The sequence below is a fragment of the Vibrio sp. 10N.222.49.C12 genome, assembly GCF_041475025.1.
GTDB lineage: Bacteria > Pseudomonadota > Gammaproteobacteria > Enterobacterales > Vibrionaceae > Vibrio > Vibrio crassostreae_C.
On record NZ_JBFRVF010000011.1, the window covers coordinates 1 to 57671 of the forward strand.

At 43.9% G+C, this 57671-nt stretch carries 42 protein-coding genes, 2 pseudogenes and 1 riboswitch (1 of these 45 running past the window's edge); of the genes and pseudogenes, 25 read left to right on the forward strand and 19 right to left on the reverse strand.

What is annotated here, in order from left to right:
* Nucleotides 1–185: 185 nt before the first annotated feature.
* The 9 genes and pseudogenes from AB4583_RS03500 (at nucleotide 186) to AB4583_RS03540 (ending at nucleotide 10342) form a co-directional block, all read left to right on the forward strand.
* Complete coding sequence (locus tag AB4583_RS03500) at nucleotides 186–779, forward strand: tyrosine-type recombinase/integrase (RefSeq protein WP_372116446.1); 594 nt, start codon at nucleotides 186–188, stop codon at nucleotides 777–779.
* 188 nt (nucleotides 780–967) lie between these two features.
* The gene (locus AB4583_RS03505; RefSeq protein ID WP_005391098.1) at nucleotides 968–1372 is read left to right on the forward strand and encodes a DUF6088 family protein; all 405 of its coding nucleotides are present in this window, start codon (nucleotides 968–970) and stop codon (nucleotides 1370–1372) included.
* Between the two features lies 1 nt (nucleotide 1373).
* A complete protein-coding gene (locus tag AB4583_RS03510; protein ID WP_372116448.1) occupies nucleotides 1374–2327 on the forward strand; it encodes a nucleotidyl transferase AbiEii/AbiGii toxin family protein in 954 nt (317 codons plus the stop codon).
* A 19-nt stretch (nucleotides 2328–2346) separates the two neighbouring features.
* Nucleotides 2347–3879: pseudogene (locus tag AB4583_RS03515) on the forward strand (type I restriction-modification system subunit M).
* Nucleotides 3869–5122: a restriction endonuclease subunit S gene (locus AB4583_RS03520; RefSeq protein WP_372116450.1), complete on the forward strand. Its 1254-nt coding sequence runs from the start codon at nucleotides 3869–3871 to the stop codon at nucleotides 5120–5122. The pseudogene AB4583_RS03515 and the gene AB4583_RS03520 overlap by 11 nt, the downstream one beginning before the upstream one ends.
* 78 nt (nucleotides 5123–5200) lie before the next feature.
* Complete coding sequence (locus AB4583_RS03525) at nucleotides 5201–6058, forward strand: DUF6933 domain-containing protein (protein ID WP_372116452.1); 858 nt, start codon at nucleotides 5201–5203, stop codon at nucleotides 6056–6058.
* A gap of 44 nt (nucleotides 6059–6102) precedes the next feature.
* Nucleotides 6103–9381, forward strand: coding sequence for a type I restriction endonuclease subunit R (locus AB4583_RS03530; RefSeq protein WP_372116454.1), 3279 nt, complete (start codon nucleotides 6103–6105; stop codon nucleotides 9379–9381).
* Nucleotides 9381–10157, forward strand: a complete 777-nt coding sequence (locus AB4583_RS03535) for a M48 family metallopeptidase (RefSeq protein WP_372116456.1) — start codon at nucleotides 9381–9383, stop codon at nucleotides 10155–10157. The genes AB4583_RS03530 and AB4583_RS03535 overlap by 1 nt, the downstream gene beginning before the upstream one ends.
* An 11-nt stretch (nucleotides 10158–10168) precedes the next feature.
* A complete protein-coding gene (locus tag AB4583_RS03540; RefSeq protein WP_372116458.1) occupies nucleotides 10169–10342 on the forward strand; it encodes a hypothetical protein in 174 nt (57 codons plus the stop codon).
* A gap of 577 nt (nucleotides 10343–10919) precedes the next feature.
* Here AB4583_RS03540 and AB4583_RS03545 read toward each other — a convergent pair.
* Nucleotides 10920–11762, reverse strand: coding sequence for a hypothetical protein (locus tag AB4583_RS03545; RefSeq protein WP_017062424.1), 843 nt, complete (start codon nucleotides 11760–11762; stop codon nucleotides 10920–10922).
* Between the two features lie 282 nt (nucleotides 11763–12044).
* Here AB4583_RS03545 and AB4583_RS03550 point away from each other — a divergent pair, with 282 nt between their 5' ends.
* Nucleotides 12045–13598 (forward strand): amidohydrolase family protein, encoded by a 1554-nt coding sequence (locus tag AB4583_RS03550; RefSeq protein WP_017062426.1) that lies wholly within the window; start codon nucleotides 12045–12047, stop codon nucleotides 13596–13598.
* 337 nt (nucleotides 13599–13935) lie between these two features.
* Entirely contained in the window at nucleotides 13936–15099 is a 1164-nt protein-coding gene (locus AB4583_RS03555; RefSeq protein ID WP_372116461.1) for a dipeptidase, read from the forward strand.
* 1130 nt (nucleotides 15100–16229) lie between these two features.
* Here AB4583_RS03555 and AB4583_RS03560 read toward each other — a convergent pair.
* The 3 genes and pseudogenes from AB4583_RS03560 to AB4583_RS03570 all read right to left on the reverse strand — a co-directional run.
* Nucleotides 16230–16499: pseudogene (locus AB4583_RS03560) on the reverse strand (carboxypeptidase M32); the annotation flags it as partial.
* 1198 nt (nucleotides 16500–17697) lie between these two features.
* Nucleotides 17698–18609: a LysR family transcriptional regulator gene (locus tag AB4583_RS03565; RefSeq protein WP_017069525.1), complete on the reverse strand. Its 912-nt coding sequence runs from the start codon at nucleotides 18607–18609 to the stop codon at nucleotides 17698–17700.
* A 330-nt stretch (nucleotides 18610–18939) separates the two neighbouring features.
* On the reverse strand, nucleotides 18940–20412 hold the full coding sequence (locus AB4583_RS03570; protein WP_017066275.1) for a carboxypeptidase M32: 1473 nt from the start codon (nucleotides 20410–20412) through the stop codon (nucleotides 18940–18942).
* A 296-nt stretch (nucleotides 20413–20708) separates the two neighbouring features.
* Between AB4583_RS03570 and AB4583_RS03575 the strand changes: the two genes are divergently transcribed.
* Nucleotides 20709–21344 (forward strand): LysE family translocator, encoded by a 636-nt coding sequence (locus tag AB4583_RS03575; protein WP_017058961.1) that lies wholly within the window; start codon nucleotides 20709–20711, stop codon nucleotides 21342–21344.
* Between the two features lie 101 nt (nucleotides 21345–21445).
* Here the strand turns inward: AB4583_RS03575 and AB4583_RS03580 are convergent, their stop codons facing one another.
* The 4 genes from AB4583_RS03580 to AB4583_RS03595 all read right to left on the reverse strand — a co-directional run bounded on the left by AB4583_RS03580 (nucleotide 21446) and on the right by AB4583_RS03595 (nucleotide 26507).
* Complete coding sequence (locus AB4583_RS03580; protein ID WP_372116463.1) at nucleotides 21446–22921, reverse strand: aerolysin family beta-barrel pore-forming toxin; 1476 nt, start codon at nucleotides 22919–22921, stop codon at nucleotides 21446–21448.
* A 560-nt stretch (nucleotides 22922–23481) separates the two neighbouring features.
* Complete coding sequence (locus AB4583_RS03585; RefSeq protein ID WP_017059728.1) at nucleotides 23482–23943, reverse strand: hypothetical protein; 462 nt, start codon at nucleotides 23941–23943, stop codon at nucleotides 23482–23484.
* Entirely contained in the window at nucleotides 23940–24752 is an 813-nt protein-coding gene (locus tag AB4583_RS03590) for a transcriptional regulator (RefSeq protein WP_372116464.1), read from the reverse strand. The genes AB4583_RS03585 and AB4583_RS03590 overlap by 4 nt, the downstream gene beginning before the upstream one ends.
* 384 nt (nucleotides 24753–25136) lie before the next feature.
* The gene (locus AB4583_RS03595; protein WP_372116466.1) at nucleotides 25137–26507 is read right to left on the reverse strand and encodes an alanine/glycine:cation symporter family protein; all 1371 of its coding nucleotides are present in this window, start codon (nucleotides 26505–26507) and stop codon (nucleotides 25137–25139) included.
* Between the two features lie 128 nt (nucleotides 26508–26635).
* A riboswitch (glycine riboswitch) is annotated at nucleotides 26636–26755 on the reverse strand.
* Between the two features lie 609 nt (nucleotides 26756–27364).
* On the opposite strand from AB4583_RS03595, the gene AB4583_RS03600 reads away from it, so the two are divergent.
* Nucleotides 27365–28099, forward strand: a complete 735-nt coding sequence (locus AB4583_RS03600; protein ID WP_017059725.1) for a chromosome segregation ATPase — start codon at nucleotides 27365–27367, stop codon at nucleotides 28097–28099.
* 322 nt (nucleotides 28100–28421) lie between these two features.
* Complete coding sequence (locus AB4583_RS03605) at nucleotides 28422–28649, forward strand: hypothetical protein (RefSeq protein ID WP_065584878.1); 228 nt, start codon at nucleotides 28422–28424, stop codon at nucleotides 28647–28649.
* Nucleotides 28650–28775: 126 nt separating this feature from the next.
* Here AB4583_RS03605 and AB4583_RS03610 read toward each other — a convergent pair whose 3' ends face one another.
* The 6 genes from AB4583_RS03610 to AB4583_RS03635 all read right to left on the reverse strand — a co-directional run bounded on the left by AB4583_RS03610 (nucleotide 28776) and on the right by AB4583_RS03635 (nucleotide 36244).
* Nucleotides 28776–30317 (reverse strand): sodium:alanine symporter family protein, encoded by a 1542-nt coding sequence (locus AB4583_RS03610; protein WP_017059723.1) that lies wholly within the window; start codon nucleotides 30315–30317, stop codon nucleotides 28776–28778.
* Nucleotides 30318–30887: 570 nt separating this feature from the next.
* Entirely contained in the window at nucleotides 30888–32060 is a 1173-nt protein-coding gene (locus AB4583_RS03615) for an ABC transporter permease (protein WP_372051453.1), read from the reverse strand.
* A complete protein-coding gene (locus tag AB4583_RS03620) occupies nucleotides 32057–33376 on the reverse strand; it encodes an ABC transporter permease (RefSeq protein WP_372116469.1) in 1320 nt (439 codons plus the stop codon). The genes AB4583_RS03615 and AB4583_RS03620 overlap by 4 nt, the downstream gene beginning before the upstream one ends.
* 7 nt (nucleotides 33377–33383) lie before the next feature.
* Nucleotides 33384–34358 (reverse strand): HlyD family secretion protein, encoded by a 975-nt coding sequence (locus AB4583_RS03625; protein WP_017070946.1) that lies wholly within the window; start codon nucleotides 34356–34358, stop codon nucleotides 33384–33386.
* A gap of 3 nt (nucleotides 34359–34361) precedes the next feature.
* Nucleotides 34362–35801, reverse strand: a complete 1440-nt coding sequence (locus tag AB4583_RS03630) for a TolC family protein (protein ID WP_017063805.1) — start codon at nucleotides 35799–35801, stop codon at nucleotides 34362–34364.
* Between the two features lie 215 nt (nucleotides 35802–36016).
* Nucleotides 36017–36244: a hypothetical protein gene (locus AB4583_RS03635; RefSeq protein ID WP_009846577.1), complete on the reverse strand. Its 228-nt coding sequence runs from the start codon at nucleotides 36242–36244 to the stop codon at nucleotides 36017–36019.
* A 666-nt stretch (nucleotides 36245–36910) separates the two neighbouring features.
* Between AB4583_RS03635 and AB4583_RS03640 the strand changes: the two genes are divergently transcribed.
* The 6 genes from AB4583_RS03640 to AB4583_RS03665 all read left to right on the forward strand — a co-directional run bounded on the left by AB4583_RS03640 (nucleotide 36911) and on the right by AB4583_RS03665 (nucleotide 44292).
* Nucleotides 36911–38518, forward strand: a complete 1608-nt coding sequence (locus AB4583_RS03640) for an ATP-binding protein (protein WP_372116485.1) — start codon at nucleotides 36911–36913, stop codon at nucleotides 38516–38518.
* A gap of 69 nt (nucleotides 38519–38587) precedes the next feature.
* A complete protein-coding gene (locus tag AB4583_RS03645; protein WP_017069356.1) occupies nucleotides 38588–39283 on the forward strand; it encodes a response regulator in 696 nt (231 codons plus the stop codon).
* Nucleotides 39284–39693: 410 nt separating this feature from the next.
* On the forward strand, nucleotides 39694–41196 hold the full coding sequence (zwf, locus tag AB4583_RS03650; protein WP_017070947.1) for a glucose-6-phosphate dehydrogenase: 1503 nt from the start codon (nucleotides 39694–39696) through the stop codon (nucleotides 41194–41196).
* Entirely contained in the window at nucleotides 41193–41927 is a 735-nt protein-coding gene (pgl, locus tag AB4583_RS03655) for a 6-phosphogluconolactonase (RefSeq protein ID WP_248641252.1), read from the forward strand. Before zwf ends, pgl begins: the two co-directional genes overlap by 4 nt.
* A gap of 28 nt (nucleotides 41928–41955) precedes the next feature.
* Nucleotides 41956–43404, forward strand: coding sequence for a decarboxylating NADP(+)-dependent phosphogluconate dehydrogenase (gene gnd / locus AB4583_RS03660; protein WP_017069357.1), 1449 nt, complete (start codon nucleotides 41956–41958; stop codon nucleotides 43402–43404).
* A 474-nt stretch (nucleotides 43405–43878) separates the two neighbouring features.
* Entirely contained in the window at nucleotides 43879–44292 is a 414-nt protein-coding gene (locus AB4583_RS03665) for a VF530 family DNA-binding protein (RefSeq protein WP_010438513.1), read from the forward strand.
* A gap of 116 nt (nucleotides 44293–44408) precedes the next feature.
* On the opposite strand, the gene AB4583_RS03670 is transcribed toward AB4583_RS03665, so the two are convergent.
* The 5 genes from AB4583_RS03670 to AB4583_RS03690 form a co-directional block, all read right to left on the reverse strand.
* Nucleotides 44409–44600 carry a hypothetical protein gene (locus AB4583_RS03670; protein WP_123283324.1) on the reverse strand — a complete coding sequence of 64 codons (192 nt, stop codon included), beginning with the start codon at nucleotides 44598–44600 and terminating at the stop codon, nucleotides 44409–44411.
* A gap of 255 nt (nucleotides 44601–44855) precedes the next feature.
* A complete protein-coding gene (locus tag AB4583_RS03675; RefSeq protein ID WP_017069358.1) occupies nucleotides 44856–45614 on the reverse strand; it encodes a sulfite exporter TauE/SafE family protein in 759 nt (252 codons plus the stop codon).
* Nucleotides 45615–45806: 192 nt separating this feature from the next.
* Nucleotides 45807–47327, reverse strand: a complete 1521-nt coding sequence (locus AB4583_RS03680) for a tripartite tricarboxylate transporter permease (RefSeq protein ID WP_372051457.1) — start codon at nucleotides 47325–47327, stop codon at nucleotides 45807–45809.
* Nucleotides 47328–47337: 10 nt separating this feature from the next.
* Nucleotides 47338–47838 carry a tripartite tricarboxylate transporter TctB family protein gene (locus tag AB4583_RS03685; RefSeq protein WP_004733594.1) on the reverse strand — a complete coding sequence of 167 codons (501 nt, stop codon included), beginning with the start codon at nucleotides 47836–47838 and terminating at the stop codon, nucleotides 47338–47340.
* A gap of 242 nt (nucleotides 47839–48080) precedes the next feature.
* Nucleotides 48081–49052, reverse strand: a complete 972-nt coding sequence (locus AB4583_RS03690) for a tripartite tricarboxylate transporter substrate binding protein (RefSeq protein ID WP_004733595.1) — start codon at nucleotides 49050–49052, stop codon at nucleotides 48081–48083.
* A 497-nt stretch (nucleotides 49053–49549) separates the two neighbouring features.
* Between AB4583_RS03690 and AB4583_RS03695 the strand changes: the two genes are divergently transcribed.
* The 5 genes from AB4583_RS03695 to acnD all read left to right on the forward strand — a co-directional run.
* Nucleotides 49550–52723: an HD domain-containing phosphohydrolase gene (locus AB4583_RS03695; protein WP_372116473.1), complete on the forward strand. Its 3174-nt coding sequence runs from the start codon at nucleotides 49550–49552 to the stop codon at nucleotides 52721–52723.
* Between the two features lie 391 nt (nucleotides 52724–53114).
* Complete coding sequence (locus AB4583_RS03700) at nucleotides 53115–53834, forward strand: GntR family transcriptional regulator (RefSeq protein WP_102428969.1); 720 nt, start codon at nucleotides 53115–53117, stop codon at nucleotides 53832–53834.
* Nucleotides 53835–53934: 100 nt separating this feature from the next.
* The gene (prpB, locus tag AB4583_RS03705) at nucleotides 53935–54831 is read left to right on the forward strand and encodes a methylisocitrate lyase (RefSeq protein WP_017062292.1); all 897 of its coding nucleotides are present in this window, start codon (nucleotides 53935–53937) and stop codon (nucleotides 54829–54831) included.
* 146 nt (nucleotides 54832–54977) lie between these two features.
* The gene (prpC, locus tag AB4583_RS03710) at nucleotides 54978–56189 is read left to right on the forward strand and encodes a 2-methylcitrate synthase (RefSeq protein ID WP_372116475.1); all 1212 of its coding nucleotides are present in this window, start codon (nucleotides 54978–54980) and stop codon (nucleotides 56187–56189) included.
* 101 nt (nucleotides 56190–56290) lie between these two features.
* Nucleotides 56291–57671, forward strand: the 5' portion of a protein-coding gene (gene acnD, locus AB4583_RS03715; RefSeq protein ID WP_017069364.1) for a Fe/S-dependent 2-methylisocitrate dehydratase AcnD. The gene runs 1256 nt beyond the window's last position; only the first 1381 of its 2637 coding nucleotides appear in the window; it begins with the start codon at nucleotides 56291–56293; its stop codon lies beyond the right edge, outside the window.

Here is a 57671-nt window from a genome sequence, read left to right on the forward strand (position 1 = left end):
AATCGCTTGGTGATCACAAGTGCGCTGACGGGGCATGTAACACGAAAATGCCCCAAAATCCGTTAGTGCAAAGATTCCAATTCACTTTAGTCTGCAATATTTTTCAGCCCCCTAACTGCATAGCCATTCAATTTCCTCATCTAAACTTATTAAGGCCACTTCTAAAGTTAGACGGGAGGTCAATTATGTGGACGAAGAAAGGTCACTTAACTGGGCAGAAAAAGCCCTTCAAGCTCGAAGACATCTGGCGAATTCGCACTAGACTAGAAATCGAAGGCAATATCATGGAGTTGGCCCTGCTCAATCTCGCCATCGATTGTAAGCTCCGTTCTTGTGACTTGCTAAGAATGAAAGTTAGAGATATATCTTCTGGCGGCGTCATTCAAGATCGTGTTCTTTACAGCCAAAGCAAAACTGGTCGAGAGGTACAGTTTGAGATCACTTCCCGCACAGCACAATCCTTGACTCAATGGTTAATACGTAGCCAATTATCTGCACCAGATTATCTTTTCCCAAGCCCTCGCAAACAAGGTAAGCCAATGAGTTATAGCTGCTATGCCACCATTATTCGCCGCTGGGCAACTGAACTTGGCTACGATCCTTATCTTTATGGTACGCACTCAATGCGCCGTACCAAGGCGACGTTAATCTATGCTCGCACCAAAAACATTCGGGCTGTTCAGCTGTTACTTGGTCACGTGAAGCTAGATAATACAATTCGATATTTGGGGGTCGAGATAGAGAATGCGCTGAACATCTCTGAAGGGATAGACTCATAACAAGGTTAGACACTGAATTCAAATTATGTCGATCTTGAGTTGAATCAATATTGTATCTTTATTTCAATGCCTTATGCTAACTATCAACTGATCAAGTGTCGCATTTACTCATATGCATGTGCCGTATTTATTCCTATGGCAACAGGGTTGAGTTATAATCTGAACACTTAGGAAATTAGGAGGTTCAAATGACAGCCGTTGACCGTATTTATCAAAAGATAAAGCGTTCAAGACGTTATGTGTTTGAGCGCAAAGACTTTGATGGCTTTGCTAGCTACGATCAAATTGGTCGTGCGCTAAAGCAACTAGTCAAAAAAGGTGAGCTAATCAAGCTTGGCTATGGTCTATACACCAAGGCAAGGATTAACAGCTTAACGGGCAAACCCATGCCTACGAACCCTGGGGGGAGCGATGCCCTGATGCGCGAGATATTAAAGATGAAAGGCGTCGATTTTGAGATGGACAACCTATCTTTGCAAAGCCTATCAGGTGAAAGCACCCAAATCCCATCATCCGTTCAATACTCATGGAATCCCAAACAATTTAATCGCAAATTGGTTGTTGGTAACCGAGTGTTGAATTCACCGAGTTAATATGGAAAAACTAAAGCAACAGTTTCTTGAGGTTTCCGATGCACTTGAGCTCGGAAACCCTGCCATTATTGAAAAAGATTACTGGGTAGTTGCCTTGCTTTCTGAGCTAGCAGAAGTGAAGCCTGACTCTCACCAAATGGTCTTTTCTGGCGGTACAGCTCTGGCAAAGTCAAACGTTAAAATTCTGAGAATGTCAGAAGACGTAGACATTAAATTGATCCCTAAGCAAGCGTTTGATGAACTGAGCCGCGCAAAAAAGAAAGCAGTTCGTAAGGCATGCATCAACGGTATTGAACATGCGATCACTCGGTCAGAGCGATTTACGGTTGAAGCGCGTAGTGTACGTGATGAATATCGCTATGTTGAGTTGGAACTCCGATACCCGCAACAGTTTAGCCAAGCGCCATGTCTTCGCCCCATTATCAAACTGGAGTTAATGGAGACAATCCCACTGTTTGATGCAGAGCCTCGTAGCATTCAATCACTGGTCGCAGAGCTGTATAAACAACCTCCAGAAGTGAAGGCGTTTGATTGCGTTTCTATCCATGCCACGTTGGTTGAAAAAATCATATCAATGTTGCGCCGCACAATGTCAGTCAAGCGCGATGCACAGCGTAAGGATGATGCCACCCTTGTGCGCCATATCTATGATGTTTACTGCATTCTAAAGACCGAAGAACAGACAGAACACCTCGACCTGACAGCACTAACACCGTTATTTAAAATGGTGTTAGAAGAAGATCTTGAGCGTTTTGGTAATCAGCATGCAGAATTCGTCTCCAATCCAAAACAAGAACTACAACTTGGGCTGAAAGAGCTTGAAGAAAACCCAGTTTTTCGTCAACGTTTTCACGAGTTTGTAACCCCGATGGTGTTCAACACCGAACCTCATGATTTTGATACCTGTTTTGACTCTTTCAAACACGTAGCAGAGTCACTAATTAAAACAATTTAATCTATTCGAGTACCATTTCATGCCACATTCACCAATCAATCAAGATCCTCTCTACCAAGAATAAGTCAACAAAGCCGTTTGGGCTGCCTGTGACACCTTCCGAGGCACCGTAGACCCATCCATATACAAAGATTTCATCCTAACCATGCTGTTCTTGAAGTACATCTCTGACGTACACCAAGACAAATTTGATGAGCTATCAAAGCAGTTCAATGGTAACGAGCAGATGATTACGGCAATGATGTCGAAACAGTCTTTCAAAATCCCCACTGGTTCAACTTTCTGGGACTTGTATGAGGCTCGCCACGAAGCAGGCAATGGCTCTCGTATCGACCAAGCGCTACACGCGATTGAAGAAGCCAATGGCACTAAGCTAAAAAACGTATTCCAAGACATCAGCTTTAACACCGATAAGCTGGGTGATGAGAAGCAAAAGAACGACATCCTACGCCATCTATTGGAAGATTTTGGTAAGCCAACCCTAAACCTGCGCCCAAGCCGCGTGGGTTCACTGGACGTGATTGGTAACGCCTACGAATATCTCATCAAACACTTCGCTGCTGGCAGCGGTAAATCGGCGGGTGAGTTCTATACCCCACCAGAAGTTTCAGACTTACTTTCAATCATCCTAGAGCCACAGCAAGGCGATAGCATTTGTGACCCTGCATGTGGTTCAGGCTCACTACTGATGAAGTGTGGCAAGCAAGTTCAAAACAACTTTGCAGGCTCCAAGCAGTACGCCCTGTTTGGTCAAGAAGCGATTGGCTCAACATGGTCACTGGCTAAGATGAACATGTTCCTACACGGTGAAGACAACCACCGTATCGAATGGGGAGACACCATTCGTAACCCTAAGCTTCAAGACAAAGAAGGCGGCCTACTGCACTTTGACGTAGTAACAGCCAACCCTCCGTTCTCTCTCGATAAATGGGGTTTTGAAGATGCAAGTAACGACCATTTTGGTCGCTTCCGCCGTGGTATTCCACCTAAGACTAAAGGTGATTACGCGTTTATCTCGCATATGATTGAAACGTTGAAACCTCAGACTGGCCGTATGGGGGTGGTTGTGCCACATGGCGTGCTATTCCGCGCATCTAGTGAAGGTAAAATCCGTAAGCAGCTTATCGATGAAAACCTACTAGACACCGTAATCGGCCTACCTGAAAAGTTGTTCTTTGGTACAGGTATCCCCGCTGCGATCCTTATCTTCAAAAAACAGAAAGATGATAACAAGGTGCTGTTTATTGATGCCTCTCGTGAGTTCAAGTCTGGTAAAAACCAAAACCAGCTTACGCCTGAGAACATTCAGAAGATTGTTGATACCTACAAGGCGCGAGAAACCACAGATAAATACTCATACCTAGCGACCCTAGAAGAGATTGCCGAGAACGATTACAACCTCAACATTCCTCGCTATGTCGACACCTTTGAGGAAGAAGCGGAGATAGATTTGATGGCTGTGCGCAGTGAGCGTTTAGCGTTACAAAATGAGTTGGCCGATTTAGAAGCCGAGATGGCAGGCTACCTAGAGGAGTTGGGTTATGGTGCCTAATCAATATTTGCCCTCCCACCTTGGTGAGATTCCTAGTGATTGGGAACGAGTACGATTTTCAGATGTAATGAAAGTCAGACAAGGCTTACAAATTGCAATTTCAGACCGCTTGAAAGAACCGACTGAGACTGCGAAAGAGTACATTACCATTCAATCGATTAACAAAATTGAGCAAGCTAGAGAGTATGTTGAAGCACCCTCTGGGCGTGTTATCTGTACCAAAGAAGACGTATTAATGACTCGTACAGGTAATACTGGCATTGTTGTGACTGATGTAGAAGGTGTTTTTCACAACAACTTCTTTCTTATGGACTTTCAGAGAGGACGTATCGATAGAAAGTTCTTGGTAAACTACCTAAGAACGAATCGAGTTCAACACCTTATTTTGACGAAGGCGGGTGCTAGTACCATTCCAGACCTAAATCATAAAGACTTTTACTCAATTGAATTTCCATTACCCCCACTCCCAGAACAACGCAAAATCGCTAAAATCCTCTCAACATGGGACAAAGCGATTACCACCACAGAAAAGCTGATTGAAACCAGCAAGCAGCAGAAAAAAGCCCTAATGCAGCAGCTTTTAACGGGTAAGAAGCGTTTGGTTAATCCTGAAACGGGTAAGGTGTTTGAGGGGGGGTGGACATACAAAACGATAAATGAGGTAGCAACACGCATTCAGAAAAAATCTGATGGTGAAGCACACCCAATCTTAACCATCTCATCGTTATCAGGCTTTGTTACTCAAGAAGATCGATATAGCCGCTATATGGCAGGAGAAAGCGTAAAAAATTATATTTTGTTAAAGCGCGGAGAATTCGCTTACAACAAAGGGAATTCAAAAACATATCAATTTGGTTGCATTTTTGACCTAGAAAGCTTTGATACTGGTCTAGTTCCTCATGTTTATGTCTGCTTTAAGCTCAATACAGGGCTAAACCATCGATATTTTAAGTATTTGTTTGAGGCTGACTACCTAAAGCCACAACTTGGAGCATTGGTGAATACAGGAGTTCGTAATAATGGTTTGCTTAATATCAAACCTACTGAGTTTATGAACACAAAAGTACCCGTACCATGTTTTGGTGAACAAGAACGTATTGCCGATGTATTACACGCAAGCTCAGAAAACCTAAAAATTCTGAATGCTAAACTTGCCCATTTGAAGCAAGAAAAAAAGGCATTGATGCAGCAGTTGTTGACGGGTAAGCGCCGCGTGAAAGTTGATGAAGAAGTTGCCGCGTAGAGCACCTCTTCACTCTCGGCCAATGTGTGACGCAGTGCGTCACACTGTATTGCCGTTATCAAAACTAGGTATTAAACAATGTTACTGTTTAACTGCACCAAAGCCGCTGCGGACTTTTTCACCGTAAAGCGCAATGGCAAAAAAATCTCCCCACTGGAAGAACCGCCGACGGACGCTGTCAGTGGTTCTGAAGCCGTCAATGTGCTGAATACCCCTACAGCACCAATCAGTGCTTGGTTGGTGCACGCGGTAAACGTTCAACGCAAGAAAGTGCTGATCGCCATGCATGTCGAAACCCGTTATGCCATGGTGTTTGTAGGCATTCAAAAAGGGGATTGGCTCGAATTTACGAACCAACTGCTTGAACGGCTGTTTAACAACTTGCAGTTCTTTGGTGAAGAGTTCGAAATGTGCGATGAAGAGAGCTTTGAAGAGATGTTCAATGAGTTCATCAAGCTTCATCCTAAGCCTTGCTTTTGTCAACGCGGTGACCGCAGTGTACAAAGCCACATTAATGATGTTGCGTGGCAATTTGAAAATCGGGTTTATCAAGTTGGTTCTCTCCCAGACGGCCACGAAGAGTGCGCCAGCTTTGATGACTGGGTCAACAGTTTGATTCGCTCGACCAAACAAAAGAAAGATCACTTTCACCCTGACGAAGAGATGTTCATTGACTGGATGCAGACCTATAGCGAATTGGGTGACAATGAGGACAAGCTCATCCGCCAGTTATTTGGATCTCTACGCCGACAAATGATGCACGCCGAAATGGTTAAGCGTGGGATTCCCGACGACGACTATTTTGATGGGATGAATGCCGAACTCAGCCAAGCAATCCATGAGTATTATCAAGAGATTGCCCCTGACACATTCAACGAAGAGACACCCGATAACGTTATCGACTTCAATCAGGCCAAAAAACGTAAACTACATTAACAACAATAACGATAATAAAAACGAATCGACAATAAGGGACGACAATGTCAGGCAACTTACCCAACTTCCGAGAAGAACAAAGCGCGAAAATTCCAGCGTTAACCTTACTCACTAACCTTGGTTATCAGTTCATTTCACCAAATGAATGTGTGGTTAAGCGCGGTAACCTTTCTACCGTTATTTTGCCTGATGTGCTGCGTGATGTACTCAAGCACAAAACCTACTCTTTCATGGGGAAAGATCATCACTTATCGGAAGCGGCTATCGATAAAATTGTCCATGACCTTGCCAACCCTGCCATGAATGAAGGGCTGAAAGCGGCGAATGAAAAACTGTATAACGCTCTGACCTATGGCATTGGCGTGACCGAGTTTGTTAATGGCAAGAAAGCCAGCCCAACGATCAATGTCATTGATTGGGAAACCCCTGAGAACAACCAGTTCCACTTTACCGAAGAGCTAGAAGTGGAAAATGCGCATGGAACGGGTCATCGTATTCCCGATATTGTCTGCTTTGTGAACGGCCTACCTTGGGTGGTGATTGAAGCCAAGCGTCCTGACTCCTCGCATGAGGGCAAGCCGACGGTTGCCGAGGGTATCTCGCAAAACATCCGCAACCAAAAAGTCGATGAGATCCCACACCTGTTTGCCTATAGCCAATTGCTGATGTCGGTGAATGGACACAAAGGTTTGTACGGCACCTGCGGCACACCGAGTAAGTTTTGGGCGAAGTGGAAAGAAGAACAGATCACCGAATCCACATTCGCACGTCTTAAAAATACGCCACTTGCGCCAGCGCAACTTGATAAGCTATTTGCTCACCGTTCAGCCAAAGTACGTGATGAATACCTATCACTGATTGCTGGCGGTGATTTAATGGTGACAGACCAAGACCGTTTATTGGTATCACTACTTCGTCATGACCGCCTTCTGGAAATGACCCAACTCTTCACCTTGTTCGATAAAAAAGCGGGCAAAATCGTTGCCCGTTATCAGCAGGTCTTTGGCATTAAAGCATTAATTGAGCGTGTAACCTCTTTTGATGAGCAAGGCGCACGTAATGGTGGGGTTATATGGCATACCACAGGTTCGGGTAAATCGTTCACCATGGTGTTCTTGTCCAAGGCACTGATTTGGATTAAAGAACTCGCTAAATGCCGTGTGGTGGTGGTGACTGACCGTGTTGATTTAGAAGACCAACTAGCACGTACCTTTGCTTCTGGGGGAGCGCTGTCTGAAAAAGATCGTAAAACTGCCATGGCTACAACGGGTAAACGCCTTGCTGAGCAAATTGGTAAAGGCAATGAGCGTATTATCTTCTCCATCATCAACAAGTTTGGCACCGCAATAGAGCTTGATGAGTGCTACAACGACAGCCCTGACATGATAGTGCTGGTTGATGAAGGCCACCGCAGCCAAAACGGTGAAAACAACATTCGTATGCAGCAAGCCCTGCCAAAAGCCGCCTATATTGGTTTTACGGGTACACCGCTGCTGCAAGACGATAAGACTGAAAACAAGTTCGGTAAAATCATCCACTCATACACTATGCAACAAGCGGTGGAAGACAAAACCGTTACTCCGCTGCTGTATGAAGAGCGTGTGCCAGAGTTAAGTACCAATGACAAAGCGCTTGATGCTTGGTTTGATCGCATCACCGACAAGCTGACCGAAAAGCAACGCACAGACTTGAAGAAGAAGTTTGCTCAAAAAGGTCAAATCTATCAAACCGAAGGACGCATCCATTTAATCGCTCATGACATTTCTGACCATTTCCAAAACTTTAAGCGCCAAGGGTTAAAAGGTCAGCTTGCTTGTGACTCAAAAGCCTCTGCTATCCAATATAAGAAGCTTCTCGACCAAATTGGTAAAGTGACCTCGGTAGTTGCCATGTCACCGCCAGATACCCGAGAAGGCCATGATACAGTCGATGGAGAAAGCAAGGATGTGGTACAGAATTGGTGGAAAGAGAACGTACTGGATTCAGATTTTGGCCAAGATGAAAAAGCCTACACCAAGCATATCATTGAAGAATTCGGTAAAGATGACGGGCCCGATTTAATGATCGTGGTCGATAAGCTTTTAACGGGCTTTGATGAACCAAAGAACACCGTGCTTTACATCGATAAACCGCTTAAACAGCACAACCTTATCCAAGCCATTGCTCGCGTGAACCGTTTACACCAAAAGAAAGAGTTTGGTTACCTCATCGACTACCGAGGCATCTTAAAAGAACTAGATGCCACCATTGCTGACTACCAAGACTTGGCAGAGCGTACCCAAGGTGGATTTGATATTGACGATCTTAAAGGCTTATACAGCCGCATGGACACGGAATATAAAAAACTGCCTGGCTTATACAGTGAACTCTGGGCATTTTTTATTAATGTAAAAAACACCCAAGATCCGCACGCAATGGCACGGGTATTTGCGCCGAACATTGAGTATGTAGATGGTCAGCCAACAGATTTAAACCTAAAGAAACGCCAAGATTTTTATAGCACACTCACTGCGTTTGCCAATTGTTTAAAAGTCGCTCTGCAATCGGCCACCTACTTTGAAGACAAGAGCTTTGATGATAAACGCCAGATTTATAAAGACACGCTAAAAAGCATGACATCGCTGCGTAAAGTTGTTCGTGAGCAAGCAGAAGAGACCATTGATTACGACGAGTACGCTGAGAGTATTCGCACTATGTTAGACAAGCACATCGGTGGCGTTGAGATCCAAGAGTCTAAAGGTGCTTATCTGGTTGGCAATATGGGGAAGGATATAAAACCAGAAGAGCTAAGTGACGATGAGGCTCGCAATAAGAAAGATGCGATCACAGGTCGTGTCACTAAGATGATTGAGCAAGATTTAGCGGACGACCCTTACGCTCAAGAGTATTTCTCGAAACTGCTTAAACAAGCGATTCAGCAAGCAAAAGAGATGTTTGATGCGCCTGTTAAGCAATATCTCCTATTTGCTGATTTCGAGGAGCAAGTGAAAGAGCGCAAAGTCGAGGGATTACCAACAGATCGCTTCGCAGAGCTAGACCCAAAAATTAAGCGCCATGTACAAGCTTACTTTGGGTTGTTCTTAAAGCATAGCACTGAAGGTCAAGATCTTACTGAAGATCAATGCTTCAACTATGCAGTTGAGATTGACGAGAAAGTGCGCAAAGCGGTGGCAGAATTTTCAATCAATCCATCAGAGATTGAAAACCAGATCAATCTAGAGGTGCTTCCGTTACTGTTTGCCGATTTAGGGGTCGATAAAGCGCAAGTCATTGCCGAAGAAGTGGTGCAAATCACTCGCTTAGGTTTAGCAGGTCACCATTAATGGCATCAACAGTCTCTGACGAACGCAACAAAGAGGAATACAGCTTCATCTATGGAGATGAGGCTGTTCCCTATGAGGTTGTGCGCAAGCCTCACCTAGAAGGCAAGAAACGTAAAATAACCATCAAGGTTCATCCCAACTGTGAAGTCGTAGTGACATCTCCAGAAAATGCAAAGCGCGATGATATCCACCAAGCAGTAATGAAACGTGCCAAGTGGATTTATGATGCCCTGAAAGAATTTCGAGGTCATTTGGAGTATGTCCAGCCTAAACACTACGTCAGCGGTGAGATGCAGTTCTATCTTGGTCGTCGTTATGTGCTGAAGGTAGTAGAAGATGCAGATGCCTTGCCAACGGTAAAAATGACTCGCGGTAAGTTACTTGTCACCTTGACGAGGTTTAACGATGACAAAACTGCCATGGTTAAAGCTTTGGTGCGCAACTGGTACAAGGTTCGTGCTGAGCGCATTTTTCATGAACGCTTATCTGAACTACTGCCTCAAGCCACATGGGTTGATGGTATCCCAAGCTTTCGTGTACTGCCTATGACAAAGCAATGGGGAAGTTGTTCAGCTAAAGGGAACCTGATGCTCAACCCTCATCTAATCAAAGCGCCTAAAGAGTGTATTGATTACGTGATCCTGCATGAGCTTTGCCACATCGCTGAGCATAACCACAGTGACAAGTTCTGGCGCTTGCTGACCAGCGTGATGCCTAATTGGAAAGAAGTAAAAGCCCGTTTAGATGGAATGGCGGAGCTGTATTTGAATGAATAAGGATTGATGAAATGAGATGCCCAACTTGTGAAAAGCATATTGGCAGGGACTGGCTAGAAGATGAATGCATCGAACCAAACGAAGCCTTTGACTGCACACATTGCGATGAAACCCTGCGCTATGAAGTGGATGAAGGCACATACTTTGGTGCGCAGCATATAACGATTGAAGTTGTGGATGATTAGATGAAATTGAGCGTGCTCAGATGTTGAGTATCTATTCATTTTTAGTGTTTTTTTATGGTGTGGTTTTCAGGGTAAGGTATACAAGCGTTGAATATTTGCTCTAACCAATAAATGTCCAGAAACTTCTCACGCACCATTTCGTAACTCAGAAATGCCCAGAACCTTCTTAAGGCTCAGAGATTCTGTGCGGAAAGGGATTAAAGTGAGTAACCGTGTATCGGGGGGCTTAGCCTGCATGGCTATTGCAGCACCGTTGGAAATACCTAACTGATGCCGTTGAAGAAGCTATTATACTTATGTTGAAATAGACTGAATTACTAGCTGGCGGTTGTAAGCAGGTTAAGTACGTTAGGATAAAGTATAGTTGCCTTAGCCTAAAAATTTATGCAGTAACTTATGAATTTGACACTTGGTTAAAAGTATTACCATAAGTATTACCGCTCTCTTTGCGAGTTTTTTTATGGATATATATCAGCATCTTAAATAAATAATTCGGATTCCTCACTCACCGCCAAATTTAAGACCGCAGCAGTTCGCTGCGGTTTTTTTATGTCTAATTTTATCCTGCGACCTGTTATCACCAAGGAAGAGCAACAACAGGTGTGATGACCAGTCGAAGTTGATGCTCTATCCCAAACGCGTCAGGGCTTTCAATGTAGTTCCAGTATTGAAGACCAAACTTGATGGGTTTGCCACCAATGAGAGTCGTCTTAGCGAACCCAATACCAATAGGGAATGACAATTTATTTCCACTGCTCGCTTCGTGATTATAGCTCCAAGTTGGTTGCGCTTGAATTTGCCATCCATCGTCTAGATTCGCGGTATAGAAGTACTGTCCACCAGTAATACTCGCGTCGGCGTCATTGCTTCCGCCAGCGTTCCATTGATGGGTAATTAACGCCCCGATAACCCCCCAGCTTTGTACGTAGGCTAAGGCAAACTCTGGACCGAGTAAGAATTGATCGTTACCCAGTTCATCGCTTGTTGCGGTGGGCAGTGTACCCACTATCCCCCCCACGACAATCATGCCGCTCTCAAAGGTATGACCAACGGCCACATCAAAGCCGATATCACCGAGACCTGCATCTGAATTTTCAAATCTATCGCCCTTGTAATAGGGTTGGTCAAATATTAAAGGTATATTTGGTCTGATAAATAAGTTGGTTCGCTCTGCAATTGGCACAGGGAGAACAGGTTGAAAGCTCAAGCGATACCCGTTCTGACTGTTCGCTGAATTTAAGTCGCCTTGATAGTTCGTCCAATCCAAGTTAAAGGACATCGAGCCAAGCGTTGTGTTTGGGTTGGCTAGCTCTTTAGCTACCTCCTCTACATCTTGCCCCTCGTCGGCTAACACTACGATGGGAAGAGTGACAGCAAAGAAGAATATCGCGCTTAAACTTCGTAATTTAAGGTTTGGCATTTTTTTTCCCTGACGAAAACGTTGGTACATAAACGTTTAGCTATGAAGGATTATTTTGTCAAAGTTGCCTTTATAGAGAAGGGCAGCTCTGGAGCGGCAAAGTCAATAGCTGTGGGTGAGATGAGCGTAAAAGTGATTGTTTTTGAGTCACTTTCTCTTGTCACGTTAGATTTGTCTTATCAATGAGCAAAGATGAGGATCAGGTAGATAGCGTGAAATTATTGGTCTAAGATTTTTGACACGTAACACTTATAGTTCATCTCACACACACGGGATAAAATTATGAAACCACTAGAATCATTCATTAAAAAGGCTACGATCGTCGGCTTTGGCCTTATGTCACCACTTGTTATCGCCGCTAATTATGATGTTGTAATTTTGAACGGCAGAGTTATCGACCCTGAAACAAATTTCGATTCTGTTGCTAATGTCGGGATCAAAGATAATAAGATCACAGCAATAACGACCGATAGTATTTCTGGGGATAAAACTATTGACGCTACAGGTAAAGTTGTTGCCCCTGGATTCATCGACGTCCACGCTCATGGTCAAAACATTGGTGACTACAGAATGCAGGCGATGCAAGGCGTTACCACTATGCTGGAACTCGAATCTGGTGTTCTACCTATCAGTGACTGGTATGCAGGACAAGCTGAAAAAGGCTTACCATTAAACTATGGTGCAGCAGCTGGTTGGACTTACGCTCGTATTGCTACATTTAGTGAGACGGAACCCGAAGCGACCGTTGGCTATTTCCAAAAAGCTCAATCACGTAATGATTGGAAGATGGATATAGCAACACCTGAGCAAGAAAGTAAAATCATCAAGCTGATTGAGCAAGGCCTTGATGAAGGTGGCCTAGGTATCGGGATTAACGCTGGCTATGCACCGGGCCATGGTCAAAAAGAATATTATGCATTGGCTGAATTAGCCGCAGAAAGAGACGTAGCAACCTATACTCACGTTCGCTATGCCAGCAATGCCGAGCCACAAAGCTCGTTTGAAGCCGTTAAAGAATTAGTGGGCAATGCCGCTATCACTGGCGCTCATATGCACTTTTGTCATATTAACAGTACTTCATTAAAAGATATCGAAACCATCTTACCTATGGTCAATAAGGCTCAAGAACAAGGAATCAATGTTACTGTGGGCGCTTACCCATGGGGCGCAGCAAGTACTGTCGTTGGCGCAGCCATGTTTTCTGGTGAAGGCTGGCGGGAACGTATGGGTTCAACCGCTGAAAACTTTCAGCTAGGTAAAGAACGTATGACAGAAGAACAGTTGAAAGACTACCAAGAAAATAAACCTGGTACCTTTATTGTCTGGCACTTCCTAGACGAGCAAAACCCTAAAGATCTTGCTCTATTAGACGCTTCGATTCTAAATCCTAATGTGTTGATTGAATCTGACGAAATGTTCTGGATGCATATGGACGAAGACGGCCACATTGAAAATTATGCAGGTGACGAGTGGCCATTACCAAAAGATCTATTCTCTCATCCTAGATCAAATGGCACCTTTGCTAAAGTACTCAGAGTCTATGTTCGTGAGCGCGGCTTGTTAACGATGACGGAAGCACTACGTAAAATGACACTGATGCCAGCTCAATTAATAGAAGATTTTGTCCCTCAAATGAAAAATAAAGGACGAATCCAAACTAATATGGACGCAGATATCGTGGTATTCGACCCAGAAACTATCGCTGATGTGGGCACCTACCAAGATCCTAACCACCCAGCCGTAGGCGTACATTGGTTATTGGTTAACGGCAAAATCGTTGTCAACAACACACAACTAGATACAGACGTTAAAGCAGGCGAGGCCATTCGGCGTTAATTCACCTAATCAATGATAAATCAGACTATAGAAAGCGATACTCAGGTATCGCTTTTTTATCTCACCTCTTCGATAATTTCTTAAAGTGTCACATATAATACTTTTAAATGAATTTTCTAATTGAGGTAACATTTAGATAGATTTGCCAAAAATATTCGACATAAATCACGTTTTTATCATGTCATTGGGCGTAGTTTATTTATAAAAAGGTGCATAAAAAGGTGCGTACAAAGGGCTTAACACTCCGTTTGATATAAATCCGTACCTATCTTTACTTCCAAACTTCCAACATATTTATATTTTATAGAAGCTAACACTGTTAAGGAAAATTTCAAATATGGACAACAAATCTGAAATCGAACCAACTAATGATAAAGCGACAAAGTCAGGTGCACCAAAATTACCAGAATTTGAAATTAAAGATTATTCAAAAATCCCTCAACGAACACACAAATATCCTGCATCTGAACGTGCAAAAAAAATTGTTCGAGATTCTATGGCTATTGACAGCCTTTTTTCCGGTCTTTGGCCCTCTCAATGGTCTTCACCTGAAGCACCAGAATTCCATGATGAAATGGACAAGTGCAAAGCCGCTGGATTCAAGGTACTAGCAGCATGTCCTTCCGCAGACTCGTTAGATGCCTCGGTTGAAGGCATTATGAAAGGCGCTCAGTTCTACCTAAGCAAAATGAAAGAACGCCCAGACGACTATATGATGATCCGCACTACCAAAGATATTGATGAAGCGGTAAAACAAAACAAATTGGGTATTTACTTCACTCACCAAGGTACTCAAATATTTGGTGGTGATGTTGATCGCGTAGGACTATGGCGTGAGATGGGCTATGGTTACTGTTTATTGGCATATAATCAACGTAATGATGTGGGTGATGGCTGCTTCGAAATTGAGAACCGTGGTCTAACTGAATATGGAAAAAAACTTGTCGACGCTTATAACCGATACGGTATGCCTGTTGATGTAAGCCATACTGGCGAACGAACCTCCTTAGATGCGATTGAACGCAGTAGCCAACCTGTCATTTCTTCGCATTCAGGTGCGAAAGCCATTGCCGATTATCAGAGAAGCCTTTCTGACGTTGTGATTAAAGGTGTTGCGGCAACCGGTGGGGTTTGCTCAATAAATATGGTGGCTGCCTTTATGGATACATCTAACCCAGATATATTGACGACTGAACAATTATTTCGACATATTGATTATATGGTCAACTTAGTCGGTATAGACCACGTTGGCTTCGGTTCAGACTATATCCCGAACATCAATTTTACAGCGTCTATTATTCAAACACCAATGGGGCAGAACGTATTCCCTGATGGTGGCTATAGTGCCGCTGTAGGAGCAAAAGGGTTTCCTACCCCAGCACCATATCAAATTGTTGCAGCTCTAATTGATACCATGCTTGAAAATGGATACTCAGAAGAAGACTGCAGCAAGTTCTTAGGTGGCAACATGTACCGAGTATTTGATCAAGTCTGGGTATAAGAAGTTTATTAAATTTACTCAATAATTAGCACTTCTAACATCTCGTTTAGAAGTGCTTTTTTAATCGCTTCGAATGAGACTGCAGTTTATGACTGCTCCTAACTTGTTATTGTCCGTGCGACCTGAAGTCTTATGAAGCGTTGTTCACCACGCAGAGTGAACCATCTGTATCACCAGATGACCCTAAGAGCCTGAATAAAGCAGCGGCTCTGACAACGTAACGAAGCTTGGTCGTTGGGCTGAGCGGGAGCAAAATCGTGAGAGGATGTTCCTCCTGATAACCACAAAATCGGGTGAGTGCTAGGGAGTCAATATGATGAATGTAATGTGAATCCATTTAAGGCGCGTTATACGATGAAGCAGCGGAAGTGGTTAATACGCTGTAGCCAAAAGGCAACGAGAGTCGGAAAGAGATTGGACAATGCTCTTTCGTGGTCATTGTACTCTCCGCACCATTGTGGGCATCTAAGTTGACATTTTTACGCGACATACGGAACAGGGTAAGCCTGTATACCTCCCTATGGGAAAGCTACCTGTGAAGGTGGCCGATAGGTATGCAGGTAAAGGAGGTTAGAGAAAGCAAATGTCGCTTTGTAATGAAGTGGATACAGATTTCTATCTGGCGCTAAAGCGAGCTGACTTCTAACTGGTCTCCCGTTGCGAAAGAGTTTGAAGAACTTTATTGAAGAAGAAAAGCAAATGATGATTTCAAATGAAATTAGTGCATCTTCTTACAACGAACCGTGGTCTCTCAACTACTGAGTGCTCATTGGCAAGGTATTAAAGCTTCAAGTGCGTATCGCAAAGGTAATTAACACGAAGGGCTAGTGTTGCGATCAACTTTTGGTCTCGCTCTAGTCCTATAACGATTTAATTACTGGGTGTTTCACTGTGCCTTTGTGGAGGCTTGAGCCGTATGCAGTGAAAGTTGCACGTACGGTTCTGAGGAGGGTGGCACCTGGTAACAGGTGCCGTCTATCCGACAATTTCGTGCTAGTAGGTACCAGAATCTTCCGTGATTGTTAAGTTCGATGAAGGGATAAAGCCTTCGAATCAACCTAAGTATGTTTTGAAAATGAGATTAAAAAGGCTGAAGCAATAAACTGATCAGCCTCTATCAATTTTTTCCATTAAAGGTAACGGCTTCTTAGGTGGTCTTTGAAGTATTGCGCATTCAAGGTTTTACCTGTTGCGCCTTTCACCAAATCATCAGTAGTAAGCAGGCTGCCTTTGCTCCAAATGTTCGATTCTAACCAATTGAAGATAGGGGATAGGTCACCGCTTTCAATCACTGAGTTCACATCCACTGTTTTCTTCATTGAAGCCATGAACTGAGCCGCGTACATCGCACCTAATGTGTAAGGTGGGAAGTAACCGAATGCGCCGTCCGTCCAGTGGAGAATGTGACCTGCATTTTAAGGTAGTTGCGGCTGTCCAAATTCTTGCTAACGGGGCGACTTAACTCACAAAGTACGAAAAGTGGGGGCAGAGTACAGTTCTTGACTCAAACGAATTCGCTAGTTTTTGCTCTGTAAATCGCACTGAAAGAGTCACACACATACAAGGTAGTATGAGCATAGCCTTGAACAAGCCCAAAATCCTCGCTGAGAGCGTTTGAGGCGGTCTGAGGGTTGTTTTTGGTAGCTAATTTACCCATTTACCATAATAAGAATGATGAACTCCGACTTTAATTGCATGAAACGAGAGCTATCTATTTAGTTTCACTGCTGCGACAATCTTAATTTCTTACTAAACTGGAATTAGTATTGAACTAATAAAAAAGGAATAGTTATGCGAATTGTTTTTTTTGTTTTTGCTCTTTTTTTTCTTCCCTTTCATTTGGAGGTTTTAAACCAATTCACGATAAAGCCTTAGAAGAAAAAGCACTCGATGCATTAGAAGTTCACTTAGTAGCTGAAGGTTTGATAAGAGATGATGCTGAGCTAGCTCTCGCGTATGAGGAGGGAGGGAAGAGTATTTTTTTCTTTCGAGTAAGAGTGCATGAAGGTGGGGATGAGTTATATAGGGTTTTTTGCTCAAAGGCTAGGTGCCGTTTTAGTTATAACTGACAATTGAAGTTGTAGTGGTCTAATGATCCCTGACAATCACGTAAGCGACTTTTTCTATCCTTTTAATTCATGCTTTGCTTAATTGGCAATCTTGCTAAAACGGAAATGTCCAGAGGCTTCATAAGCCTGAAGCTTTACTCGTGGCGCTTTTCTTGCAAAGTGCCTGCTAGCTCAGATCTGCCCCAAATTCACTTAGATTGAATACTCTACATCGTTTAGGATGCGAACATTTTCCCTACTAAAAGTCATCCATCCTTATGAACTTTAGTTGTGAACAATTGCTATGTATCACATCAACCATTTAGTCACTTTATCTTCACGGGCTGGGGGTAAAATCACAACAAACTGTATGATATCTTTTATATTATTTAAAGGTACAGGGAAAGTGACATGACTGAAGAGATAGTCAGCTTGATACCTCACACTCCTATATAAAGGGTGTAATCCATCAAAACTCGAACTTAAAGTTAACTGAAACGAAAACAAGGCTCTAATTGAACCTTGTTAAAAAATTGGATGAGTCTATGAGTTAACGACGGAGACCGTCTTCAAATCGCTTGCGATAATTGTTTATCACGGTGATTAACGACTTTTTAATATCAACAATTTGTTTGGAATGTGGACACCAAAGCGCGAAGCCAAACTTGAAGCCCTCTAGCATCTCATCGGCTTCAACTGGCTCAATGGCATGATTGGCAAACTCAGTATTAGCGAAGGTTTTAGGCAGTAACGCCCAACCCAACCCCGCTTCGACCATCTTTATCACTAGGGCAAGTTGATCGATTGCTTCATTGTCTGAGCTGTAAATAATCTTCTCTGACATACCTTCTTCAATAAAAGATCGTAAGACAAATTGTTTGCTGTTTTTCAGAGCCACCAAGACTGCACTTTTCTCCAACCTAGATAGATCTCCACCTTTTTGAACAAAAGGGAGAAATTCGAAATGGCCAAGGAAAGTAGCATCAAAGCTATACATCGCCTGACGGTCATGCACATTGACGATACCAAAATGGTATTCGCCACTATCTATGCCTCTTTTGATGTCCTGTTTATTCCTAACAAAAAAGTTCACGCGCATTAGCGGAAAATCGCGAAGAAATTGCTGGCGGATTTCAACCAAAGCGCGATGAGGAATCACACTAGAATAAGCGATGTTGACGCTTTCTAATCCACCATAAGAGAGGCTTAGCGCCAATTTATCGAAAGTACGCGCTTGCTCGATGGTTAATTTAGCATTGTGATAAAGAAGGTGACCATCTTCAGTTGGCTCTACCGAACGCCCCACTCGTTCAAACAAACTGACCGCTAGTTGGTCTTCAAGGTTGGTAATCACCTGCCCTATCGTAGTTCGGTGCTTATTGAGTTTGACCGCGGCTTTGCTAAACGAGAGTTGTTCATAAACGGTCACGAACGCGAGAAGTTGTTCAAAACTAAAATTCATAGGTTTCGCTTCCTTTCTAGAGTGATTTACTTAAAATATGATAACTGATCTGCACCAGTGATACTGGACATTCGACTAAGCGAGTTGCCCTACTTCTGTTAATTCATGACTTACTAAATTAGATAAAACGCAACTCGGAAATGTCCAGAACCTTCACAGATGGCACTTCGTAACTCAGAAGTGCCCCTTTTCTAGTTAGAACCAAAGCTACCCTTCAGCCATAATTGTGACTTTTGACTTACAATACTTGTAATATGCTTTTTTCAGCTTGGTTCTACTTACACAGCAAGCTCTGCAAGTAGAAACCTTCAATGTAGTTGGACGTTTTATCTACAGATAACGACTTCTCAAATGGTCTTTGAAGTATTGCGCATTCAAGGTTTCGCCCGTTGCACCTTTCACCAAGTCATCAGTGGTCAGCAGGCTGCCTTTGCTCCAAATGTTTGATTCTAACCAAGTGAAGATAGGGGATAGGTCACCGCTTTCAATCACAGAGTTTATATCTACCGTTTTCTTCATTGAAGCCATGAACTGCGCCGCGTACATCGCACCTAATGTGTACGATGGGAAGTAACCAAATGCGCCGTCTGTCCAGTGGATGTCTTGCATACAGCCGTTAGTGAAGTTGCCTTGAGTGCTTAAACCAAGGTAAGACTGCATCTTGGTATTCCATAACTCTGGCACGTCAGTGTGTTTGATCTTGCCGTTGATCAAGTCACGCTCAATCTCGTAACGCAGGATAACGTGTGCAGGGTAGGTCAGTTCATCGGCATCAACACGGATGAAGTCTTTCTTCACGCGCGTGTAGATCTTCTGGAAGTTTTCTTTCTCAAATTCTGAGCCTGAGAATTGCTGACCAGCCAAGTTCGCTAAGTGTCCAATGAACGGGTCGCTGCGGCCGACTTGCATCTCGAAGAATAAAGATTGAGATTCATGAATGCCCATAGAACGAGCTTCCCCCGCTGGTTGTCCTGCTAGGTGTTTTGGTAAGCCTTGTTCGTAACGTGCGTGGCCTGTTTCATGCACAATACCCATTAAGCTTTGAACGAATTCCGCTTCGTCATAGCGTGTTGTGATACGCACGTCTGAAGGCACGCCGCCACAGAATGGGTGAACACTTTCATCCAATCGGCCGTGTTCAAAATCGAACTGAAGCAGCTTCATGACTTCTAAACCCAGTGCTTTCTGTTTCTCGGTCGAATAGATACCTGATGGTGCGTTAAATTGCTCGCTCGATTGTTTTTCGATCACTTCATCAATTAAACCTGGAAGCCAAGTTTTAACGTCTGCAAATAGGGTATCAAGTGAAGTAGAGCTGGTGCCCGGTTCATAAATATCCAGCATCGCATCATAAGGCGTTAGATTGGCTGCGTCTGCGCGAATCTGCGCTTCTTCACGAGAAAGCTCAACCACTTCACGCCAGTTCTTTTCGAATCCAACCCAGTCGTTGTTACCGCGTTGGCTACGCCACGCATGTTCACATTTTGAACCCGATAGAGATTTCGCTTCAACCAGTTTTTCTGGAAGTAGGTTTGCTTGTTGCCACTGGCGTTTTATTTCACGAAGTGACGATTGTTGCTCAGTGTTCAGCGCTTCATTTTCAGCGTCTGCAATCCAATCGCCAAGCTGTGGTTGAGTCATTAAGCCGTGAATATGAACAGAAAGCTCGGCCATCGCTTCACTACGAGCTTGGTTACCACCTGCTGGCATCATTGAAGCTTGGTCCCAACCACAAATAGAAGCTAGGTGTTGAAAGCGTGAACATTTTTGAGAGTGTTCGACTAGTTTTTTGAATGCGCTCATTTGACTACTCTTAATTTGGTTTCTTTAAATGATCCTTAGGGCTGCGTCAGCGTTAAGGTTCATCTCGTGTACTTTGATTATGGCTTTGCTTTTTAATGACGCCGACCTTCGCAGTCGAAGATATAGCGAGAAAAGCATGAGGCGGTACGATGCCTTGAATTTACTATTTCTTAACAAATCAAACTGTTCTATTGTGCACAAAATCAGTGAGTTGTATAGCTGGTGGCAATTGTTGCTTGCGAATTGTTCAGATACACGGTATTGATGATAGATCGCTGAACAAAAATGACAATGATATGGATATTTTGAACTTTGAGGCATTTCTAATTGCCATCACTATTTTAACGCTAACGCCGGGCTTAGATACGGCTTTGGTGATTCGCAATACTAGCCGCTCTGGCTTAGCTGACGGTTGTATGACGAGCTTTGGTATTTGTAGCGGCTTGTATGTACACGCGTTTTTCTCTGCTGTGGGTATATCTGCAATCCTCGCCCAATCCGCTGAACTCTTTCAAGCCGTTAAGATGGTAGGTGCGGTTTACCTCATCTGGCTTGGCTTAAGCAGTTTGCGAGCATTGATGAAAAACGGTGGCGGTTTGAAGGTCGGAGAACAAGCTCAGCAGGCATACAGTGCAAAGCGTTCTTTGCGTGAAGGCTTTCTGTCTAACGTTCTTAACCCAAAAACAGCAGTTTTCTATCTGGCCTTTTTACCTCAATTTGTAAACCCTGAAGGTTCGCCTTTATTACAATCTATGTTGATGGCTTCGGTACACTTTATGATTGCGATGGTATGGCAATGTGGTTTGGCTGGCGCTCTTAATTCCGCTAAAAACTTGCTCAAAAACGCGAGTTTTATGAAGTGGATGGAAGGCGTGACGGGCATGGTGCTGGTTGGGCTGGGTGTTAAGCTTCTGATGGAAGAGCCTGTGTAGTTTACCGTTTCCAGTTGAACATGAATATATGAAAGCCCACGACGTGGGCTTTGTGCTTTATTACTGGTAGATCTTTGTACCGATCTTATTCAACAGCGCAGTTATTCAACGACGCTAATGTTCATCTCTGCACCTTCGAAACCTAAGTCACTCAACTCATCAGCATTGAAGTTGGTGGTAACTTCGATGTCGCCAATGCGTTCACTGGTTTCATTAGCCGAATCAACGCTTCTTTTGCTGCGTAGATTGTTAGTGATTGGTGTCGCTTGGCCAATTTCGATAGTACCTGCAAATTGAGATTCAGCGTAGAAATCTCCAGACACGTAAGAGTGGAAGGGGCGTAAGCTTCCGCCAGTCGCGTATTGCATGCTTGATAAGCCAGCTTCTTTAATCGCCCAGCCCCAATCCCACCATTTAGTTTCACCTGGGATGTAACGGTGATCCCATTGGTAGCGAATGTCGGCAGATTCACTGCTGCCACGGCCCATGGTGAAGGTATGAGCCTTGTATGGACGGTTATCTGGATGGGTATGCCATGCGTTGCCACCCCAACGAAGGAAGCCGTTGAATTCAACATCGTAACTAATATCTGCGTTGAATCGGTATGGGTAAGAGATGCTTGAACGATACAGCTCAACTCGAATCGGTAGCTCCGAATTCGCAGGAACCATAGGACGAGCTTGAAGTGTTACTTGTTCGCTAGTGGAGTTGCCATTTGTTTCAGCGAAGCTTTGGTTAGCCTCGAACTTAACGGTGAGCTTAGTTTCGCCAACCAAAGGCCACTTGAAGGTGTTCTCTGTTTGAACGCTCTGTGAGAATCCGTAGCTGTTCGTTTTCGACCAGTTTGTTGATTCGTCTACTTTTAGGTCTACCACCACTTGTTGCGCGATGTTGCTGTTGTTTCTTGCCGTCGCGTAAACCGTTTTCACTAGTTCACGATCCGACTCGACAACATCACCATGCCAAAAGTTGTCGTCGTTAACGGTGTAGGCAAAATTGTCGACGGTGATTTTGGTTTTTTCATCACAGCGATAGCCGCTACAAGAGCCATTGTTATTTCCTTGTATTACCCAACTGTTGCCAGAGCGCTTTATCGTCATGTCTTCGCCCACGTACTGACTGTTATTACCGCCAACCCAAGCGTAACCTAGGTTGTGGGCTAAGTAGCTTAATGGGCGTACAAAGTCGTTACGGTTGTTCACTAATTCATACTGAACATCGATTTCGCTGCCTTCCTGAACCGATTTGGCGGAATAGTTAGGGATTTCAGATTGGTCGTTGTTTGGGTAACAGAACGTTGACCCACTGCTTGATTGCTTAATTTCGCCATGATAACCCGGCCCCATGATTACCCAGTTTCCTTTTAACCCGGTGATCTGCCAAGTGCCCATGCGAGCGACCAAAGTACTCTTCTGCTCTTCTGCTTCATAACGGTCTATAGGACGATAACCAGAGCGATAGACATCTTCACCAAGTTGGTCAAACACTATTTGGTCTGGGTAAATCTTCGCATTTACACCGGTTGATAGAACAGACAACACTGCGGTTGCTAAGAGACTTCTGTTTACTGTGATCATTAACAATTCCCTCATTTGTAATTTTTCTATTTTGATAATGTTTTGTGTGCCGTGCAGTTAACAAGACAAGTTCACTTTTTCATGTTGATAAATAGATAGATACTGAAAAGGGTTGAATTAAATTACCCAGTTAATTCAATAGCTTGTATTGTCATTTGTGTTTTTACGGTGAAAGAGTATGCAACTGAACGTAAATTGTTTGATGGGGCTCAAACCGTTTTTAGAAAAATGAAGGCCCATTATTCGGGCTTAGACGTCAAAATTATTTGACGTTATTTTTGGCTTTTGTATGAATGGTTAATTAGAAGAACAGGTATAACCATTCACAATACTCGTAGTTTTAAGGTGGGCAGGTAGTGAGTGACAAAGAGTAAAAATCTAACTTGAATATTTTGCTTTGCTATCGGTTTTAAAATGCAAACACTTAAAGTAAGGAAGACTGTAATAATTGTATTACTGATAAAATAATGAAAATAACCATCCGTTTTTTATGTGTAATATCGGAAAAGCTTGCTACTTGATAATAGGGCACTTGTTGCTAGTGGTTAAACTATCTCTAATTATCGTTTGGCCAGAAGTTGCGTTCGGCCTGTATTACACGTTTTAATGATGGCAAATAAATCATTCGAACTTAAGATATCAATCTTTACCGTTAATGGGTCATTGTTGATTAACAGGTAAGGCGCCAATCGGCTGTCATTCATTGTTTTATTTATTTTTTGCACAGAGACTAAGTCAATGGTGCCAGAAATAGAAAAGAAAAGTGATTGAGAAGGACGGGCTGTTCCTCTGAATCGCAGAACAAGTGGGTCGGGCATGTTGTCGTCTTGAACGGACATCAGGTGCAGCACCTTGTTGTTACTTATTTTCGTTAATCCGTCGGTACGTAATACATTGTCATTCACTATCAGGTCCACCACGCTATGTTGGTAGCGATGCTCTTCTTTTGGTTGGGGCGAAGGGATACTCCATATGCCAACCAATAAAACGAATGCAGAAATGAGCGCAACGATTGGCATCATAATTGACCTCTTTCTAGGAATAGGGCCAGTTCGGTACTGGCTTGATCTAGTTGGGTTGGCGTGTAAAAGATGTTGACGGACTGGCGTGTGGCTTTGTTCAGAATAGAGAGCTCAGAATATTCCGCTTCTTCGCTAATGTACGCCACGCAATCACATTGATACTGATAGAGAATGCTTTCTAGCTCTGGCGTCATCGCCATTTCAGGGGCTTGGAAAACTTGTATTTGACCTATCCATTGCTCGCTGAGCCGGTTAACGGGGTTGATATCGCTGAGGTTTCTCTCATTAACCTTAGCAAAAGCCAATAACGCTGATGCCAACAGTAAGCAGCCAGTGGTGAAGCAGCACAACTTGTTTCGGTTTTCAGCAGTGGGAAAGTAAGCCGACGAACTTTGTTTAGGGTTAGGCTTAGGTTCGACTGCAACAGCTGCACCGATAGCAATACCATTATTGCCTACAGGTATTAGGTTGCTCGCAGCAGCAAGGGGAGTTGTGGCTGCATTATTGACGGGCGAGTCGATTACCACGCACTCATCGATAAGGCGATAGCCCACCTTAGGAACGGTGACGATTGGGGTTTCTTTGATGCCTAATCTAACGAACCCTTGGCGCAGTAAACTTATACTTTTCGCTAGTGACGTATCCCCTATGAACTCGTTTCCCCAAGCGAAGCTAATAATATCTTGTTTGTTAACAATATCGGGTGAGTTTTTATGTAATAACTCCAGGACCCGAGTTTCACGGTATCCTACTTTAATAGAACGTTCATCGTTATAAATACGGTTTTTAATCGGGTCGAATCTGATCATATAGCCAACGTTTTATTTTTATTATAATTCTCTCTACAATGTAGATGACTATAAACTGACTAATATATGAATTAAAGTCACATGTTTTATTCTTCTGGTTTTTTGTGTCGTTGAAACGAAAAGAAATTTAATATGTTTGTTACAAAACGCCTGACACCTACGCACAATCTGTTAAATATAAGTAATATCTAATTAAGTGTTGGTTTTATTAGTGTTCTTTTTAGTAGTCTTCTATCTTCTTTATTAAATCGCATAGTGGTCGATTTAATATTCTTGTTATTTATAAGGGCATATGTGCTGCATAATAATTTAAGACGTTTCGCTATGTGATGAAAATAAAAAAGCCCGCAGTTGAATGCGGGCTTGGTATTCAATCACTTCAGTTTACGCTTTAACTGCTTCACAATCATTTGAAGACGTCAACGGTTTGAAGAATAGCTTGGTTTCTTCGATAACAACGTGGCGCAGCAAGATAAGCCCGATTAGGTTCGGAATTGCCATTAGGCCGTTCACGATATCAGCCATTATCCAGATCATGTCGAGCTTTAAGAATGCACCAGAAGCCACCAACGCAATGAAGATGATCTTGTAAGGCAATACAGCTTTGGTACCTAGCAAGAACACAACACAGCGCTCACCGTAGTAGTTCCAACCTAAAATTGTTGTAAACGCAAAGAAGATTAAGCCAACAGAAACCAACATAGGGCCAAGGGTATCTGCATTCAGACCAACAGCGAATGCGTGAGTGGTCATCGCAGCGCCTGAAAGATCCGTCTGCCAAGCACCCGTTAAGATAAGCGCCAAGCCTGTCATCGTACAGATGATGATGGTGTCAAAGAAGGTACCTGTCATAGAGACAAGTCCTTGTTTCACACATGAGTCTGTTTTAGCCGCTGCTGCAGCCATTGGTGCACTACCTAGGCCAGATTCGTTCGAGAACACACCACGAGCGATACCGGATTGGATAGCAAGCATGATGCTCGCACCAAAGAAACCACCGGTTGCTGCTGTGTTGGTAAACGCAGAAGTTACAACAAGGGTAATGGCATTCAGTAGTTGGTCTGCATTCGAAATGAGAACGCTTAAACACGCGCCGACGTACATCACCGCCATAGTAGGAACAACTTTACCTGCTACTTTAGCGATAGATTGGATACCACCAAGGGTTACCACCGCCACTAATATCGTGAGAACAACCGCTGACATCTCACGAGAAGCACCAAATGAGATTTGAGTTGCGTCTAAGATAGCGTTGACTTGTGGGAAGGTACCGATACCGAAGCAAGCAACACCGAGCGCGAAGACAGCGAACATGACCGCCAAGATTCGTGAGCCGACACCGTATTGCAGGTAGTACATTGGGCCGCCAACCATTTCGCCATTGCTATCGGTTCTGCGGTATTTAACGGCAAGTAGACATTCTGCGTATTTGGTCGCCATACCAAATACAGCGGCAAGCCACATCCAGAATAGGGCACCAGGGCCACCAATCTTGATTGCGGTCGCTACACCCACGATGTTACCTGTACCAATGGTTGCTGAAAGTGCAGTACACAAAGCGGCGAAACTCGATACGTCACCCGTACCAGATTTGTCTTTGCTGAACACCATTTTCAGTGCAGTTGGGAGGTGTCTAAACTGGAGTAAGCCTAAGCGAAAAGTAAAGTAGATACCTGTACCCACTAGCAGAATAAGCAGTGGTGGTCCCCAAACGAATTGGTTGATGGTTTGTAGTGTAGCTTGTAGGTGGTTCATAGATTCCCCTTAATAAATTAAAAATTTAAGGAGAAGAGGGAAGGCAGTGCAGATCTCAGGGATCGGGGGCACTACTTAATACATACGGATTTCTAGATAGAATTCTTGTGTTAATTAAGGCTGTTGCTTTCCACTCCTCTGTCCTTTTGCCTGAGAGTTTCACTTAGCGAATCACTTATAGATAAGTAACGGGCACTAAGCTTGCTCCTTCGGCGACCGATCTAACGGTTCTCTCCAGAGGTTCCTCCAACGACAGTCCTCACTTTTCTGGATTTCTCCAGCATAAAGCACCTGAAAGATTTACTTCTTCGGCGGGTCAATCTAACTAAATGTTAATGTTTAGTTAAAAACCACTCTCCTGCAGTCTTCATCGGAACAATTACCTAAATAATTAGGTAATCTGTAGGCGTATCCTAGATCATATAAAATGTGATGTCAGCTACAAAATATCTGTTTGCACAAATGTTGTTCAACTAAATGATCAAACAACGAGCCTCTGACGTAACTTACTTATTTAAATGGTATAAAATAGAGAAACAAGGAGGAGTTATGACTCGACTAATAGCGATTGTTTTTTTATTGGCTTTGGCATTTGTACTATTTCGTTACCGGACAAACGAAAAACTGCAAAAATGGGTAGTGATAGTTATCGTTAGCAGTTTCCTTTTGTATACTGCCAGCTTGATGATTTCGGAGTTAACTCGTTAAGCCTGCCTGTAAACAGGTGGGATGAATGTGTTAGTAAAGCTTAAGTGCTTCTGGCTTGAGCGATAGGTTTAACTGAGCCTTCACAATCAGTATTGGCATTCGTGTCAGTGACCGCGTAACGTTAAATAAATTTTTGGGAGTACCCGCTAGTGAACCAGCAATCTGGACAAAGCGAACAAGATGAAGTGGTTGTTATAGAAGAACGCGATAAACGCAGTCAGCTCTATATCGGCATTGCTGCGGTTATAGGTTTAGCACTGGGTGGCTTAATTGGTTCTACAGTTACGGCTTCTAAGTGGGAGTCCACTTATCAGGTACTCGAAACTCGTTATCAAGAACTGCATGACAGCAGAGCACAGTTGATGACATCCGTTGAAACTAAAGTGGCAAAAGTTGATACCGAAATCGATGCGAAAGTAGAAGCCGCTCTAGTGAAACAAACGGAAGAGCATCAAAAAGAGCTCCAGGAATTAGCGAAGCAGTCTTCGGTTTTAGAGAAGGCGAACTACTCGTTAGAGCAACAGCTAAATGAACAGAAGCAAACGTTAGAGCAAACTCAGCAAGACAACCAGAAACTTAATCGTCAGGCTGACATGCAATCGACTTTGTTTGAGCGTGCGCGTGAAGTTTTCCGAAAAGAATTACAGATTTCTCAAGAACTTGAAAAACTTGAGAAAGAAAGAGATCAACTCGAGCAGAATCTTGGTTCTCTTAAGAAAGCGTGTGATGTTTACTTAGATGGCACATCATGGGATGCGAAATCTGACGCGTGTGAGAAGCAAGATAACGCTAACTCTCGACTGAGCGATATCAGACAAATGATTGAAGTCCACACCATGGATCTCAAGCAGATCAAAACGCTCACTGAAGAGATGGGTTTATAAGCCGAAGGCTTTACCAACCTAACGTTAGTTTTGCATTAAATATTGAAACGCCCACATCACACACGTGATGTGGGCGTTTTGCGTTTGTCGAGAGCATAGATCCGGTGCTTTCTCATTATTGATTATTTGCGTGTTTTCATTGTTTGCTTAGATATTTGTGAATAGTTACGTATATCCACAATGATATGTTACTTGTTGTCTATTAAATGACTTTGCATACATATTTTCAGCTCAGAGTCGCTGCATAATAGTGTTGTTCAGGATGAACACGCAGTCGATTGCTAGCTCGCATTTGGCTGCTTTGACGACAAGGGATGGAGTGATGCCAGAGTATCTTTGTGAGAACTGCACCATAGCTTATTGTTTCGATGATTGTCGCTCGCCATTAGCGCAAAAAGAGATGATCAAAGTAGAAGAGTTGGTTCGTCGTGTCGATGTTGAACACGATGATGAACAGAGTGAAAAGGGTGAAAAGAGTGAGCAGGGCATTGAAGGTAGTTATTCGCCTAATCGTTCAGACATAAAAAATCCCCACAAGCCAAGCTGGTAGGGATTTTGGATAAGTTGCAGTCCTGTTCTCGCTTTCTCAAGCAAAGGGTCTTACAAAAATTTTTAGAACAGTTTCGTTTCTTAGAATGCAGTTAGCTACTAGAGCAAAACCTCATTCCACTAAACGTTATTTCTCATACGTTTTGATTTCGCCTGATTTCACACGAGCAACAAACGATTGCAGTTCTTTCTTCACAACTGGCATCAAGAAGTACAGACCAAGAATGTTGAAGATAGACATCGCAAAGATAGCCGCATCAGAGAAGTCGATTACCGCACCAAATTGAATCGTGGCACCAATAACAACAAACACACAGAACATCACTTTGAAAATCAGCTCCGTTGTTTTGCCTTCACCAAATAGGTAAGTCCAAGCTTTAAGACCGTAGTACGACCAAGAGATCATGGTAGAAAACGCAAACATGATTACTGCGAGAGCGAGTGTGTATTTGAATACTTCTGCCGTTTCAGTAAACGATGCAGCAGTCAGCGTTACACCCGTTAAACCAGAGCCATCGAATGGACCTACGTTTAAACCAGCGATAGTGATAACCAATGCGGTCATTGTACAAATGATTACCGTATCAACGAACGGTTCTAATAGTGATACTAGACCTTCGGTGATTGGTTCTTTTGTTTTAACCGCTGAGTGAGCGATAGCTGCTGAACCTACACCTGCTTCGTTCGAGAATGTTGCACGTTTCAAGCCTTGAATTAGCGCACCAATAAATCCACCAACAACACCTTCACCAGTAAATGCACCTGTAAAGATTGCGCTGAACGCAGGGCCAACTTGATCAAGGTTAGAACCGATAACAATCAGAGCCATACCGATATACAGAGCAGCCATCCAAGGAACAACTTTTTCTGTTACCGATGCGATAGAAGGCATACCACCAACAATCACAGAGAAAACTAAAGAGGCAAGTACAAGGCCAGTGATCACACCGTATTCACTTGGTACATCAAATGCGTAAGTTAACATGGCGTGTGCTTGGTTAGCTTGGAACATGTTACCGCCGCCTAATGCGCCTAAAATACACATTAATGCGAAACCAATAGCGAGCACTTTACCTAGTCCGCCTAAACCTCTTTCACCCAGACCTTGGCTTAGGTAGTACATTGGACCGCCCGAAACAACACCTGAAGGTAGGATAGTTCGGTATTTCACACCTAAAGTACACTCACAGAACTTAGAAGCCATACCCAGAAGGCCACACAAGATCATCCAGAATGTCGCGCCAGGACCACCAATCGCAAGTGCAGCACCTACACCGGCAATGTTACCAAGCCCGACAGTACCAGAAAGCGCCGTTGTTAACGCTTGAAAGTGAGAAACCTCGCCGTCCTCTTTAGAGTTAGGATCGGTATACTTACCTTTGATAATGTCTATCGCCATGCCGACACGTTTAAATTGAACAAAGCCAAAATAAACAGTGAAGATGATCGCAGCGAGCAACAGCCAGCCAACAATCACTGGGAAGTTAGCTTCACCAATCGGTACACTTTTAAATATCAGCCCAACGAACCAACCTGTGTATTCGTTGAAAAAACCATCAACACTTTGACTTAAGTTGCTGATAGCTTGGTTAAATGATCCTTCTTCTGCAAATGCACTGGAACTAAACAATAATATAAACCCAAAAAATAATTCACGTATGTTTTTCATGGTTTTCCCTGTCTTTTTAATAAATTATGTTTGTTGCTGTTGTGTTTGTTTTCTATTTGATTTGTATATTTCAGCGGTATATCTACTTCATTCGACGGCAACATAAACGGCTGTAGCTAGGTCGAAAAACGAAATAAATATAAGTACTGATCTTGCTTTATATGGATATCCTTTTGGTATGTGCACCAATAAGACTATGGTATTCGGACTACCAAGTCCTACTGACAATCCTATACATAAAAATAATGCCAACAAAGAAATTTTTACAATAAATTTACAGTTGTTCGGGTTTTGTCATCATTTGGGAATAAGTCGATGCTTTTTATGCTGAGAAAAGCATATGCAGTAGCTGCTATAGAGTCGGGTGAAGGAGAATTCAGAGTGATGGGCTGTAGGGGCATAGGGGGGACATAGAGGGAACGTAGGAGAGTTCGAGTATTCGATATGTTTTCGAGGTGTTTAAACATACGAAGGCTAAAGGTGTGTTCGGATCTGAGGATATTAAAAAAGCCCTTTATCAGAGCTTTTTGATGAGCGGAAAGCATGACTACTTTCCGCTAGAACATAAAACTAAACGGCCCGATGACTATTGCTATTGCCAACTGTGCCTTTACTGGATTTGTGGTAGAGCTTAAGTGCCAATAATGAACCCCACAGCAAAACTTGTCCCCAGAGTAATGTCCATTGAGATGCCACCTCTTGCCAAGATGCACCCATCTGATCAAGTGCTAAGAAACCTTGGATAGCCGGTGTGCTTGGGAACAGCTGTGATAATAGAACTAACCATTCGGGCATCATTTCAACTGGCCAGATAAAACCTGAAGAGAAGATCAGTGGCATTGAACTGATTAACACTACTACCGTGACGAGTTCTCTTCGTGGCACTAACTCACCAATAAAAATCCCGATCAAACAACTGGCCAGTAAGAAGGGCAGAAGTAAGGTTAAGATCTGTGTTGTTGAGGCGAGCTGGTTTATCCCATACATCGAAAAGCTAGCGCCGAAATAGTACATCGACAACAGGTAATAAATGCCGACTAAGGTACAACAGCGGGCAAGCATCAATTTCGCTGGAGAGGTCTTACTCCAGTAGCCAAATGTCGATTGAGCATTTTGGGTTGCACCCACTAAACCAGAAGCCATGGCTAAGGTTTGTTGCAGGATCAACACAAAGACGGCTGGAACTACGTAATCGATGTATCCCATGCGACTATTAAACGTTGGTTTCAGGTTCAAGCTGAATGCACTGTAGCCTTTGGCTGCCGATTCTAAAGGCACACCTTCGACTAACAAATGGCTGACCTTAACTTGCGCAGCTAACGTACCACCGGCCTTGGCAAGCCCTTCAACAATGGTTCCGTAGACCAAAAAGTAAGAAGCATCACCAGCGTAAGAAAGTGTCGGGCTCTTACCGAGCAACAAGTCTTTATAGAAATCTTCTGGAATGACAAGGAATCCGCCAATCTCTTGGTTAAGCACGGCTTGTTTCGCATCGGCGATGGTGGAGTCTCGACGGACCAATTCGATCTGAGAGGTGGCATCCACCATACGCTCTAATTGATAGCTGCTTTGACTCTTATCCAAGTTCACAACCGAAGCTTTCAGTTGTTGAGGAACTTGGTTCGCGTAAGGCAATGGATACAAGAAGGAATAGAACACCACACCACCAAATACCGTAAGAAGCACGACAGGGTTGCGCAATACCGCTAAGAGTTCTTGCTTGAGCAGTTGAGTAAAGCTCATCGTTTTACTCCTTGTTGTGCTGATGCTTCTGGCGGTGTTGACGGCGTTGTTTTTGCAGATAGACCTGCTTTTGCTGATAGACCTGCTTGTGTAGATGGATCTGCTTGTGCAGTTAGAGTTGATTGCGCCAAGTGTTTCTTAATTAGCAACATTACCACGAAAGCAGGAACTGCGTACCACAACATAGAAGAGAGGCTGATCAAAGACTGTGCTGCGCTCACACCATAACTAGACTGCGCCGTTTGTACTTCGATGTAATGACTCACGGGCAATAAGCTTCTCCAAATTTGAGCAGCTGTATTCATGTCTGTTACTGGAAAGGTAATACCCATGAACGCAAAACTTGGTGCCGTAAACGCGCCAGCGAAACTCATCGCCCTTGCAGGATCAAGTGTTAAGAAGAAAAACAAACAACCCATGATGATACAACTAATCACGGTAAGCAGTTGGGCAATGGTCAATGCCACAAAGTTGCCGTTAAATGGCCAGTCTAAGAGCACATAGAACCAATAGCTAAACGCGATACCAAACATCAAAAACAAGACAAGGTAGGGCGTTAATGTTGATGCGAGCGACTTCATAGGGGCGTTGGATAACCAAGCATGAAGGCCGCGAGCTCTAACGTTTGCCGTCAAAACCAATATCGTGCCCACCACAATCATGATCTGCCACAGTGCAGGAATAACTGCAGACACCAAGAACTGAGCATAACTGGTGTTCTTGTTGAACAGTGGCGTGATTTGGCTTTGCACTGTTACTGCTTGGCCTAATGCGGATAGCACCGTGGTATCACCGTGTGACAGCTGTTTCACGACTTCAAGTTGCGCGTTAAAAGTCCCTTGAGCCTGCAGCAACGCAGAGTTCACCAGCTTGCCGATTAAGATAAATTGGCTGTTATAGAATACAGACACTTGCGGATTCAAGCCGAGCAGAAGGTCTCGGTCGAAGTGCCTTGGTATCACAACATAACCATAGATATCTCGTTCGATCATCGCTTTCGCCGCATCACTCGCAGAGCTGTATTTCTGAGTGACTTGCAGCGTTGGTGACGCATCAACAAGGCGTGTGAACTGTTGCGAGATTTGACTGTGCTCAAGGTCAACAACTGCAACCGGTAAGTCACGAGCGATCCCTTGCGAAAAAATCAGCCAGATACTGGCAGCAAGCAGCAAAGGGATCCAAGTTAGGCAAGACAACAACCATTTGTCTTTGCGGACAATCGCCCACTGCCTAAGCAAGGTATTCTTCGTTCTATGATGCTCAGTTGATTGCGAGACTCTAGATTGCGATCCAGTATGTTGAGAGTTAGCAGACATAAGTCACCTAAAGCTCAACCACTAGGCTCATGCCCATACGCAGTGTTTCGCTCGTATCGACGGGGTGCGCTTCTACTTCAAAAGTACGTAAGTCAAAGCCTTGTGCTGCGTCTGTTGAGCGCCAAGTTGCGAAATCACCCATTACGGCGATGTGAGTTACTTGGAAAGTTAATGATTTATCCAGAGCCGGTAGGTAAGCCTCAAACTGGCTGCCTTTCTCGAAATGCTTAAGCATATCTTCACGCACATTGAGTACGGCCCAAGCATCCTTGGTGTCGATAACAGTCACAACAGGGAAGCCTTGTGGTGCGAGTTCACCGCTGCTTAATAGAACCTGAGAGACTTCGCCATTAAACCAACTGTGGATCTGTGTGTCTTTTGCGTAAGCTTCAACTTCCGCTACCGCACCCGCTGCCATTAACGCTTTTTGAGCGGCGGCCACTTTGGTTTCGTCACGAGCACCTTCTTGCGCTAATTGATACATTTGGAACGCAGCGCTTTCGGTGTACTTCGCCGCTTGCCACTGTGTTTTGGCTTCATCACGCTTCTGTTCGGCAACCACACCATCGTTGTAAAGGTTGTTTACACGTTGGTAGGTTTTGTCCATCAGGTCGGCAGCTGCTTTGGCTTTTAACCACTGGTCTTTAGCGGCTTGGATCTGTTGAGTACGCGCGCCATTCTCTGCTTCTTGTGCTAATGCACCAGCGGCTTTCTGACCAGCTTTTGCTTGCTCTAGCTTCGCATCAATCTCAGGGCTTAGTAGAGAGAAGATCAATTCGCCTTTTTCAACCGAATCGCCTTTGCGCACGAATATTTCATCAATTCTGCCAGGTACTTTCGATGAGATGCTGTATTGCTGCACATCGATTTGACCTTGAAGCTTAACCGGCTGAGGTTGATAAGCTTGATAGAAACTGTATCCGACCCAGCCAATAACGCCGATACCAACTAAAGATAGAAGAAGGGGCTTAATAGGTTTCATGAATTATCCTTTTGACTGGCTAACGGTGTCTGTTTTTGAGTCGAAATCAGACGGAACAGAGGAGGTTAAGTAACTGGAGTAAGCATTCATTTCGCTGGTTAGCGCTAACAGCTTGTTGAGAGAGATTAGGTATTTGAAGCGAGCAGCAGATTGCTGGGTTTTAATGCTCGCAAGATAAAGCTCGGCATCAACCACTTCTAATGAGTTAGATAACCCTTGTGTGAAGGCTTTTTTACGAAGTAATAGGTTTTCCTGAGCTAAAGACAAGCTCGAGTTTAGGCCTTGAACCTCTTCAATGGCTTGGTTTGCTTCAAGGTAAGTCTTTTGTACCAACACGGTTAAGTCTTGCTTAGCTTGTGACTTAAGGAATTGAACCTGTGATACGGCACTGTGAGCCGCAGCGACTTTGTCGGAACGGCCAGAGGTATCAAGCAGTGGCACATTCACACCAATGCCAACCAACCAATCGGGTTTCATTTCACTGGCTAGAGAGTCATCTTCATACAGGCTGTAATCACCATAAAGGTAAACCTCTGGGTAGTATTTACCTTTCTCGGCTTTAATTAAGCTGCTTGCTTGTTTCTCTTTTGCATCAAGAATCTTAAGGCCGGGGTAGGTCATGAGTGTCTGGTCAATGAACACGTCCATATGAGGCAGGTTCTTATTGATAAACAGTTGTTCAGAGGGTTCTACACTTTCATTTTGACCAAGGATCTGGGTCAACGCCAATTGCGCAATTTTAAGATCGTTCTGAGCTTTCGTGCGCTCTACAATCGCTTTATCTAAAGAAGCATCGGCTTGTAGGCGTTCTACTCGGGCGATTTGTCCTTGCTGTTCAAGCTTGATGGCGAAATCACGATGCTGAGTTAAGCCTGCTTCAACGGCTTGACGCGTTCTCACCACGTCTTCCGCTAAGATCACCGAGAAGTAATACTTACTTAAGTCTTCGTAGCGAGCTTGTTTCTCCATCAACAGTTGGCTTTGCGCTTCTTCGCTTTTACCTTCAGCCGCATTTTGCGCAGCGGTTATTCGACCACCAGTGAAGATAGGCCACACAGCACGAATGGAAGAGCTAAAGATGTCTTGTTCGGTAATCGTTGAGGTAACGCCACCAACTAGAGGGCGCAAAATCGCGGATATAGCAGGGTTTACTCCACTCAAGCTATCTGAAAACTGTTCACCATTAATCGTCACATCACTATCAAGGTGCGTGTAGTTAGCCCCTAAGGTAATAGAAGGAAGATTGAGGCTACTTGTTGAGTTCTGAAGGTGTTGATAACGTTCAACGTTGGCTTGTTGAGCCGCAAGAGAGTTGTTGTTCTCTTGGAGAATTTGCCACGCTTCAGAAAAAGTGAGCGGAGCTGCATAGCCTGGCGAAGCCATAGTGCCGAGAAGCATACTGGCGATCGCAAGGTATCGGAATTTTGGTTTGGTCATCTGCATTAAATACCAATTAGAGTATTAACTCTAATGTTAACAGGGCGATAGTCATTTGTCTTGAATAGATTGTCTCATATGAATAGAAATTCTCATAACTCGTTAATCAAGTGTAAATAAGATTGAGTGACGTGAATATCAAAGATAAATGAAACTTAAAAAGCACGCATAAGCATGCTCTTTAAGTTCAGTATAGAAGTGTTTTTACAAAATGAAGTGGCTTATTTAAAGCTAGGACAATGGTGATCGGCGCGCCATACCAATTGTCTTGAACCTTGCATTGTTTGTAATAAATCTCTACCTGACATTTGCGGGAATGCTAACAATACCTTGAGATCGAGAGGGGAGGTGCCATCTTTCTCATAGGCTCTTACGTGAGTAAAAGTCGATTGTAAGTGTTTGAACAGCATAGTCTTAGTAAGACAAATTCCAAAGTTATCGCGTTTCATTGCCTTGTTTCCTTTTCAACAATGTTTATACGTTATGTTTGTTATCCTGTTTCTATTGGACGTTGCCACTGACTGATCGATACTTCCTGCTCATCAATGTTTTATTATTGGGTGATGCTTTTATCAGTCACCTCTTCGTTGTCTGGCTAGCCGAGTTTGAAATAGCGATGGATGAATAGGGGAGAATACTTAATCCGTTTGTTCATCATTCGTAACGGCGAGCGTGCAACTTTTAGTTATAGATACGTCCAGCGAGCGAAGGGTTGTTGCTATTTTGTTAATCGAAGTTTCGATTCAAAGCGCGGTCTGAAAATCATGACCTATGGCTTAGCAACAATAAACTTCTTCATATGCAACCATTATAATTGTATTTATTTTAAACAACCTAAAAAACACCTAAAAGCTTAGTGATCTAGCTCAATATTTATTCGTTTATTTTGGTTTTTAAGCTAATCAGTCCTAAAAATGAACGATTAATCGAGATGAACAACGTAAAGGATTATCAATTAACAATCTGCTCAATTATTTAGTTGAGTAGCAGTCACAAATTCACGCCCCTAGAAAGGTCATGCGATTAACTTGGTGTTAACATTGATCGTCTAACACTAGGGACGGTGGAATATGAAATGGAGCAGTATCAGTTTCCGTAAAAGGTTACTGATTATCATGACGGTCACTGGCCTCGTTGAACTTTTGATTCTTGCAGCTGCTGGTTTTTACTACATCAAACAATCTCAAGAACAAGAGATGGGTTTGAAAGCGTTAGGTGTTGCTGAATTTCTATCTGAATCGCCGCTTGTCACCAGCATTATTCAAGAAAATGGAACGTTGGACCCTAATGGCGTTCCCTACGTTTTGTCTGAAGAAACCCAAGTTAAATTTCGTAACCTTACTCAGCTCATTGGCGCGGCGTTTATCGTTGTTGGAGATGATAAAGGTATCCGCCTGATTCACCCTTACGATGACAGGCTCGGCAAACCCATGCGTGGTGGCGATAACCAAAAAGCATTGGTATTGGGCGAGTCTTATGTGTCGACAGCCAAAGGATCGCTGGGTTTTTCAGTTCGTGGTAAATCCGCGGTAAAAGACACCCAAGGTACCGTTATTGGTGTGGTGTCAGTTGGTTACTTATTGGATTCGTTGCAAGATCGAATCGAACCTTACTTAGCCTTTTTGATTGTGATGGCGTTGCTGGTGGTTGCGGTCAACGCTTTGATTTCGAGTTATGTATCTCGCCGTTTTCAACGCGCTATTTTGGGCTTTGAGCCTGAAGAGATAGGCCGGTTGTATGTTGAGCTAGATGTAACCATGAGTACCGTGAAAGAGGGCATTCTGAGCATCGATAAGCACGGCATTTTACGTTCAATTAATAAGAGTGCCTGCGATATTTTATCGATAGACAGGGATAAAGCACTCAATCAACAGCGCCTTTCTGATGTATTGCTAGGCAGTGATTTAGAACAACTGCTATCAACCGGCGACACCGACCACGATGTTGAGTTGTATTTAAACAATAAGCGAATCATTGCTAACCGAAGCCCGATTATAGTGGCAGGTGAGGTGGTCGGGGCGGTATCGAGTTTCCGATTACGAGATGAAATCAACGATTTAACAGACCAGCTCTCACAAACCAAAGAATATGCTGATCTACTGCGTTCACAAACCCACGAGCATCAAAACAAGCTTAACACTATTAGTGGCTTGATTCAGATGGGCGAGTTGGATTCTGTTCAACAATTGATTGGTCAAGAAACCGCTCATTACCAGAGCTTAATTGAGTTCTTAAGAGAGACGGTGAAAGACCCTCTTATTGCAGGCATGCTTTTAGGCAAAACAGAGCGAGCTCGAGAGATTGGGTTAGAGCTTAAAGTGGAAGAGGGATCAAGGCTTGAAGCTCTGCCTAGCTGGTTAAACGCGGATGACGTTGTCACCATTCTTGGCAACCTGATTGATAACGCCTTTGACGCCACCATGACGGCGATTAAGCAAGAGGGTCAAATTGCGCCAGCGCGTCGGGTTATTGAAGTTTCAATCAGTGATTTTGGTAATGAAATTATCGTAGAAGTAGAAGACAAAGGGTGCGGTTTGCCGAAAGAGTTGGCGACCAAAGCACTCACCGAAAAAGGTGTATCGAGCAAAGCGAAGCAAAATCGTGGTGTGGGTTTGTATCTGATAAAGCAGCTGGCAGACCGATATCAAGGGCAGCTTGAAATGGTCGACAACCAAGATTTTGGCACGCGAATGACGGTTTATTTGCCAAAAGAAGAACAATAATAATTAAGCACGAAGCGATCTTGTGAAGATCATCGTGACGGAAAAAATATGGTTAAAGGAAGAACATAAATGAACGCAATCACGAGAGTCATGGTCATTGAAGATGATATTGCGATTGCAGAGCTACACCATCGTTATTTAGAACAGATGGGTGGCTTTGACGTGGTCGGCATTGCCACTACACAGTCTGAAGCGCTGATGCAACTGGACATCTTAAAACCGAATTTGGTGTTATTGGATGTGTATCTGCCGGACGGGTGTGGGCTCGATATTCTTAATCACGTAAGAGGGAGCAATCAAGGCTGCGACGTTATCTTGATTACTGCTGCTCGGGATGTCGATACGCTGCAGCAAGCAATGCGTGGTGGGGTGGTCGATTATCTATTGAAACCAGTAATGTTCCCTCGTTTGGAAGCGGCACTGAAAAAGTATCAATCTCAACAGCAAGAGTTTGAAAGTGTGTCGGATTTGAATCAAGGTTTGGTTGATAAGATGCTGCAAGCCAATGCCAAAGCGGACTCTGGAAAAGTATCCACCTTACCCAAAGGCATTGATGGCGTAACGTTGGATAAGATCAGAGCCATTTTTCAGCAAGCTGATGCCGTTAATATTACCGCCGATGAAGCCGGAGAACGAATTGGTGCTAGCCGAACCACCGCCAGACGCTATTTAGAATTTTTGATTACCACTGGTGAGTTAGTCGCAGACTTAAATTACGGTACCGTAGGTCGCCCGGAGCGCTGCTACAACAAAGCGCAAAGATAAACACGACACCATCAAAATAAATATAAAGCCAGTTGAATAAGCTGGTTTTACCTTTTTCTCCCTTTCCTATTGCTCACTCCACCGACCAGATACCGTTCTTTCTTGACTACACTGTTTGAGAATGCCGATTTGCTTCTCCCTCGGGTCAAATGAACGGAACTATCGATTAGAATTTGTTCGAAATGAGTCAATATTTAATCGATTGCTTTCACAGTGGTTGATGTAAATCAAATAGTCATAGACAATACTGTCCCGAATAGAGGTGATAGCTTTCACCCTCGTTTACCAAACGCATTCTCAAATTTAATAGGCGCTTACTATTGATGTAATAGTTAAGACCTATTATCTATTTTCGTATGTCGCTGATACCTTTGGCGAATACTAAAAACCTTGTTTTTATAGGAAAGATGATGGTAATACCTGAAAACAGCAGCATCGTTATTTTTGGTGCGTCGGGAGATCTAACTTACCGCAAGTTAATTCCTGCTCTATACCACCTGTATGCTAGCAATCAACTACCAGAATCCTTTGCGATTCTTGGAGTGAGCCGTACTGAGTACAGCGATGAGTCTTACCGTGAGAAGCTGAAGAAGTCTCTTCAGGAAATGGAAAAAACTGAACCAGAGACGCTGAATGCATTTATTGAACATCTGCATTACCAAGCGATCAATACTTCAGATGTAGACGACTATGCTCGTTTAGCACAACGTCTAGACAAGCTTGAGCAAGACTACCAATTCGAAAACCATAACACATTGTTCTACTTGGCAACCCCGCCAAGCCTATACGGTGTGATTCCAGCAAACCTTGCTGCGCATGGCCTTAACGATGAATCGAACGGCTGGCGTCGTCTGATCATCGAAAAACCATTTGGTTACGACTTAGCATCAGCTCAAGCGTTGGATGAAGAGATCCATCATCACTTCCAAGAACACCAGATCTACCGTATCGACCATTACCTTGGTAAAGAGACGGTTCAAAACCTTCTAGTGCTTCGTTTCTCAAACGCGATGTTTGAACCACTGTGGAACCGTAACTTCATTGAATACGTTGAAATCACAGGTGCTGAGTTCCTTGGCGTTGAAGAGCGTGGCGGATACTACGACGGTTCTGGCGCAGTTCGCGACATGTTCCAAAACCACCTGCTGCAAGTGCTAGCGATGGTAGGTATGGAGCCGCCTGCACAAATTAACGCTGATTCTATTCGTGATGAAGTGGTTAAAGTGCTTCAGTGTCTCAAACCGCTAGAAGAAGACGACCTGCGTAAAGATTTAGTGCTAGGTCAATACACAGCGTCAGACGTTCGCGGCCAGCAGTTGCTTGGTTACCGTGAAGAGCCGGGTGTTGCGGATGACTCTCGTACTGAGACGTACATCGGCTTGAAAGCTCACATCAATAACTGGCGTTGGAATGGTGTTCCTTTCTACGTACGTACAGGTAAACGCTTACCAACACGTGTGACTGAAATCGTGATTCACTTTAAGAACACGCCACACCCAGTATTTGGTCAAGATGCACCAGAGAATAAGCTGATTATCCGTATCCAACCGGATGAAGGTATTCAGATGAGCTTTGGTTTGAAAGAGCCAGGCGCAGGCTTCAAAGCAAAAGAAGTGAAAATGAACTTCTCTTACTCTGACTTGCCTGAAACTCAGATGCTGACGGCTTATGAGCGTCTTCTTCTTGATGCACTGAACGGTGATGCGACTCTGTTTGCACGTACCGATGCGGTAGAAGCATGTTGGAAGTACGTTCAACCAATCTTAGACTTCAAGCAAGACCCTCAAGCACTGTTTGGCTATGCTTGTGGTACTTGGGGCCCACAGGAAGCAGATGAACTTCTGCAACGTGATGGCCGCGCATGGCGTTTCCCATGCAAAAACTTAACAGACACGGATTACTGCGAACTATGATCAATCACAAGATCTTTGCAACGCCTGAACTGGTTGTTGAAAACCTAGCAAATGAAATGAAAGCATACAGCGAGCAGGGCACACCTGTTCACATTTCACTGTCTGGTGGCAGCACGCCAAAAATGCTTTTCAAGCTTTTAGCACAGGCGCCTTACGCGGAAGGTATTCAATGGAATAACCTTCACTTCTGGTGGGGCGACGAACGTTGCGTTGCACCAGACGACGCTGAAAGCAACTTCGGTGAAGCAAACGCGCTCTTATTTTCAAAACTAAAAGAGTTTACTCAAGTAAACCTTCCTGCTGAAAACATCCACCGCATCCGTGGTGAAGATGAACCAAAAGCAGAAGCAGAGCGTTTCGCAAAAGAGATGGCAGACGTAATCCCAACAGAAAACGGCACGCCTGTATTCGATTGGATTCTGCTTGGTGTTGGCGCAGACGGCCACACAGCTTCACTATTCCCAGGTGCAACCAACTACCAAGATGAGAACCTATCTGTATTAGCTTCTCACCCTGAGTCTGGTCAAATCCGTGTTTCTAAAACAGCGAAAGTTTTAGAAGCAGCAAAACGAATCAGCTACCTAGTACTGGGTGCAGGTAAAGTTGAGATCGTTAAAGAAATTCATACAACTCCTGCTTCAGAACTGCCTTACCCGGCAGCGAAAATCCAGTCTAAAACTGGCGAAACAGAGTGGTTCTTAGATTCAAATGCAGCAAGTGCTATCGCATAAGTGCGAATAGCCGCAAGGAGATAAAATAATGAAAGGTGATATCGGTGTAATTGGCCTAGCAGTAATGGGTCAGAACCTTATCCTAAACATGAACGACCACGGCTTCAAAGTTGTGGCTCATAACCGTACTGCTGCTAAAGTAGACGAGTTCCTAGAAGGCCCAGCTAAAGGTACTAACATTGTTGGTGCTTACTCTCTAGAAGAGCTAGTTGAGAAGCTAGAAGCACCACGTAAAGTGATGCTTATGGTTCGTGCTGGTGACGTTGTAGACACGTTCATCGAAAACCTAATCCCACTTCTAGACGAAGGCGACATCATCATTGATGGTGGTAACACTAACTACCCAGACACTAACCGTCGTGTAGCGCATTGTCGTGAGAAAGGTATCCACTTCATCGGTACTGGTGTATCTGGTGGTGAAGAAGGTGCTCGTTTCGGTCCTTCAATCATGCCAGGTGGCGCGGCTGAAGCTTGGGAAGCGGTTAAGCCAATCTTCCAAGGTATCTCTGCAAAAACTGACGCTGGCGAGCCTTGTTGTGACTGGGTTGGTAACGACGGTGCTGGTCACTTCGTTAAGATGGTACACAACGGCATCGAATACGGTGACATGCAGCTTATCACTGAAGCTTACCAGTTCATGAAAGATGGCCTAGGTATGTCTGCTGACGAGATGCAAGCAGTATTCGCTGACTGGAACAAGACTGAGCTAGACAGCTACCTAGTTGAAATCACTGCAGACATCCTTGGGTACAAAGATGAAGACGGTGAAGCGCTAGTTGAAAAGATCCTAGACACTGCAGGCCAAAAAGGTACGGGTAAGTGGACCGGTATCAATGCACTAGACCTAGGTATTCCTCTAACGCTTATCTCTGAGTCTGTATTCTCTCGTTGCCTATCTGCACTGAAAGATCAACGTGTTGAAGCTGAAACTCTATTCGGTAAGACAATCACTCCAGTTGAAGGTGACAAGCAAGAGTGGGTTGATGCACTACGTCAAGCTCTACTGGCTTCTAAGATCATCTCTTACGCTCAAGGCTTCATGCTAATGCGCGAAGCGTCTAACGAGAACGGCTGGGATCTAAACTACGGCAACGTAGCACTAATGTGGCGTGGTGGTTGTATCATCCGTTCTGCATTCCTAGGCAACATCCGTGATGCGTACGAAGCAAACCCAGACATCGCGTTCCTAGGTTCTGACGAGTACTTCAAAAACATCCTACAAAGCAGCCTAGCGGCATGGCGTAAAGTAGCAGCGAAATCTCTAGAGTCTGGTATCCCAATGCCATGTACGATTTCTGCGCTATCTTTCCTAGACGGTTACACAACTGCACGTCTACCAGCGAACCTGCTTCAAGCTCAACGTGACTACTTCGGTGCTCACACTTACGAGCGTACTGACCGTCCACGTGGTGAATTCTTCCACACAAACTGGACTGGTACAGGCGGCGACACTGCTTCTACAACTTACGACGTATAATCGTTAGTTAGAATCAGTTAAGAACCTTGTTGTTCTTATTAGCTGTAAACTAGAAAACAAAAGGATGCCAACTGGCATCCTTTTTTGTTGGTTCTGCAAGAGAGTCACGTAAAGTAAATTTAATACAACCCGTTAAGCGAGCGCAGCTTGTGGGCTTTGCGTATCACTAAATATATGGATTTTGCATACGGTTACCGTAGGTTTTGTTAAGTTAAACCAGTCTCATAATCTTTAAGGGGAAATTTTGTTCACAGAATGTCTTAGTCTGTATAGCGAGCTAAGGTAGGGTGTTAAGTGACCAATTCGAAATTAATTTCAAAGATAAATAGGATAACGAGTATGCTTTATGCCATCATAAAGGCATAAATAAGGGCAATGGATGTAATGCCCAAGTGATTGAGCTAGAAATGGTCAGTGATGACGGTGTTCTAGAGTAAATTCAAGGCCTTTAGTTGCCTTGAAAAAGGTAATGTTATGACTGAAGAAGAAAGAATCGAACTGCAACAAAATAACCCGCTACACGGCTTAAAGCTTGAAACCATGATCACTGAATTAGTGGATCACTATGGTTGGGAAATTTTAGATGCGGCCATGCGTATGAACTGCTTTAACACTAAGCCTACAGTGGCAAGTGCAGTTAAATACCTGAAGAAAACCGAATGGGCTCGTGAGAAGGTTGAAAACTTCTACCTTTACCGTTTCAAGCGCATGCCTAAAGCATCGGACATCGAATACCAGATGCCTCCGCGTTCACGTACATTCCGCCATGGGCTAGAGCCTCGTGAGCCAATGGAACTAACGGTTGAGTCTATCCACGCTTCTCAAGCTAAAGCTGCGTCTGCATTTAAAGAGCGCCGCGGCGGTAACGGTCGTAACTTCCGTCGTTAATAAGAAGGCGTCGTTAGATAAGGCGTCGACGATTAGTACGCCTAATTAGATAAGCGAAAAACACAAAAGGAGCCTATGAGCTCCTTTTTTAATTCGTTCGATTAAACCGTAATTGGCTAAGCTTCGCGGTTCTTTCTTTGATTCTTCCAAAGATCGGTGACATAAACGATTGCACTGATAAGTAAGAATAGCGCTGACACAGAAAACAGAGCGGGCATTTTTAGGATCCACGCGAATGTGGCAGCAAGAAAAGCGACAAAGCAAATGAGTCGACTTGATGACATGACATGACCGAGTTTAGTGTTCATAACGCCTCCTAATGAAGTCTCACTTTCGACAGGAGAATTATCCTACCTTTGGCAAAATAAAGGCTAAAAAACAGTCTAAATTGTTATCAAATTTACTAATTAAAGGACTCGTCTCACACATATCGACACGGTTATTTTATAAGTAATAAAATAGCGAGATAGGTAATGCGAGAGTCAGCTTTCCCGCTGTGTTTTCCAGTTAGAATTAGATTCAGTTTCGGGTTTAATTAGTGTCAAACCGACTTAGCATAAAACCTAGTTATTATAGAAAAAGTAAGCGGTGATTAAGAAACTCGCGATGATCACTGTATTACGAACATATTGTTGTGGGATGCGGCGAGAGACTTTTGCTGAATAATAACCACCAACCAATGTACCCAATAATACAGCCATGCCAGACGGCCAATTAATCGAACCATTTACGATAAAAAACACGATCGCTGCGAGGGAAGCACACGCGGACACGAGCAGTTTGATGCCATTCATCACGTTGATGTTGGTGTAACCAGCCAGCGCCAAATAGCTCAATGTCACAATGCCCAAACCTGCATTAAAATACCCACCGTAGATAGAGACAATCAAAAGTAATAAAGCGGAAAAGAATGCGCCTGCGCTAGTGGCGTGCTTATGTTTTGCTGTAGCTTGTTTAAGCCATTTATTGAGCGTGCCGCCAAACGTGAAAAGCAGAGCAGCATACAGCAACAGCCAAGGGACAGATTGAGTGAACAGAGCTTCTGGTGTGTGCAGCAGTAAAAATGCCCCGATACCACCGCCAATCACACATAAAGCTATAGTCAGTTTTAGCTGCTTAGTACCAGATTGAATTTCGTGGCGCAGAGCGTAGGCTCCGCTAATGTATCCAGCACACGAAGCAAAGGTATTGGTCGCGTTGGCTGCTATTGGTGGAACGCCAGCAAATAACAAAGCAGGGAAAGTGATGAAGCTGCCGCCACCCGCAATGGAGTTAAGCACACCGCCAACCACCCCTGATAAGAATAGAATCAACCAATCCATAGTTTTAGAATCCAATACGTTAACTAACTGGTTACCTTACTTGAATTTGTTATGAATATCAGCGCCATGTGTGTTGTAAAGATAGGTTTGTGAGTTTGCTACCATCTTTAACCGCTGGTTTTAATTGAGGCTTTAAATGAAAAAAGGAGCCAATGGCTCCTTTCGTTGAGGTTTAGTTGATTCGATAAAGCTTTACACTTCTACTGGCTTCGCTCTAAAACTCTTAAATAGTTTCACTAGAATCGGGCTAGACAGCACCAATACCGCCAGAATAGTGAAGGTCATCGTAATAGGGCGTTCCCATAAGAAGTTCAACTCACCATCGCTGATCATCAATGCTCGTCTTAAGTTCTCTTCCATCAAGCCGCCCAATATGAAGCCTAACAGTAATGGTGCCAATGGGAAGTTGGCTAGCCTTAATGCTATCGCAGCCATCGCTACCAGTAGCATCACAAATACGTCCATCGTGTTGAATGACACCAAGTACACGCCAGTGATTGAGAAGAAGATAATCATTGGAAGTAGAACCGTTCTAGGTACCGCTAGCAGTTTAGAGATATATGGGATCAACGGTAGGTTTAAGATAACCAGCACGATGTTGCCAAAGTACATCGAGATAATCACCGACCAAAATACGTCTGGGTGTTCAACGAACAAGCGAGGACCAGGCTGAATACCGTAGGCAATCAATGCACCAAGCATAATCGCAGTTGTACCAGAGCCCGGAATACCCAGCGTTAGTAGCGGAACGAATGAACCACTTGAAGCGGCGTTGTTTGCTGATTCAGGAGCAACAAGACCACGGATACTGCCTTTACCGAACTCTTTCTGCTTGTCTTTTGGCGCGAGGCTACGCTCCATACCGTAGCTTAGGAATGCCGCAATAGTGGCACCTGCGCCCGGTAGAACACCGGTAAAGAAACCGAGAATAGAAGATCGAATTGAAACTGGTGCCACTTCTTTGAACTCTTCTTTGGTGACCTTCATGCTACCAATATCCGACATCTTTTGGCTTTCTTCCGCGCTGGTGTCTTGCTCTGGTTTTAGAATACCCATCAAGGTTTCACCCAGTGCGAATGTTGCCATCGCTAATAATAGGAAGCTAAAGCCATCCATCAGATCCGTAAGGCCAAAAGTGAACCGTTCAACGCCAACACCTTTGTCGATACCTACAGTTGATAGCATCAAACCAAGAATAGTCATCATCCACGCTTTGATTACCTGACCTGGGCCTGCAAACGCCGCTACAGCGGACAAACCTAATAGCATCAACGCAAAGTAGTCTGAAGACTGGAAGCTCAGTGACACGCTTGCTAGAGCCGGTGCGGCAATCAAAAGCATGATTGCTGAAAGCGTACCGCCTGTGAAAGAAGAGTAAGCCGCGAGAGCAAGTGCTTTACCTGCTTGGCCTTTTTGAGCCATCGGGTAGCCGTCAAACGCGGTTACTACCGTTGAAGAACAACCCGGAGCATTGATTAAGATGGATGACGTCGAGCCACCAAATACAGCGCCGTAGTACACACCAGCCAACAAGATTAGGCCAGAAGAAGGATCTAGGCCGTATGTAATCGGGATCATCAACGCGATTGCTGAAATTGGACCGAGTCCCGGTAGCATTCCAATAAAGGTACCAACAAAACAGCCAACAATTACCATCATGATGTTCATTGGCATCACGGCGGTAGAAAGTCCTTGTAAAATTCCGTCTAACATAATGTTATCCCTACCAAAGAGTGAAGATTAAACCAGGCTCTAGGTAGATATCTAAGCCTTGAGTTAATAAAAGAAAGAACGCGATAACGAAAGGAAACGACGCGCCAAATAAGACAGCTTTGCGGCGCTCACCCAGTAGGTAAAAGCCTGCAAGTAAGAAGAAGCTGGTTGCTAAAACAAAGCCAAGATAAGTCAGTCCAACACCGTACAGAGCCATTAACACCAAGAAGCCAATAAGCAGTTTCCAGTTCAGCGGCGTAGTGTCGCATGTAACTTTTTTATCCGGCTGTCCGGTTATAAGCAGGATCAACGAAAGGCCAATGCCGATAAACGTTAGCAGGATAGGTAAGGTTCTTGCTGTGAAGGGTTCGTACTCGTCACCGGGGAACAAAGGAATCAGCGTGGTTTGGTAGCCATAGCATAAACATGCAAGCATAAAGAGCATGGCTCCGATGCGATCCTTCGAAAGCAAAGATTCCTTACTCAGAAATTTGGTTGGTAAGTCCGACATATCCAACTCCATTTGGGGTGGTATAAAAAGTAAAAAAGCCGTACATGAGCGAGTCAATGAAATGTCTGGGATCACTAACCAAAGGTGAGCGAATTACATGACTTGGTTAAGCCACTTGCCTCTACAACGAATCAGCAAGCTTTAGCAATACACTACGAATAAACAAAGGAGTTTGAAGTTAACTCATGCACGGCGAAACAAGGAAAGAGTAAGAGGGCACATAGGCCCTCTATGGTTGTTGGTTATTTCAAGAAACCAAGCTCTCGCATTAGGTCGCCCATCTGTTTTTCTTGATCTTCTAGGAAGGCGTAAAAATCTTTGTCAGCTTTGTAGTTGTCGATCCAACCGTTACGGTCACGAACCACTTGCCACTCATCGGTTTTGTACATTTTGCCAAGCGCTACATTCCACTCGTCGATCTTCGCTTGGCTTGTGCCAGGTGCCGCAAAGAAACCACGCCAGTTAGCGAATACGGTTTCGTTGCCGTACTCAGTCAGTGTTGGGATGTTAGGTGCAGCATCAAGACGCTTTGGCGCCGTCACAGCAAGCACTTTTACTTGGCCAGATTTAGACATCTCTAGCACTTCACCAAGGCCAGTAGAAAGCAGCTGTGTTTCGCCAGAAAGCAGTGCCGCCATCGCTTTACCGCCAGCATCGTAGGCAATGTAACGTACTTTTTTAGCATCAAAACCTTCGCCTTTGAACGCTGCCGCAACCACAAGGTGGTCCATGCTGCCACGAGCTGAGCCACCAGCAATTTTCACTTTACGTGGGTTGGTTTCGAATTCTTTAACGACGTCTTCCCAAGTGTTGTACTTAGAATCTGCAGACGCGACAATTGCACCGTAATCGGCAATGGTTGCTGCTACAGGAGTTAGGTCACGGAAAGATTGTGGGAAGATCCCCGTTAGTGAACGAACAACGATAGGCGTTGAGTTCACCATTAGCGTGTCTTCTTGGCGTTGAGCCGTTTCGATTAGGTGAGCAATCGCTTTACCGCCACCGCCACCAGATAGGTTTTGGAAAGAGACATTTTCTACGATGTCTGATTTCACCAATACATCACCCGTACCACGAGCTGTCATATCCCAACCACCACCAGCGCCGCCAGGGATTAGGAAGTGGATTTTTTCTACGTCAGCAGCAAAAGTGTTGAAAGAAAAGGTTGCTGCGATGATAGAAGCCGCAAGAGTAGGTTTCAGTGCCTTGAACATGGTTCACGTTCCTTATGTAGGGGATCTCTTCAATGGAGAGAAACTTATGTTTTATTTCCAGCTACTAAACAGATGAGTAGGATATTGCTTAGCAGATGAAGCTAAAGTTAACGGTGTGTTAATGAAATGTCTGTAATGCGGCGATATTGAGAATAAAGAACATTGGATTAATATTGTTCATAAAGTTCACGGTAACGTGTTTTTGTCCATTTACTGTTGAATGATATCTGGATTCTAAAATCGTAGTTATTGTCTCAGAATGATTGAATTCATTGACAAAGGTTGGATTTAACTAGCGTTTTCTACTCGAGTGCATTGGTTGTTGGTCTATATTGTTAGATGTGACTACGATAACTATTTCTGCAAAAGAGTCAGGTGTATAGAGGTGTTAGATTTTAGATGTGGAATAGAGTTACTATAGTTGATATGCAACTTAAGCGGTATTGATTGCGCTAGGCTGTTAACTTTGGAGTTGGCGATTATTCAAGGATGAAATAATGGCATTAAAAAAAATTTCGTTACGATTTACTGTTGGAGGAATGTTTTTACTCGCGACATTTCTTACCGCTGTTGTTGCGGTTTCACTGCAATATTACTTCAGTAAAAAAATGGCGACTGAGAATACCCTATCAAAGTTGACGATGGTGTCCCAAGAGCTGAGTAACTATATCGGCGCGGTTGATTCTGACGCAGCCAATACGGCGCGTTTACTTTCTTCAGTGAAACGTTCTATAAGTAACAAAATATCGAAAGAAGAGTCGCGTAGTATTCTTTCAGAAGCAATTAAAGATAACCCTCTCTTTTATAGTATTTACATTGGCTCATCTAATGAAAACTTCTTCCAAATTATTAATCTAGAATCTGCCCCTGTCGTTAGAGAAAAAATCGGTGCACAACAAAAAGACCGTTGGGTTGTGGTTGAGATTCATAATATAGGGGAGGAGCGCGTCCGTACGACGAAATATTTTGACCAAGAGTTTACGCTAAGAAACTCAACTACGGAGCAGAGCAACTACCTTCCAACAACCAGGCCTTGGTATGTTTCTGCCAATGTTCAGTCGGTCGAAAAAACTCAGCCATATCTTTTCCAGCATTTACAAATTACCGGGCAAACTTATTCTTTAGCGTTTGATTCGAAAATCGAATCTGAAGTTCAACATGTGATTGGTATTGATATTGTGTTGTCTTCTTTAGCTAGCAAACTATCAGGTACGGCGCTTGGCTTAGCAGAAGACAGTAAGGTTGAGTCTTTCTTATATTCGAAATCGGGTAATATTATTGCGTCTAACCTCAAGGTTAACAATCAGGAATCGGAGTTTGATGTATCAACATTGATGCTATCGTCTGAGCAGCAAGCCTTGATTAACGATACCCCTCCGCTGTTAGTGTCTAATCAAAATGATTGGGGGCCGATGGACTTTTCAGTGGCGGGAAAACCAAACGGCTATGCGATAGACCTTCTTAAAATGATTGGTGAGATGACAGGGATCAGGTTTGAATTTGTTAATGGTTTCTCTTGGGGCGAACTTGTCAGTAAGTTTCAAGAAGGAAGTATTGATGGCTTGCAATCGGTTCAACATTATAAAAATAATGGCATAGATGGCCTATACACGACTCCAATTTATGAATTGCCATTTTCTATCGTGACAAGGGTCGGCGCGAAGGTTGTCACTAATTATGCCGAGCTTGAGGGTAAAAAAGTTGCCATTTTATCTGGGTGGTCAATTATTCCTAAGTTGAGAGAGGATTTTCCGAACATTGATTTAGTTGAATTTGAAAACCTAGAGTCTGCATTTAATTCAATTGAAAGCGAAGAGAACTTTGCTTTCTTAGAAGCAGAACCCGTACTCTCGTTTGCATTAGATAGGTTTTTCCAGCCAGGCCTTGTTGTCAATGGGACTCTAGAAGATCTAAAACAGAACTACTCAAACCAATTCCATTTGGTGCTGCAGAGCAAGCATAAACAATTGCTCCCAATCATTGATCAAGCTATCAGTAAGTTAAGTGGTGAACAACTTGATGCCTTAGCGAAAAAGTGGCTGCATGATACCGGCTTTAATACGAATACGACGGTTCCTTATACTGAACTTTATGATTTGACTAAGGAAGCAACGGTTGAAGGCAGTATGGTAAGGGTAGAGTTGAATGGCGAGATCAAGCATCTCTATTTAAAGAAAATAGACACGGGCGAACACTACTCTGAGTATTTTGCGGTATTGATTCCCGAATCTGAAGTCTTCAGTACAGTCAATAAGCGTCTAGCAACCTCTGTTGGTGTAACGATTTTACTGATGAGTTTAACCTTGCCTGTGGCTTGGGTCTTTGGTACACCGATAGTACGTCCTATTCGCCAATTAGAGAAAGAGACTCACAAGGTTAAGTTGCGTGACTATGACAACGTAGCTGTGCTTAATACTCGTATTAAAGAAGTGTGGGAGTTATCTGTTGCTGTAAAAGAAATGGCAATGGAGCTTAAACGACATGAACAGAGGCAAGAGGCGTTTGTAGAGTCGTTTATCAAGCTTATCGCCCAAGCTATCGATGACAAGTCCCCTTATACGGCTGGGCACTGTAACCGTGTACCAGAGCTAGGTTTGATGCTAGCTGACGCGGCGGAACAATCGCAGTCTGAGCACTTCAAAGACTTTGAGTTTAAAAATGATGACGAACGCCGTGAGTTTAGAATTGCGGCTTGGTTGCATGACTGCGGAAAAATAACAACGCCGGAACACATCGTCGATAAAGGTACGAAGCTTGAGGCCAACTACAACCGAATTCACGAGGTGAGAACTCGATTTGAGGTATTGTGGCGTGATGCTGAAATAATAGCATTAACGAAACAGCTTGAAGGCAAGCTAGCGAGCGAACAAATCCAAACAGAGTTGGCTGAAGCGCAACAGAAGCTACAAGATGATTTTGAGTTTATCGCGACGTCTAATGTTGGTGGTGAATTCATGAGTGATGACAAAGTTGCTCGTATTCGCTTGATAGCTGAAACGACTTGGACGCGTAACTTTGATGATCAACTTGGTCTATCACCGATAGAGGCAATGAATCGAGAGCCGAGTTCAAGTTTACCAGCCACAGAACCACTTTTGAGTGATAAGCCAGAGCACATAGTGAAAAGAGATAGGCCGTTAGAATTTGACCCGAAACATCAAATTAAAATGGATGTGCCTGAGCACTTATACAACCTAGGCGAAGTCTACAATCTGAGTATTGCACGCGGTACATTGACTGCTGAAGATAGATTTAAGATAAACGAGCACATGCTTGGCACGATTAAGATGCTTGAGAACCTGCCATTCCCGAAAGAGCTAAGTCGTGTTCCTCGCTACGCTTCAACTCACCATGAAACACTTAAAGGTACAGGGTATCCAAGGAAGCTGACTGGTGATGACCTTTCAATCCCAGAACGTATTCTGGTGATCTCCGATATTTTTGAGGCATTAACCGCTGCAGATAGGCCTTATAAGAAGGCTAAGCCAATCAGTGTTGCTGTCGACATCATGTATAAAATGGCATTGGACGAGCATCTCGATATCGAACTGTTTAGATTGTTCTTAACCAGCGGCATTCACCTGCGTTATGCAGAAGAGTATCTGAAGCCGGAACAAATTGATTTCGTTGATATCAGCAAATACCTAGATGTTACTCGTCAGATTGCTTGAGTAAAGGTGGCTTGTTAGAACGGGGTCTATGAATGAAAGGCGCACATGAGTGCGCCTTTTTTATATCTGTTTATCGGTGAACAGGTAGATCGACACAAAGTGCTCTGCGTTTGTCAAGTCTGTCTATAAGTTGTCGACACATTGGTTTCGAGTGATTTTAGGGTAGGGAAGGGTTTAGCGGCTCTTTCTTTGCTTAAATCGATAAATAACAAGTGGTTGAATTGTTTTTAGTGTCCTTTTAAGTAAGTTTTTATCGCCTATAGAAAGTACTACCTTAGTCTAAATTGTCGACAATTTGCTTGATTGTCGACAATTTAATCGTGTATTTTATGTTCATGTTATGGAATTGTTGACAATTAAGGTTCAGCAAATAGAAGTGAGCAGCGTGAATATGAATACTGCGATAAAAGATCTCAGCTTAAATGCAAACACGAAAACACGTGTTAGCGATAAAGAGAACACTAAATCAGAAAATCTCACTGAGTATCTCGTTGAGGCGATTGTTAGCGGTGAATTACTACCGGGCAGTAAGATTTCGGAACCTGAATTGGCTAAACGCTTCGAAGTAAGCCGAGGCCCATTACGTGAAGCGATAATGCGAGTTGAAGGGCTTGGCCTAATAGAACGCATTCCACATGTTGGCGCGCGAGTGATTACTTTTTCGGCAGAAAAACTGCTAGAGCTTTACGCGGTGCGAGAGGCTTTGGAAGGCATGGCTGCTCGACTCGCAGCGAGACATATCACACAAGAAGAGCTTGTCGGGCTTGAAGGGTTATTGTCGACACATTCAAAGCATATCGATGAAGTCGAAGGTTCTTCTTACTTTCATCAACATGGGGATTTCGATTTCCATTATCGCATTATCAAAGCGAGTCGTAACAGCAAACTCATTTCGCTGCTGTGTGACGAGCTTTATCACCTATTACGAATGTACCGCTATCAATCGCCTAGGGCTCAGTCTCGACCAAAAGAGGCGCTCGATGAACACAAATACATCCTACAAGCGATTCGTAATCGCGATGAAGAGCTAGCAGAAATGCTAATGCGACGACACATCTCGGGCAGTCGATTGCTAATAGAACAACAAATTCAATCCAAAGATCTTGATTAAGCGACCATTGGAATCTGTCAGCGGATCAGTGCTGGCGATAACCAAAAGCCGTAAGTCTTAAAGGTTAGCTAGAAATAAACAATTAACAGGGAGCGTCATTATGAAGTTATCAGCAGGAGCTAAGTTCCGACAAGCTGTGCAAGACAACGACCCATTGCAGATCGTCGGCACGGTCAATCCGTACTGCGCGATGATGGCAAAGAACTTGGGGCATCAGGCGATCTATTTGTCTGGCGGAGGCATCGCCAATGCGTCTTATGGGTTGCCTGATTTAGGCATCACCACATTGAACGATGTGTTGGTAGATGTTGAACGTATTACCAACGCGTGTGATCTGCCATTGCTGGTGGATATCGATACGGGATTTGGTGGCGCATTCAATATTGCACGTACGATTCGCGCTATGGAGAAGGCAGGCGCAGCAGCAATCCATATGGAAGACCAAGTGGCCCAGAAACGCTGTGGTCATCGACCAAATAAAGCGATTGTAAGTCAGCAAGAGATGGTCGATAGAGTCAAAGCGGCAACCGATGCTAGAACCGATGAAAGCTTTGTGATTATGGCACGTACGGATGCATTGGCGGTTGAAGGCATTGATAGCGCAATTGAGCGAGCGATAGCTTGTGTTGAAGCGGGCGCAGACATGATCTTCCCTGAGGCGATGAATCAACTCGATCAATACGTGAAGTTCTCGGCAGCGCTGAAATCAGCAACGGGCAAGCACGTGCCTATTCTTGCGAACATCACTGAATTTGGCCAAACACCACTCTACAGCTGTAACGAGTTAGCCCAATCAAGTGTCGACATGGTGCTTTATCCATTGAGTGCGTTCCGTGCGATGAACAAAGCGGCGGAGAATGTTTACAAGCACTTGCTAGTTGAAGGCAATCAAGAAGCTCTGTTGGATTCAATGCAAACCCGTAAGGAGCTTTACGAACACCTTAATTACCACGACTACGAGAACAAGCTTGATCAGTTGTTTTCAAGCGAAGGGTAAACCAGTTTCAATTAATCAAAAATCAACTTAATCCAATAACGTGAAATGGTTAGTCGCCAAATCCAGTACCGATGATAAAGATCATCGGGCATATAAATAGGCAGCACCAAAGAGTGCAGGCGGCTAACACAGAAAAGGAGTTCACCATGTCTGTATCTTTGAGTGATAAAGCCGTTGTCGAAAATGCTTCAAAAGTAGAGCAAAAAAGTGAAAAAACAGCAAACAAACCAGCCAGCGCACCGGCAATCGGTGGTGCTGGTCTACGTGGTCAAAGTGCAGGGTCGACTGCGCTATGTACGGTAGGAAAATCAGGAACGGGTTTAACTTACCGTGGCTATGACATTACCGATCTTGCTAACCACGCTCAGTTTGAAGAAGTGGCACATCTGCTATTAAGAGGCCATTTGCCCAATGAAAAAGAGCTAGACGATTACAAAACATTGTTGGTTGGTTTACGTGGTTTACCTCAACCTTTGAAAGCATTGTTGGAGCTTATTCCTGCAGACGCTCACCCAATGGATGTGATGAGAACGGGTTGTTCGATGCTAGGTAATCTAGAGCAAGAATCTGATTTTTCAGAACAATTGCCTGCGACTGAACGAATGCTCGCGCTTTTCCCTGCGATTATTTGTTACTGGTATCGCTTTAGCCATGATGGCGTGCGCATTGATACGGAAGATCAAAGCGAAGCATGTTTGGGTGGCTATTTCTTGAAGATGTTGACTGACAAAACGCCTAGTGAACTTCATAAGAAGGTGATGCACTGCTCGCTAACCCTTTACGCGGAACATGAGTTTAATGCCTCTACCTTTGCCGCTCGTGTTTGTGCGTCAACACTGTCGGATATTCATTCTTGTGTAACGGCTGCGATTGGCACACTAAGAGGCCCACTGCACGGTGGTGCGAATGAAGCGGCAATGGAAATGATCCAAGATTGGCAAACCGCCGATGAAGCCGAAACCAACATCATGCAGATGCTTGCTAACAAAGACAAAATCATGGGCTTCGGTCATGCCATTTATCGTGAGAGCGATCCACGAAACGCCTTAATCAAGCATTGGTCAAAAGAGCTAGCTCAAGAGGTGGGTGATAAACAGCTTTATGCCGTTTCAGAGCGTGTTGAAGCGGTTATGAAGCGCGAGAAAGGACTGTTCTGTAATGCTGACTTCTTCCATGCGTCGGCTTATCACTTCATGGACATCCCAACCAAACTGTTTACGCCAATCTTCGTGATGAGCCGCCTTACGGGTTGGACAGCACACGTGTTCGAACAAAGAGAAAACAATCGCATCATTCGTCCAAGTGCAGACTACACCGGGCCAGAGCATCAAGACTGGCTACCTATTCATCTACGTTAGCCCTCTATAACGAGCCGACTTATATCTTGAGGTGACTTCCGTCTTCATACGACAAGGCCTCAAGAAACAACGAATAGAATTTAACAGATAATGGTGGATGTATGTCTGATGTAAAACTTGAAAGAAACCAAGAGCTTGATGAAAACAAATATCGAAAGGTTTTACCGGGAACGGGTTTAGAATATTTCGACGCTTGCGAAGCGGTAGAAGCAATCTCCCCGGGCGCTTATAAAACCTTGCCTTATACGTCGCGAGTGTTGGCAGAGCAATTAGTAAGACGCTGTGATCCTGAAACCCTTGAAGACAGCTTAAAGCAGATCATTGAACGCAAGAGTGACTTAGATTTTCCTTGGTATCCTGCGCGAGTGGTGTGTCATGACATTCTAGGTCAGACCGCTTTAGTTGATTTAGCTGGCTTACGCGATGCAATTGCCGACCAAGGCGGAGACCCTGCCAAGGTGAACCCAGTGGTCGAAACTCAACTGATTGTTGATCACTCTTTGGCAGTAGAACATGCCGGGTTTGATAACGAAGCATTTGATAAAAACCGCGCGATTGAAGAGCGCAGAAACGAAGACCGTTTTCACTTTATCGAATGGTGTAAAACCGCGTTTAAAAACGTGAGTGTGATTCCTGCGGGTAATGGAATTATGCACCAGATTAACTTGGAGAAAATGTCTCCAGTGATTCAATCTAAAGAAGGCATCGCGTTTCCTGATACCTGTGTCGGCACCGACAGTCATACTCCTCATGTTGACGCTCTGGGTGTTATTGCAATTGGTGTGGGCGGCTTGGAAGCTGAGACAGTGATGCTCGGTCGTCCGTCAATGATGCGTTTGCCTGATATTGTCGGCGTTAAACTAACGGGTCAACGACAAGAAGGGATCACCGCAACGGATATTGTGCTTGCGATTACTGAGTTCCTTCGCAATGAGAGAGTGGTCTCAAGCTATTTGGAATTCTTCGGTGAAGGGGCTCGTGCTCTGACTATTGGTGACCGCGCAACGATATCTAACATGACGCCAGAATATGGTGCGACAGCGGGTATGTTCTATATCGATGAGCAGACTATTCAATACCTGAAACTCACTGGTCGAGAGCCTGAGCAGGTTGAACTAGTTGAACGCTACGCCAAGCAAACCGGGCTATGGGCTGACGATCTCGATTCTGCTCAATATGAGCGTGTACTTGAGTTTGACTTATCGAAGGTTGAGCGCAATCTTGCAGGGCCGTCTAACCCTCATCGCCGTTTGCCAACCAGAGAGCTGGCTGAACAAGGTATCAGTCAAACATCTTGGAAAGAGCAGCATGCTAAGCAGTACAGGGATGATCAGATGCCTGATGGTGCCGTAATCATCGCAGCGATTACCTCTTGTACTAACACCAGTAATCCAAGAAATGTGGTCGCCGCAGCATTGGTGGCTAAGAAAGCCAATCAACTTGGATTAGTTCGTAAGCCGTGGGTGAAAACATCATTTGCGC

Bases quoted from the DNA above. Each gene is read 5' to 3' on its own strand.
- AB4583_RS03500 (WP_372116446.1), top strand. From the start codon at position 186: ATGTGGACGAAGAAAGGTCACTTAACTGGGCAGAAAAAGCCCTTCAAG.
- AB4583_RS03505 (WP_005391098.1), top strand. From the start codon at position 968: ATGACAGCCGTTGACCGTATTTATCAAAAGATAAAGCGTTCAAGACGT.
- AB4583_RS03510 (WP_372116448.1), top strand. From the start codon at position 1,374: ATGGAAAAACTAAAGCAACAGTTTCTTGAGGTTTCCGATGCACTTGAG.
- AB4583_RS03520 (WP_372116450.1), top strand. From the start codon at position 3,869: ATGGTGCCTAATCAATATTTGCCCTCCCACCTTGGTGAGATTCCTAGT.
- AB4583_RS03525 (WP_372116452.1), top strand. From the start codon at position 5,201: ATGTTACTGTTTAACTGCACCAAAGCCGCTGCGGACTTTTTCACCGTA.
- AB4583_RS03530 (WP_372116454.1), top strand. From the start codon at position 6,103: ATGTCAGGCAACTTACCCAACTTCCGAGAAGAACAAAGCGCGAAAATT.
- AB4583_RS03535 (WP_372116456.1), top strand. From the start codon at position 9,381: ATGGCATCAACAGTCTCTGACGAACGCAACAAAGAGGAATACAGCTTC.
- AB4583_RS03540 (WP_372116458.1), top strand. From the start codon at position 10,169: ATGAGATGCCCAACTTGTGAAAAGCATATTGGCAGGGACTGGCTAGAA.
- AB4583_RS03545 (WP_017062424.1), bottom strand. From the start codon at position 11,762: ATGCCAAACCTTAAATTACGAAGTTTAAGCGCGATATTCTTCTTTGCT.
- AB4583_RS03550 (WP_017062426.1), top strand. From the start codon at position 12,045: ATGAAACCACTAGAATCATTCATTAAAAAGGCTACGATCGTCGGCTTT.
- AB4583_RS03555 (WP_372116461.1), top strand. From the start codon at position 13,936: ATGGACAACAAATCTGAAATCGAACCAACTAATGATAAAGCGACAAAG.
- AB4583_RS03565 (WP_017069525.1), bottom strand. From the start codon at position 18,609: ATGAATTTTAGTTTTGAACAACTTCTCGCGTTCGTGACCGTTTATGAA.
- AB4583_RS03570 (WP_017066275.1), bottom strand. From the start codon at position 20,412: ATGAGCGCATTCAAAAAACTAGTCGAACACTCTCAAAAATGTTCACGC.
- AB4583_RS03575 (WP_017058961.1), top strand. From the start codon at position 20,709: ATGGATATTTTGAACTTTGAGGCATTTCTAATTGCCATCACTATTTTA.
- AB4583_RS03580 (WP_372116463.1), bottom strand. From the start codon at position 22,921: ATGATCACAGTAAACAGAAGTCTCTTAGCAACCGCAGTGTTGTCTGTT.
- AB4583_RS03585 (WP_017059728.1), bottom strand. From the start codon at position 23,943: ATGATGCCAATCGTTGCGCTCATTTCTGCATTCGTTTTATTGGTTGGC.
- AB4583_RS03590 (WP_372116464.1), bottom strand. From the start codon at position 24,752: ATGATCAGATTCGACCCGATTAAAAACCGTATTTATAACGATGAACGT.
- AB4583_RS03595 (WP_372116466.1), bottom strand. From the start codon at position 26,507: ATGAACCACCTACAAGCTACACTACAAACCATCAACCAATTCGTTTGG.
- AB4583_RS03605 (WP_065584878.1), top strand. From the start codon at position 28,422: ATGCCAGAGTATCTTTGTGAGAACTGCACCATAGCTTATTGTTTCGAT.
- AB4583_RS03610 (WP_017059723.1), bottom strand. From the start codon at position 30,317: ATGAAAAACATACGTGAATTATTTTTTGGGTTTATATTATTGTTTAGT.
- AB4583_RS03615 (WP_372051453.1), bottom strand. From the start codon at position 32,060: ATGAGCTTTACTCAACTGCTCAAGCAAGAACTCTTAGCGGTATTGCGC.
- AB4583_RS03620 (WP_372116469.1), bottom strand. From the start codon at position 33,376: ATGTCTGCTAACTCTCAACATACTGGATCGCAATCTAGAGTCTCGCAA.
- AB4583_RS03625 (WP_017070946.1), bottom strand. From the start codon at position 34,358: ATGAAACCTATTAAGCCCCTTCTTCTATCTTTAGTTGGTATCGGCGTT.
- AB4583_RS03630 (WP_017063805.1), bottom strand. From the start codon at position 35,801: ATGCAGATGACCAAACCAAAATTCCGATACCTTGCGATCGCCAGTATG.
- AB4583_RS03635 (WP_009846577.1), bottom strand. From the start codon at position 36,244: ATGAAACGCGATAACTTTGGAATTTGTCTTACTAAGACTATGCTGTTC.
- AB4583_RS03640 (WP_372116485.1), top strand. From the start codon at position 36,911: ATGACGGTCACTGGCCTCGTTGAACTTTTGATTCTTGCAGCTGCTGGT.
- AB4583_RS03645 (WP_017069356.1), top strand. From the start codon at position 38,588: ATGAACGCAATCACGAGAGTCATGGTCATTGAAGATGATATTGCGATT.
- zwf (WP_017070947.1), top strand. From the start codon at position 39,694: ATGGTAATACCTGAAAACAGCAGCATCGTTATTTTTGGTGCGTCGGGA.
- pgl (WP_248641252.1), top strand. From the start codon at position 41,193: ATGATCAATCACAAGATCTTTGCAACGCCTGAACTGGTTGTTGAAAAC.
- gnd (WP_017069357.1), top strand. From the start codon at position 41,956: ATGAAAGGTGATATCGGTGTAATTGGCCTAGCAGTAATGGGTCAGAAC.
- AB4583_RS03665 (WP_010438513.1), top strand. From the start codon at position 43,879: ATGACTGAAGAAGAAAGAATCGAACTGCAACAAAATAACCCGCTACAC.
- AB4583_RS03670 (WP_123283324.1), bottom strand. From the start codon at position 44,600: ATGAACACTAAACTCGGTCATGTCATGTCATCAAGTCGACTCATTTGC.
- AB4583_RS03675 (WP_017069358.1), bottom strand. From the start codon at position 45,614: ATGGATTGGTTGATTCTATTCTTATCAGGGGTGGTTGGCGGTGTGCTT.
- AB4583_RS03680 (WP_372051457.1), bottom strand. From the start codon at position 47,327: ATGTTAGACGGAATTTTACAAGGACTTTCTACCGCCGTGATGCCAATG.
- AB4583_RS03685 (WP_004733594.1), bottom strand. From the start codon at position 47,838: ATGTCGGACTTACCAACCAAATTTCTGAGTAAGGAATCTTTGCTTTCG.
- AB4583_RS03690 (WP_004733595.1), bottom strand. From the start codon at position 49,052: ATGTTCAAGGCACTGAAACCTACTCTTGCGGCTTCTATCATCGCAGCA.
- AB4583_RS03695 (WP_372116473.1), top strand. From the start codon at position 49,550: ATGGCATTAAAAAAAATTTCGTTACGATTTACTGTTGGAGGAATGTTT.
- AB4583_RS03700 (WP_102428969.1), top strand. From the start codon at position 53,115: ATGAATACTGCGATAAAAGATCTCAGCTTAAATGCAAACACGAAAACA.
- prpB (WP_017062292.1), top strand. From the start codon at position 53,935: ATGAAGTTATCAGCAGGAGCTAAGTTCCGACAAGCTGTGCAAGACAAC.
- prpC (WP_372116475.1), top strand. From the start codon at position 54,978: ATGTCTGTATCTTTGAGTGATAAAGCCGTTGTCGAAAATGCTTCAAAA.